This is a genomic window from Paraburkholderia sp. Ac-20342, assembly GCF_017104985.1.
In the GTDB taxonomy this organism is placed as follows: domain Bacteria; phylum Pseudomonadota; class Gammaproteobacteria; order Burkholderiales; family Burkholderiaceae; genus Paraburkholderia.
In genome coordinates this window covers 1-53,428 of sequence record NZ_JAAGPQ010000061.1, presented here as the reverse complement: position 1 = coordinate 53,428, position 53,428 = coordinate 1, and the positions used below count along the sequence as shown (strand labels likewise).

Below are 53,428 nucleotides of genomic sequence, written 5' to 3'. Positions count from 1 at the left end.
CGACACCGGAAAAACCATCCAACGCCTGCTCAAGCGGCTTGCCGACCTCGGCTACCACCCTCAGCCGGCTGCTTCATCATGAGCGCTTCTTACCAGCCCCTTTGTTCATTTTGTTAAGGGTTCTAAGTGCAAATCCCAATGAATGCGCTGCATCATTGGCGCGACAATGATAGCCATGCTGCGTGCCGTGCCATGGATTACCGTCCGGATTGGTGCAGTACGCCAACGATCGGCAAGGGGGTGCCGTCGTTCATAAAACGTCGCGCGGAGCTTCGCGCGAAAAGATCGTAGTGCTTCGCCTAACTCCGTATGGAAGGGAACATGATTCTCGGCGATACGATTCTCGAAACGCGCGGCCTCACCCGTGAGTTCAAAGGCTTTGTTGCCGTGAACGGCGTGAACCTGCGCGTGCGCCGTGGTTCGATCCATGCGCTGATCGGCCCCAACGGAGCAGGCAAGACCACCTGCTTCAATCTGCTCACCAAATTTCTCGAACCCACCGCGGGTCAGATCGTTTTCAACGGTGTCGATATCACCAGCGAACGTCCCGCGCAGATCGCGCGGCGCGGCATCATCCGTTCGTTCCAGATTTCCGCGGTATTTCCGCATCTGACGGCATTGCAGAACGTGCGCGTCGGTTTGCAGCGCTCGCTCGGCACCGCATTTCACTTCTGGAAGAGCGAGCGCACGCTGCGGCGCCTGAACGATCGCGCGATGGACCTGCTGACCCAGGTCGGTCTGACCGATTTCGCCGACGTGCTGACGGTCGAACTTGCCTACGGCCGCAAGCGCGCGCTCGAAATCGCCACCACGCTCGCGATGGAACCGGAATTGATGCTGCTCGACGAGCCGACCCAAGGCATGGGCCACGAAGACGTGGACCGCGTGACCGCGCTCATCAAGAAAGTATCGGCCGGCCGCACGATCCTGATGGTCGAGCACAACATGAACGTGATCGCCGGCATCTCCGATACGATCACCGTGCTGCAACGGGGCGAGGTGCTGGCCGAAGGCAGCTACGCGGAAGTGTCGAAGAATCCGCTCGTGATGCAAGCCTACATGGGCAGCGCCGACGCGGCGCTCGCCGGAGCCCACGCATGAATACGACGGTCGAGCGCGAAGGGCTCGAAGCGAGCACAACGAAAAACGGCGCAGCCGCGCTGGAAATCGCGGGACTGCAAACCTGGTACGGGGAATCCCACATTCTGCACGGCGTCGATCTGACGGTCGGCCGCGGCGAGGTCGTCACGCTGCTCGGGCGCAACGGCGCGGGCCGCACCACGACGCTGCGCGCGATCATGGGCCTCACGGGGCGCCGCACGGGTTCGATCCGGATCGGCGGACGCGAAACGATCGATCTGCCCACGCATCGCATCGCGCACTGCGGCATCGGTTACTGCCCCGAAGAGCGCGGCATTTTTTCGAGCCTGTCGTGCGAGGAAAATCTGCTGTTGCCGCCGCCCGTCGGCGACAAGGCGCACATGATGTCGCTCGAGGAAATCTATGCGATGTTCCCGAATCTGTACGAGCGGCGCATGAGCCAGGGCACGCGGCTCTCGGGCGGCGAACAGCAGATGCTCGCGGTCGCGCGGATTCTGCGCACCGGTGCGAATCTGCTGCTGCTCGACGAAATCTCGGAAGGGCTCGCACCCGTGATCGTGCAGGCGCTCGCGCGCATGATCGTCACGCTGAAGGCGCGTGGCTACACGGTCGTGATGGTCGAACAGAACTTCCGTTTTGCCGCGCCGCTCGCCGATCGTTTCTATGTGATGGAGCACGGTACGATCGTCGAGCATTTCGCGGCCCGCGAACTCGAAGGCAAGATGCCGGTGCTGCACGATTTACTCGGTGTATAGACCCCCATGCGGGCGTACTCGCGGAAATCTTCCGCATGCGTCCGCTTGCCTCTGATAACCACAAGCGAACAACCTGGAGACACGCATGAAAAAGAACCCACTCGCACGGCTTGCCTCATTCTGTTTCGCGGTTGCCGCCGGCACCGCGCTAACGTTCGGGGGCGCGCAAGCGGCCGACGATGCCGTGAAGATCGGCTTCATCACCGACATGTCGGGCCTGTACGCCGATATCGACGGGCAGGGCGGTCTTGAGGCGATCCGCATGGCGGTGGCCGACTTCGGCGGCAAGGTCAACGGCAAGCCGATCACGGTGCTGTACGCGGATCACCAGAACAAGGCGGACATCGCCGCGTCGCGTGCGCGCGAATGGTTCGACCGCGATGGCGTCGACATGCTGATCGGCGGCACGAACTCGGCGACCGGGTTGTCGATGAACACCGTCGCGGGCGAGAAGCACAAGGTCTACATCAACATCGGCGCCGGCGCCGATACGCTGACCAACGAGCAATGCACGCCGTACACGGTTCACTACGCCTACGACACGACGGCGCTCGCCAACGGCACGGGCTCGGCCGTGACGAAGCAGGGCGGCAAGACGTGGTACTTCCTGACGGCCGACTACGCGTTCGGCAAGGCGCTCGAAAAGGCCACCTCGGACGTCGTGAAGGCGAACGGCGGCCAGGTGCTCGGTTCGGTGCGGCATCCGCTCTCGGCGTCGGACTTCTCGTCGTTCCTGTTGCAGGCGCAGGCCTCGAAGGCGCAGATTCTCGGCCTCGCGAATGCCGGCGGCGATACGGTCAACGCGATCAAGGCCGCGAAGGAGTTCGGCATTCCGAAGACGATGAAGATCGCCGCGCTGCTGATGTTCATCGACGACGTGCACAGCCTCGGTCTCGAAACCACGCAAGGTCTCGTGCTGACCGACAGCTGGTACTGGAACAAGGATGCCGAGACACGCAAGTGGTCGCAGCGCTACTTCGACAAGATGAAGAAGATGCCGTCGAGCCTGCAGGCCGCCGACTATTCGGCGACGATGAACTACCTGAAGGCGGTGCAGGCGGTCGGCTCGACCGACCCGGACAAGGTGATGGCGCAGCTGCGCAAGACGAAGATCGACGACTTCTACGCGAAGGGCTACATCCGCCAGGACGGTAGCATGATCCACGACATGTACCTGATGCAGGTGAAGACGCCGGCCGAATCGAAAGAACCGTGGGACTACTACAAGATCATGGCGACGATCCCGGGCGAGCAGGCGTTCACGACCAAGGCGCAAACGCGCTGTGCGTCGTGGAAGTAAGCGCGGGCCAGAAGAAAGAAGTCGCGGATAGCGGCACCTGAGACGCTCGCGGGGGCCTTCCGTTGTTCGTGAACGAAACGCCGTGCGTGTTGCTGTTGCGTTGAATGGCAGCGCGGCGCGTACGTGCGGCGTTTTCGTGAGCATGAGCAACGGCGGCTCAAACGGCCCGGACGTTTTGCGTGCCGCGCAGCGGGCGCTGTTTGCCGCATCGTGCGCGCGACCGGTCTCACTTGACGATGGCTTGAAGGGCGAAGGGCTTCAATGGATATCTTTGGCGTTCCGCTTCCGGCGATGCTGAGCCAGCTTCTGCTCGGGCTCGTGAACGGCTCGTTCTACGCGATTCTGAGCCTTGGGCTGGCGGTGATTTTCGGCCTGCTCAACGTGATCAACTTCGCGCATGGCGCGCTGTTCATGCTCGGCGCGATGCTCGCGTGGATGGGGCTGTCGTATTTCAATCTGCCGTACTGGGTGATGCTCGTGCTCGCGCCGCTGATCGTCGGGCTGTTCGGCATTGCGATCGAGCGCACGATGCTGCGCTGGCTCTATAAGCTCGATCATCTATACGGTCTGCTGCTGACGTTCGGGCTCACGCTTGCGATCGAAGGCATCTTCCATTCGATCTACGGGTCGTCGGGCCAGCCGTACGACGTGCCTTCGGCGCTTACCGGCGCGACCAATCTCGGCTTCATGTTCCTGCCGAACTATCGCGCGTGGGTTGTCGTCGCGTCGCTCGTCGTGTGCTTCGCGACGTGGTTCGTGATCGAGAAGACGCGGCTTGGCGCGTATCTGCGCGCGGGCACCGAAAACCCGAAGCTCGTCGAGGCGTTCGGCGTCAACGTGCCGCTGATGATTACGCTGACCTACGGCTTCGGCGTCGCGCTCGCGGCGTTTGCCGGCGTGCTCGCCGCGCCGGTCATCCAGGTCTCGCCGCTGATGGGCCAGCCGATGATCATCACCGTGTTCGCGGTGGTCGTGATCGGCGGGATGGGGTCGATCATGGGCTCGATTCTGACCGGCCTCATGCTCGGTGTGATCGAAGGGCTCACGCGCGTGTATTACCCCGAGGCGTCGGCGACCGTCGTCTTCGTGATCATGGCGCTCGTGTTGCTCGTGCGCCCGGCGGGCCTCTTCGGCAGGGAAAAATGATGCAGAGAAAAGTCCTCTACGGTCTGCTGCTGATCGTGCTGCTCGCGGTGCCGGTGCTTGGCATCTATCCGCTCTTCGTGATGAAGGTGCTGTGCTTCGCGCTGTTCGCGGCCGCCTTCAATCTGTTGATCGGCTATACGGGGCTGCTGTCGTTCGGACATGCGATGTTTCTCGCCTCGGCCGGCTACGCGACCGGCTATGCGATGCAGACGCTCGGGTTCTCGCCGGAGCTCGGGGTGCTGACCGGCACCGCGACGGCGACGCTGCTCGGGCTCGTCGTCGGCTTCTTCGCGATTCGCCGCCAGGGCATCTACTTCGCGATGGTGACGCTCGCGCTCGCGCAGATGGTGTACTTCGTGTTCCTGCAGGCGCCGTTCACGCATGGCGAAGACGGTCTGCAAGGCGTGCCGCGCGGCAAGCTGTTCGGTGTGCTCGGTCTTTCGTCGGACGTCGCGCTCTATTTCGTCGTGCTCGCGGTGGTCGTGGCGGCATTTCTGTTGATCGTGCGGATCGTCCATTCGCCGTTCGGGCAGGTGCTTGTCGCGATCAAGGAGAACGAGCCGCGCGCGGTGTCGCTCGGCTACGATACCGATCGCTTCAAGCTGCTGGCGTTCATTCTGTCGGCCGGCCTCGCGGGTCTCGCCGGCTCGCTGAAAGTGTTGGTACAAGGTTTCGAGACCTTGAGCGATGCCTATTGGACCATGTCCGGTCTCGTCATCCTGATGACGCTCGTGGGTGGTATGGGTACGCTGTTCGGGCCGCTGCTCGGCGCCGCGCTGATCGTGTCGCTCGAAGACCGGCTCGGCGATATCGGTGCCGCGCTTGCCTCGGTGACGGGCGTCGACTGGTTCCGCTCGCTCGGCGAATCGGTGACGATCGTCACGGGGCTGATTTTCATTGCGTGCGTGCTGGCGTTCCGGCGCGGTATCGTCGGCGAAATCGTCGCGCGCGTGCGGCCGTTGCGTGCATAATCGAGCCTGGCTTGATGCAGTGCGATATGAGATTGCTTCGACATCCGATCTAATTCGGGCAGGCTAAAAATCCAATGAAACAACGGCTTTCATAAGCAGGTCGCATAATGTGCAGACGAAACGCGCCGACGTGCGTCAATTCGGTGCCGCAGTGCACCACTAGGGTAATTGCTAGTTGTTACCGGTAGAGGCGTCGTTTAATCTTTACGCAGTTCTGATGCACCACGAATTTGCAGGTGGAGAACGAGGAGACAATTGAGGCACTCAGTGCCCAGACGAAAGCGCTGTTGGATTGATATCCAACAGCGCTTTTTATTTGTGCTTTTCGAACGCGCTTTCGACAAGCCGCGCCGGGATAATCGTTGAATCGGGCCGTTATTTTTGTTCTGCGAGAACACCGCATTTAAGCGCTACAACCCTGCAAAACGCTTGCGGCACGGCGCGCGCGTCCGCTAAACTCGCTTTTCACCGACCACTGGGTTGGCATTTAAATCCGCGGATTTAAATTCAGTTGAATAACGGGGTTAATAGAGGAGCAGGATGAAGTCGGCATTACGTTGGATCAGCGCGGCATTGGTCGCCACCGGAGTATCGGCTGCCTGGAGCGGCCATGCATTCGCAGACGTGAAAATCGGCGTCACCGTGTCGGCTACGGGGCCGGCCGCTTCGCTCGGCATTCCGGAGAAGAACACGATCGCGCTGCTGCCCAAGGAGGTCGCGGGCCAGAAAATCGATTACATCGTGCTCGACGACGCGACCGATTCCACCCAGGCGGTCAAGAACGCCCGCAAGCTCACCAGCGAAGATCACGTCGACGCGCTGATCGGCTCGACCGTCGTGCCGAACTCGCTCGCCATGATCGACGTCGCCGCCGAAACGTCCACGCCGATGATCTCGATGGCCGCCGCCGCGGGCATCGTCGAGCCGATGGACGCGAAGCGCGCCTGGGTCTTCAAGACGCCGCAGAACGACATCCTGATGGCGACCGCGATCGCGCAGCACATGGCGAATCACGGCGTGAAGACGGTCGCGTTCATCGGTTTTGCCGACGCATACGGCGAGAGCTGGTTCAAGGAGTTCAGCAAGGCCGCCGATCTCCAGAAGATCAAGGTCGTCGCGAACGAGCGTTTTGCGCGCAACGACGCGTCGGTCACGGGCCAGGTGCTGAAGATGATGTCGCAAAACCCGGACGCGGTGCTGATCGCCGGCGCCGGCACGCCGGCCGCGCTGCCGCAGAAAACGCTCAGGGAGCGCGGCTACAAGGGCAAGTACTATCAGACGCACGGTGTCGCGAACAACGACTTCCTGCGCGTGTGCGGCAAGGATTGCGAGGGCACGTGGCTGCCGGCCGGTCCGCTGCTCGTCGCGGATCAACTGCCCGATTCGAACCCGGTGAAGAAGACCTCGCTCGCGTACAAACACGCGTATGAAGCCGCTTATGGCGTGGGCTCCGTGTCGACGTTCGGCGGCCATGCGTGGGACGCGGGCCTGCTGTTGCAACAGGCGATTCCGCTCGCGCTGAAGAAAGGGCAGCCGGGCACGCCGGCGTTCCGCGAAGCGCTGCGCGCGGCGCTCGAAGGCACCAAAGACATGCCCGCATCGCACGGCATCTTCAACATGAGCGCGAACGATCACGCCGGTCTCGATCAGCGAGCGCGTGTGATGGTGCAGATCGTCGACGGCAAGTGGAAGCTGGCCGGCGACTGAGCGAAGGCAAAACGCCACGAAGCCTCATCGAAAAGACGCGTGCAGTTGACGCGTCTTTTTTATTGCCCGTGCGGTGGCGCGCATCGCGAGAGAAGTGTGGTTCCGTTGCTTCAGGACAAACCCGCATTCGGTCCATGCGCTATTGACCGTCGATCATGCAGAACGCAATCTACTAGCATATTAGTGGTTAAAAAAGAGGAAATCGCGCCGCAGAAAGCGCGACAGTCCGAGGCAGCAGCGATCGTGCAGGTGAGAGGAGCGGCATCGAACAGAACGGGCAAGGTATTCGCATTGAGCAGGGAAAACCATGCTTGGCACGCGCGCACCCAGGCCCGATAACTTGATCACGCACCGGGCCCGTCGAGCCGGCTCATAGATACGCGCTTCAAGGCGTTTGGAGACTCGTAATGAAGAAGACAAGGCAATGGGTACGCACGGGCATCGCAATGGCGCTGATGTGCGGCGCGGGTGCGGCGTTCGCGCAGGTGAAGATCGGCGTGACGCTGTCCACCACGGGGCCGGCCGCATCGCTCGGGATTCCCGAGAAGAACACGATTGCATTGCTGCCGAAGGAGATCGGCGGCAAGAGCGTGCAGTACATCGTTCTCGACGATGGCTCGGACACCAGCAAAGCCGTGCAGAACACGCACAAGCTGATCGACGAAGACCACGTCGACGCGATCATCGGCTCGACCGTCACGCCGAATGCGCTCGCGATGCTCGATCCCGCCGCCGAAGGCAAGACGCCGGTGATCTCGCTCGCGGCATCGGCGGCGATCATCGCGCCGATGGACGCGAAGCGCGCGTGGGCCTTCAAGCCGCCGCAGAACGACAGCCTGATGGCCGACGCCATCGCCGATTACATGCAGCGTCACGGCGTGAAGACGGTCGGCTTCATCGGCTTTTCGGATGCCTATGGCGATAGCTGGAACACGACCTTCGACGCCGCGGCGAAAGCCCACAATCTGAAGGTCGTCTCCAACGAGCGCTTTAACCGCACCGACGCATCGGTGACGGGCCAGGTGCTGAAGACGATGAGCGCGAATCCCGATGCGGTGCTGATCGCGGGCTCGGGCACGCCGTCGGCGCTGCCGGCCAAGACGCTCAAGGAGCGTGGCTACAAGGGCAAGATCTATCAGACGCACGGTGTCGCGAACAACGACTTCCTGCGCGTGTGCGGCAAGGATTGCGACGGCGAGTTGCTGCCGGCCGGTCCGATTCTCGTCGTCGATCAGCTGCCCGATTCGAACCCGGTGAAGAAGTCGTCGGAAGCCTATAAGAACGCATATGAGAAGGCGTATGGCACGGGTTCGGTCGCCACCTTCGGCGGTCACGCATGGGATGCGGGCCAGATGCTGCAGGCCGCGATTCCGGTCGCGCTGAAGACCGCTCAGCCGGGCACGCCCGAGTTTCGCTCGGCGCTGCGCAGCGCGCTCGAAAACCTCAAGGAACTGCCGGTGTCGCACGGCATCATGAACACCACGCCGACCGACCACAACGGCCTCGACCAGCGCGCACGCGTGATCGTGCAGATCGTCGACGGCAAATGGAAGCTGCAGAACGACTGAAAATAATCCATCAGGATAAAAAGCGGTACGCGCCTCTCGCGCAATCTGCGGTGCATGGCACCGCATTGCCATGTGTTCGACGACAATGGCAACGACCGCCGCGCCGCATCCCGGCGCGGCGGTTGTCTTTTCAGACATGGCATGCAGGTTGATGGACGGCTACGCGCCGTGCTATCACGACTGTTTCCCGGTTTTTCGATTTCGACGCTTCAGGACGAGGAAGTATGGATCTATCAATTGCGGCGATCCTCGCGCAGGACGGCATTACCACCGGCGCAATCTACGCGCTGCTCGCGCTTGCGCTGGTGCTGGTGTTTTCCGTGACGCGGGTGATCTTCATACCGCAGGGGGAGTTTGTTTCGTATGGCGCGCTGACGCTCGCCGCATTGCAGACGCAGAAGTTTCCGGCCACCTGCTGGCTGCTGATGGCGATGGGCGCGGCGTGTTTTGTCGTCGAGACGGCGGCGACGTTGCGGCATGCCGAGCGGCGCCGTCATGCGGCGCGCACGCTGCCCGTGCTGGCAGGGAAGTATCTGCTGTTCCCGATCGCCGTCTATGCGCTCACGCGTGGCCTCTTCATGCAGCCGCTGCCGATGATCGTGCAGATCGCGCTGACGCTCTTGATCGTGATTCCGATGGGGCCGTTCGTTTATCGGCTCGCCTATGAGCCGATCGCGGAAGCGACCACGCTGCTGCTGCTGATTGTCGCAGTGGCCGTGCATTTCGCGATGGTCGGTCTCGGCCTCGTGATGTTCGGCGCGGAAGGCTCGCGCACCAACGCGTTTTCCGATGCGACGTTCAACGTCGGCAGTCTGTCGATCTCCGGGCAAAGCCTGTGGGTGATCGGCACGGCGGTCGTGCTGATCGGCGCGCTGTATCTGTACTTCGATCGCTCGATCTCGGGCAAGGCGCTGCGCGCGACCTCGGTGAACCGGCTCGGCGCGCGCCTCGTCGGTATCGGCACGACGCAGGCAGGGCGCCTCGCGTTCACGCTCGCGGCGGGGCTCGGCGCCTTGTGCGGCATCCTCGTCGCGCCGCTCACGACGATCTACTACGACTCGGGCTTCCTGATCGGTCTGAAGGGCTTCGTGGGCGCGATCATCGGCGGTCTCGTCAGCTATCCGCTCGCGGCAGCGGGCTCGATTCTCGTGGGTTTGCTGGAGTCGTATTCGTCGTTCTGGGCGAGTGCTTATAAGGAAGTGATCGTGTTCACGCTAATCATCCCGGTGCTGCTGTGGCGCAGTCTTGCGAGCCCGCATGCCGAAGAGGAAGAGGAGTGACGCGATGAAACGGATCATGCAAAAGAAGTTCTTCTGGTTGTTCCTCGTGGTGCTGTTCGCGTTGCCCGTGCTGCCGCATCCGATCCACGTGCCCGAGTACTGGGTCACGCTGCTCAACTACATCGGCCTGTATTCGATCGTCGCCATCGGCCTCGTGCTGCTGACCGGCATCGGCGGCATGACGAGCTTCGGGCAGGCCGCGTTCGTCGGCATCGGCGCCTATGCGACCGCGTATCTGACGACGAGCTACGGCGTGTCGCCGTGGCTTGCGTTGATCGCCGGCATTATCGTGACCGCCCTGGTCGCGCTGATGCTCGGTCTCGTGACGATGCGTCTGTCCGGCCACTTCCTGCCGCTCGGCACGATCGCCTGGGGGCTCGCGCTGTTCTACCTGTTCGGCAATCTCGATATGCTCGGCAAGTACGACGGCATCAACGGCATCCCGGTGCTCAATGTTTTTGGGATAAACCTCGAGTCCGGCCGCCATATCTACTACCTGATCTGGGCGGTCGTGCTCGGCGCGGTCGTCTCTGTTCAGAATCTGCTTAATAGCCGGCCGGGCCGCGCGATCCGTGCGCTGCGCGGCGGCGGCCTGATGGCCGAGGCGATGGGCGTCAATACCGGCTGGATGCGCGTCGTGATCTTCGTTTATGCGGCGGTGCTCGCGTCGGTGTCGGGCTTTCTGTATGCGCATCTGCAACGCGCGGTGAATCCGACGCCGTTCGGCCTCAACCACGGCATCGAGTTTCTGTTCATGGCGGTGGTGGGCGGCGTTTCGCATGTGTGGGGCGCGGTGCTCGGCGCAGCGATCCTGACCGTGCTGCAGGATTATCTGCAAACGCTGCTGCCGAAGCTGCTCGGCGAGAACGGCAACTTCGAAGTGATCGTGTTCGGCATTCTGATGGTGCTGCTGTTGCAGTACGCGCGACAGGGCGTGTGGCCGTTCGTCGCGCGCTTTTTCCCGCGCGGGTCGCATGCGCATCTCGCCGATCACGCGGAGCCTCTACCGCAGCGCAACAAACCGCAAGCCGGCGAAAACCTGCTGACGGTGAACAAGGCGCGCAAGCAGTTCGGCGGCCTCGTCGCGGTGAACGACGTGAGCTTCGAAGTCAAAGCCGGGCAGATCATCGGGCTGATCGGGCCGAACGGCGCCGGCAAATCGACCACCTTCAATCTCGTGACCGGCGTGCTTCAGGCGACGAGCGGCGAGATCACGTTTCGCGGCGAGCGTATCGATGCGCTCAGTTCACGTGAAATCGTCAAACGCGGGATCGGCCGTACGTTCCAGCACGTCAAGCTGCTGCCGGGCATGACGGTGCTGGAGAACGTCGCGATCGGCGCGCATCTGCGTGGTCATGCGGGCGTGTGGCGCAGCATCGTGCGCTTGAATCGCGCGGAAGAGGCGCGGTTGATGGCCGAGGCGGCCCGGCAGATTCGCCGCGTCGGTCTCGAGCAGCATATGTATGACGAGGCGGGCAGTCTCGCGCTCGGGCAGCAGCGGATTCTCGAAATCGCTCGCGCGCTGTGCTGTGATCCGACGCTGCTGTTGCTCGATGAACCGGCCGCCGGTCTGCGGTATCAGGAAAAACTGCAACTCGCCGATCTGCTGCGTCGCCTGAAAGCGGAAGGAATGAGTGTGTTGCTGGTCGAGCACGATATGGATTTCGTGATGAATCTCACCGACCGGCTTGTGGTCATGGAGTTCGGGACGCGGATCGCGGAAGGTTTGCCGCAGGACGTGCAGCAGGACCCGGCGGTGCTTGAAGCGTATCTGGGCGGGGTGGAGTGATGGAGAACACAATGACGACGGGTGTAGCGGCCGCGGCGCCGATTCTCGACGTGGACGGTCTATCGGTCCGTTACGGCAAGGTCGAGGCGCTGCACGGCGCGGCGATCCGGGTGCGGGCAGGACAAATCGTTTCGGTGATCGGTCCGAATGGCGCGGGCAAGTCCACGCTGCTGAACGCAATCATGGGCGCGTTGCCGGGCACCGGCCATGCGAAGGGCGCGATCAACTATCGCGGCGAGGACGTCAGCGCGATACCGGTCGAGAAGCGGGTCGCACGCGGCATGTGTCTGGTGCCGGAAAAGCGCGAGCTATTTGCGTCGATGACGGTCGAAGATAACCTCGTGCTCGGCGCTTACCGGCGCAAGCGGGCAGGGGAGCGGAATTTCCTCGATCAGCTTGAACCGGTGTTCGAGCTGTTTCCACGACTGAAGGAGCGCCGCAAGCAGGAAGCCGGCACGCTGTCAGGTGGCGAGCGGCAGATGCTGGCGGTCGGTCGCGCGCTGATGGGCAAGCCCGATCTGCTGATGCTCGACGAGCCGAGCCTCGGTCTCGCACCGCTGATCGTGAAGGAGATTTTCCACATCATCAGTGCGCTGCGGCAGACGGGCGTTGCCACGCTGCTGATCGAGCAGAACGCGCGTGCCGCGCTGCAAATTTCCGACTACGGCTATGTACTCGAAACCGGCGAGTTGGCACTCGAAGGACCGGCAGCGGATCTCGCACAGAATCCGCGCGTGATCGAAACCTATCTTGGCCTGGCGAAAAAAGTGGCGTAGCACAGCACCTTTTCTGCTGATGGCGGTCTTTTAAGCGGTGTGTTTCACGTGAAACACACCGCTTTTTTTATTCGTTAGCCATTCGGACGAAATTCGGGCCGAAACTGAACCCGTTATAATTCGCCCATACATTTTCCTTTGAGGCTCACGCGACGATCTGGCGTGAGATCCCGCGATGCTTTTTCCCACAGAATTTGACGTAATCGTCGTTGGCGGCGGTCATGCCGGCACCGAAGCCGCTTTGGCATCGGCGCGCATGGGTAATAAGACACTGCTCTTGACCCACAACATCGAAACCCTTGGGCAGATGAGCTGCAATCCGTCGATCGGCGGCATTGGCAAAGGCCATCTGGTCAAGGAAGTCGACGCGCTCGGCGGCGCCATGGCGGCCGCCACCGACGAAAGCGGCATCCAGTTCCGTATCCTGAACTCGTCGAAGGGGCCGGCGGTGCGTGCGACGCGCGCTCAGGCCGACCGCGTGCTCTATAAGGCGGCGATCCGTCATCGTCTGGAAAATCAGCCGAATCTGTGGCTGTTCCAGCAGGCCGTCGACGACCTGATGGTCGAGGGCGACCGCGTGGTCGGCGCCGTTACGCAAGTGGGCATCCGTTTCCGCTCGCGCGCCGTGGTGCTGACTGCGGGTACGTTCCTCGACGGCAAGATTCACGTCGGTCTGAACAACTACACCGGTGGCCGCGCGGGTGATCCGGCTGCGGTTTCGCTGTCCGCACGCCTGAAGGAGCTGAAGCTGCCGCAGGGACGGCTCAAGACCGGTACGCCGCCGCGTATCGACGGCCGTACGATCGATTTCTCGCAACTCGAAGAGCAGCCGGGCGATCTGGACCCGGTGCCGGTGTTTTCGTTCCTCGGGCGCGTCGAGCAGCATCCGCGGCAAGTGCCGTGCTGGGTCACGCATACGAATCAGCACACCCACGACATTATTCGTAGCGGCCTCGACCGTTCGCCGATGTACACGGGCGTGATCGAAGGGGTCGGGCCGCGCTATTGCCCGTCGATTGAGGACAAGATTCACCGTTTCGCGTCGAAGGAATCGCATCAGATTTTCCTGGAACCGGAAGGGCTGACGACCAACGAGTTCTACCCGAACGGGATTTCCACGAGCCTGCCGTTCGACGTGCAGCTCGAACTGGTGCGTTCGATGCGCGGTTTGGAGCATGCGCATATCCTGCGACCCGGTTATGCAATCGAGTACGACTATTTCGATCCTCGCGGATTGAAGGCATCGCTGGAAACCAAGGTGATTAGCGGGCTGTTCTTCGCAGGGCAGATCAACGGGACGACTGGCTATGAAGAGGCGGCGGCGCAGGGCATGCTGGCCGGTATCAATGCCGGTTTGCACGTTCAGGGCAAGGACGCATGGTGCCCGCGTCGCGATCAGGCCTATCTGGGCGTGCTGGTCGACGATCTGGTCACGCGCGGGGTGTCCGAGCCGTACCGGATGTTCACGAGCCGTGCCGAATACCGCCTGAGCCTGCGCGAAGACAACGCCGACATGCGCCTGACCGAGATCGGCCGCGAGTTGGGCGTGATCGATGACGCCCGTTGGGACGCGTTCAGCCGCAAGCGCGACGCTGTTTCACGTGAAACAGAGCGCCTTCGTACGACATGGGTCAATCCTAAGACGTTATCTGCCGACGAAGCGATGGCACTGCTCGGCAAGCCGATCGACCACGAATACAGCCTCGCGGACTTGCTCCGTCGACCGGGCGTGAGCTACGACGGCGTCTGCGGCTTGCGTGGCGGCACGTGCGGTGCGCCCGAAGTGCTCGCCGAAGACGACGTACTGCTCGCTCAGATCAAGGAGCAGATCGAGATCGGCATCAAATATCAGGGCTACATCGATCGCCAGGCCGATGAAATCGAACGCAACGAGGCGCACGAAAACACGCGTCTGCCGGAAGGGCTCGACTACGCAGAGGTTCGCGGGCTGTCGTTCGAGGCACGCCAGAAGCTGACGCAGTTCCGGCCGGAAACGATTGGCCAGGCATCCCGTATCTCGGGCATCACGCCGGCGGCTATCTCGTTGCTGATGGTTCATCTGAAGCGAGGCCTTGGGCGGCGTCCGGCGAAGCCCGCCGAACCCGGCACCGACAGCAAGCCGGTGGTGCAATGACGGCAGGGCAGAGGGGTATCGATCAGCAGGCCCTGGCGTCGCTGCTGGCGGATGGTGTCCGTGAGCTGGGCCTCGACCTGAGCGACGTTCAGCAACGCAAGCTGCTTGATTACGTCGCCCTGTTGGCGAAGTGGAATAACGTCTACAACCTGACGGCGATTCGCGATCCGCGGCAAATGCTGGTCCAGCATATTCTCGATTCTCTTTCGATCGTGCCGCATCTCGCGCCGCTCGGCCCGTCTTCTGTGCTCGACGTCGGTTCGGGCGGCGGCTTGCCCGGGATCGTGTTGGCAATCGTACTGCCCGAATGGACCGTCACCACGAACGATATTGTTCATAAAAAGACGGCTTTCCAGGCTCAGGCGAAGGCCGAGCTGGGTCTCGCGAATCTGTCGGTCGTGACGGGACGCGTCGAGACATTGCGGCCCGGCGCCGAAGTACCGGCAAAGTTCGACGTAATCGTTTCGCGCGCATTCGCAGAACTCACGGATTTCGTTACACTGGCCCGTCACCTGGTTGCGGAGCAGGGCGCGATCTGGGCGATGAAGGGCGTGCAGCCGGACGGTGAAATCGGGCGTCTGCCGGCGGGCGCCCACGTGGAACGGATCATCCGGCTGAACGTGCCGTCGCTCGACGCCGAACGGCACCTGATCAAGGTTCGGCTGGGCGCGGAAAGCTGACGGCCACTCCCACGGCGACCCGCATCCTCAACGATCTTCACTTCATCAAGCAGAAAAAGGGACACACCAACGATGGCAAAAATCTTCTGCGTTGCGAACCAGAAGGGTGGTGTCGGCAAGACCACCACCACAGTCAATCTGGCCGCGAGCCTGGCAGCGCAGGGACAGCGAGTTCTTCTCATCGATCTGGACCCGCAGGGCAATGCCACGATGGGGAGCGGCATCGATAAGGCCGAATGTACGAACACTGTCTACGAAGTGCTCGTGGATAACGTGTCCGTGGCCGATGCGCGCGTGCGGCCGGAAGTGGTCGGCTACGATGTGTTGCCCGCGAATCGCGAACTCGCGGGCGCCGAGGTGGAACTGGTCAGCATGCAAAATCGCGAGCGTCAGTTGAAGGTGGCGCTTGCGGCGGTCGAGAGCGAATACGACTTCGTGTTGATCGATTGCCCACCCGCATTGTCGCTGCTCACGCTCAACGGGCTGTGCTCCGCGCATGGCGTCGTGATCCCGATGCAGTGCGAATACTTCGCGCTCGAAGGCCTGTCCGACCTCGTCAATACGATCAAGCAGGTTCACGCCAATCTGAACCGTGACCTGAAGGTGATCGGTTTGCTGCGCGTGATGTTCGATCCGCGCATCACATTGCAACAGCAGGTTTCGGATCAACTGAAAGAGCATTTCGGCGACAAGGTGTTCGACGCGGTGATCCCGCGCAACGTACGGCTTGCCGAGGCGCCCAGCTATGGGCTGCCCGGCGTGGTGTTCGACAGGGCGTCGCGTGGCGCGCAGGCCTACGTGCAGTTCGGCGCGGAAATGATTGAGCGGGTGCGCGCATTGAACGACGCGCCCCAAGCATCCTAAGCGGATCGAGGAAGCACGATGAACGCAGTAGCAAGAAAGAAAGGATTGGGCCGCGGTCTGGAGGCATTGCTCGGCGGCACCGCGGATATCACCGAGGCGGTGGCGATCGAGGGTGCGCCGAACGTGCTACCGCTCAGCAAGATGCAGGCCGGCAAATACCAGCCGCGCACGCGCATGGACGAGGGCGCGCTGCAGGAACTCGCGGCCAGCATCCGCGCGCAGGGGCTGATGCAGCCGATTCTGGTGCGCCCGATCTCCGCGGACAAATACGAGATCATCGCCGGTGAGCGACGTTTCCGTGCCGCACGCCTTGCCGGCCTTGAAGAGGTGCCGGTGCTCGTGAAGGACGTGCCGGACCAGGCCGCCGCCGCGATGGCGCTGATCGAGAACATTCAGCGCGAAGATCTGAATCCGCTCGAAGAAGCGCAGGGCATCCAGCGTTTGCTCGACGAATTCCACTTCACGCACGAGCAGGCGGCGGAATCGGTTGGCCGCTCGCGCAGCGCGGTGTCGAATCTGCTGCGTCTGCTCAATCTCGCGGCGCCGGTGCAAACGATGCTGCTCGCCGGAGATCTCGACATGGGCCACGCTCGCGCGTTGCTCGCTGTCGATGCCGCGACGCAGATCACGCTGGCCAACCAGGTCGTCAACAAACGCCTCTCGGTGCGCGAGACCGAAAAGCTCGTCGCGATGACGACGAAGACGACGCCCACGGTCAAGGCCCGCGCGAATCCGGATGGCGGGCGCGATACGCGGCGTCTCGAAGAGGAACTCTCGGACCTGCTGGCGTCGACCGTGAAAATCAAACTCGGCCGGCGTGGCCGTGGCCAGGTGCTCGTGGACTTCGGCGATCTCGACGCGCTGGAAGGCATTCTTGTCCGCTTGCGCGGCAATGCCAACGTCTGACCGACGATCAATGGGAATAGGGCGCTGCGGTTCCGGGCGCCCTCGAACCTTGCCTCGTGAATCGTTTTTTCGACTAACGAACATGCTTTCCAATTATCATGGATTCCTGAATAGTTATCGGCCAAATAATCAGTCATGCCAGGTTTGAGTGGGCTGCAATGGTAGATCGACGGCCACGGCAATCCTTACGGCCTGCTATCGCAAGCGGGCAGATACACTCGCGTAAACATGTTCCCCGCATAGACGCTGCCAGCACGAAACGGCGCCAGTTCTCCCCGAAAAAAACCGCATTTGTTGCATTTCCGAGACGTCTGCCATAACGTCGAAACAGCCTGCCGGCAAGCTTCGATCCATGCGATCGGGAGCCATGGTTTTGTCGTCCCACGCCTGCCTTACATTTGACGTGTTTCGCGCTGCCAGCAAGCGTTTTACCGTATCGTGGGCCCAAGTTTCACGCCGTTATAGCGCGGCCTAAAGTCTTGAATTGCCTGCAACTATCGCTTACAATCGCCCGGATTTAATTGCACGGCAACCCCGTAAGCGTTGCGTAAGCTCGCGGGCTGGAAAGAGACTTTCGGAACATTGCGATGGCGGTCAAAACGTCGAATCTGTCGCCGAAGAATGGGCACGACGAACACCGCGCAGAACGCTCCGCTTCCGATGCGTCCTCCAGCCGGCAGTTCGACCCGGCCGAAGCATGGGATGACGGGCAGGAAGATAACAATATCGTTCCGCTCACGCGGGCCGAGGCAGAAAAGCTGTTTGGTCCTGACGTGGGTCGTCCATCGCGGGTGACGCCTTTCAGGGTCGTTGCAGCGCAAGTGGTTTTGTCCTTGGTTGCTACGCTGGCGTGGTGGCTGTTTTATAAGCCGCCGGGCGCTGCTGCGCTGTCCGCGTTCCTGGGGGGAGCGATCTGTTGGGTGCCGGGCGCGTTGTTCGCGGCACGTTTGATAAAGCAGCGCGGCGTCGAGACAGTGATGAGCTGGATGATCGGCGAAGCGCTCAAGATGGGGACAACGATCGCGATGTTTGTAGGCATCGCCTTCTGGTATCACGATGTGCGCTGGATTCCGCTGCTCGTGACCTACCTCATCGCGCTGAAGACTTACTGGATTGCCTTGGCGTGGCGCTAAGGTAGCAGTACCAAAAATAGCAGCACGAAGAATTTAAGGCCGGCGCGTGGCGTCGGCACGGGTGTGCGGATGAGACAGGGCCTGCACCCGGCGCGTTCCCGCAATAGAGTATTTCGGCGGGAACGGCCTCAAACGATTTTCGACAATTTGGGTGGCTTTAACGATATGGCAGCTAGCGAAGGCACGCGAGCAATGGACCCGTCCGAGTACATTGCGCACCACTTGCAGAACTTTTCCACCGCGCACCAGACGTCGATTTTCGACATCCACGTGTGGAATCTGGACACCCTCTTCTGGTCGATCGTTTGCGGCCTGGTCACCATCTTCGTGCTGCATCTCGCTGCCCGCAAGGCAACGTCCGGCGTGCCGGGCCGTTTCCAGTGCGCGATCGAAATGCTCGTCGAAATGGTCGAGGATCAATCGAAGGCGATGATCCACGGCTCGCGTACTTTCATCGCTCCGCTCGCGCTGACCGTGTTCGTCTGGGTCGCGCTGATGAACTCCCTCGACTTTATTCCCGTCGACCTGCCGGGCCGCGTGATCGGCTGGCTGGGTCTGTCCGAAGTGATTCCGCACCACCGCATCGTGCCGACCGCGGACCTGAACGGCACCATCGGCATCGCACTTGGCGTGTTCGTGCTGATGATTTACTACAACTTCAAGATCAAGGGCGTCGGCGGCTTCGTGCATGAACTGCTGTCCGCTCCGTTCGGCGCGCATCCGCTCCTGTGGATCCCGAACCTTGCACTGAACATCATCGAGTTCGTCGCGAAGACGGTCTCGCTCGGCATGCGGCTGTTCGGCAACATGTATGCGGGCGAACTGTTGTTCCTGCTGATTGCCCTGCTCGGCAGCATCTGGAGCTTCGGCGCGGACACGACGGTGCTTGGCTTCATCGGCCACGTGATCGCCGGCAGCGTGTGGGCAATTTTCCACATCCTGATCGTTCTGCTGCAGGCGTTCATTTTCATGATGCTGACGCTGGTGTACATCGGCCAGGCACACGACACGCACTAACCTGCGCGGTCGGTAAAAGAATCGTAGTTTTTCAAATCCCAGTTCCAACCAGTTCTAAAAGACTTTTCACAAAGGAGTGATCATGCAAGCTTTCATCGCCAACATCCAGGGTCTGACCGCCATCGGTATCGGCATCATCATCGGCCTGGGTGCAATCGGCGCCTGTATCGGTATCGGTCTGATGGGCGGCAAGTACATCGAAGCATGCGCCCGTCAGCCGGAACTGATGAACCCGCTGCAAACCAAGATGTTCCTGCTGGCTGGTCTGATCGACGCGGCGTTCCTGATTGGCGTTGGTGTGGCAATGCTGTTTGCGTTCGCGAACCCGCTGCTGTCGAAGCTGGCAGGCTGAGGTTCCTCGGAGGTTTGCGTCTGAGCTATAACTGGTAAAGGCGCAGGGCGGAACGGGTACTGGGGCGCTGATCGAACACAGAATCGATGAGCGCCTTGCCGTTTCACTTTCCGAACAAGCAACGTTTAAGGAAACACCGTGAATCTCAACGCAACCCTGTTTGCGCAAATGGTCGTGTTCCTGATCCTCGCGTGGTTCACGATGAAGTTCGTGTGGCCGCCGCTGATCAACGCCCTCGACGAGCGCTCGAAGAAGATCGCTGACGGCCTCTCCGCCGCGGAAAAGGGCAAGCAGGAACTCGAAGCCGCTCACAAGCGCGTCGACCAGGAACTCTCCCAGGCACGCAATGCCGGCCAGCAGCGTATTGCCGACGCGGAAAAGCGCGCCGTGGCAGTCGCCGACGAAATCAAGGCACAGGCACAGGCTGAAGCCGCCCGCATCATCGCGCAGGCGAAGGCCGACGCGGAGCAGCAAGTCGTGAAGGCGCGCGAAACGCTGCGCGGCGAAGTCGCCGCACTTGCCGTGAAGGGCGCTGAGCAGATCCTGAAGCGCGAAGTCGACCAGGCCGCTCACGCTGACCTGCTGAATCAACTGAAAGCCGAGCTCTGATCATGGCCGAACTTGCAACCATCGCCCGTCCGTACGCGGAAGCGCTGTTTGGCGTGGCCGAAGCTGGTGACATCGCCGCCTGGTCCACGCTCGTGCAGGAGCTGGCACAGGTTGCGCGTCTGCCCGAAGTGCTGTCGATCGCCTCGAGCCCGAAAGTGAGCCGCACCCAGGTCAGCGATCTGCTGCTGGCTGCGGTCAAGTCGCCGCTCAAGGACAACGCGCAAGCGAAGAATCTGGTGCAGATGCTGGTGGACAACCATCGCCTGCAATTGCTGCCGGAAATCGCCTCGCAGTTCGAAGAGTTGAAGAACGCCCGCGAAGGGGCGGCAGATGTGCTGATCGTCAGCGCATTCCCGCTCGAAGGTGCGCAGTTGAACGAACTCGTCGCAAGCCTCGAACGCAAGTTCAAGCGCAAGCTGAAGCCGACGGTCGAAGTCGACCCGTCGTTGATCGGCGGCGTGCGCGTGACGGTCGGCGACGAAGTGCTCGATACCTCGGTCCGCGCGCGGCTTGCCAGCATGCAGACGGCCCTGACGGCCTGAAGCGCCTTGCGCTTTAGCGGCTGGCACGCAACAGAATTGACTATCAGGAGCGAATAATGCAACTCAATCCCTCTGAGATCAGCGAGCTGATCAAGAGCCGGATCCAGGGCCTTGACGCGAGCGCAGACGTTCGCAACCAGGGCACCGTGATCTCCGTGACCGACGGTATCGTGCGTATCCACGGCCTGTCGGAAGTGATGCAGGGCGAAATGCTCGAATTTCCGGGCAACACCTTCGGTCTCGCATTGAACCTCGAGCGCGACTCGGTCGGTGCCGTGATTCTGGGTGAGTACGAACACATTTCGGAAGGCGACATCGTCAAGACGACGGGCCGCATTCTCGAAGTGCCGGTGGGTCCGGAACTGCTCGGCCGCGTGGTCGACGCACTCGGCAACCCGATCGACGGCAAGGGCCCGCTCAACGCGAAGATGACCGACGCAATCGAAAAGATTGCACCGGGCGTGATCTGGCGTAAGTCGGTTTCGGAGCCGGTCCAGACCGGCCTGAAGTCGATCGACGCGATGGTGCCGATCGGCCGTGGCCAGCGCGAGCTGATCATCGGCGACCGCCAGTGCGGCAAGACCGCAGTCGCAGTCGACGCGATCATCAACCAGAAGGGCAAGAACCTCGTCTGTATCTACGTCGCGATCGGCCAGAAGGCTTCGTCGATCATGAACGTGGTGCGCAAGCTCGAAGAATCGGGCGCGCTCGAATACACGATCGTCGTGGCCGCTTCGGCTTCGGATTCGGCCGCGATGCAGTACCTCGCGCCGTACGCCGGCTGCACGATGGGCGAATACTTCCGCGATCGCGGCCAGGACGCGCTGATCGTTTATGACGACTTGACCAAGCAGGCCTGGGCATACCGTCAGATCTCGCTGCTGCTGCGCCGCCCGCCGGGCCGTGAAGCTTACCCGGGTGACGTGTTCTATCTGCACTCGCGTCTGCTCGAGCGTGCTGCTCGCGTCTCGGAAGAGTACGTCGAGAAGTTCACCAACGGCGAAGTGAAGGGCAAGAGCGGCTCGCTGACGGCACTGCCGGTCATCGAAACGCAGGCAGGCGACGTGACCGCATTCGTTCCGACGAACGTGATCTCGATTACCGACGGCCAGATCTTCCTTGAAACCGACCTCTTCAACGCAGGTATCCGCCCGGCAATTAACGCCGGCGTGTCGGTGTCGCGTGTGGGTGGCGCGGCACAGACGAAGGTCGTGAAGAAGCTGTCGGGCGGTATCCGTACCGACCTCGCGCAGTACCGTGAACTCGCAGCGTTCGCGCAGTTCGCATCGGACCTCGACGAAGCGACTCGCAAGCAGCTCGAGCGCGGCCGCCGCGTGACGGAACTGCTCAAGCAGCCGCAGTATCAGCCGCTGCAGGTGTGGGAACTGGCTGTGTCGCTGTTCGCGGCGAACAACGGTTACCTCGACGACCTCGAAGTCGGTCAGGTTCTGCCGTTCGAAAAGGGCCTGCGCGACCACCTGAAGGCGAGCCATGCTGACCTGGTCAAGCGTATCGAAGATACCAAGGAACTCTCGAAGGACGACGAAGGCCTGCTGCATACGGCCGTCAAAGACTTCAAGAAGTCCGGCGCTTATTGATCCGCGAGTGATCCGCAAGGCATAAACGGACCTTGAAGCGGCGCGGGCCGCATGCGAATGCTCCCGTGCTGCTTCGACCGCTTTGCATGGGACCCGAGTAAGCGCTGAAGCGCTAACTCGGGCCGACAAAGGAGCAAGCAATGGCTGGAATGAAGGAAATTCGCGGCAAGATCAAGAGCGTGCAAAACACGCGCAAGATCACGAAAGCGATGGAGATGGTGGCCGCATCGAAGATGCGCCGCGCTCAGGAGCGCATGCGCGCTGCTCGCCCGTATGCCGACAAGGTCCGCGACATCGCTGCGCACATGAGCCGTGCGAACCCGGAGTATCGTCACCCGTTCATGGTGTCGAACGACGGCGCGAAGGCGGCCGGCATCATCCTCGTCACGACCGATAAGGGTCTGTGCGGTGGGATGAACACCAACGTGCTGCGCGCGTCGGTGCAGAAGTTCAAGGAACTGGAAGGCCAGGGCAAGACGATCGAAGCAACCGCGATCGGCAGCAAGGGGCTCGGTTTCCTGAACCGTTTGCGCGCCAAGGTCGTGTCGAACGTCGTGCATCTGGGCGATACGCCGCATCTGGAAAAGCTGATCGGCGCAGTCAAGGTGCAGCTCGACCTGTTCTCGGAAGGCAAGATTTCGGCGGTGTACCTCGCGTACACGCGCTTCGTCAACACGATGAAGCAGGAGCCGGTGATCGAGCAGCTGCTGCCGCTGTCGGCGGAGCAGTTCGAGCGCACGGAAGAAGACGGCACGACGCCGCGCACGCAGTGGGACTACATCTACGAGCCGGATGCACAGGCCGTGGTGGACGAGCTGCTGGTGCGTTATGTCGAAGCGCTGGTCTATCAGGCCGTCGCGGAAAACATGGCATCGGAGCAATCGGCCCGGATGGTGGCGATGAAGGCCGCTTCGGACAACGCGAAGACGGTCATCAACGAACTGCAACTCGTGTACAACAAGAGCCGTCAGGCCGCGATCACGAAAGAACTGTCGGAAATCGTCGGTGGTGCGGCGGCGGTCTGACCGTAACGGTCGGCAGCCGCTCATGTGCGCCCGTAGTGGCGCACCCATCGAAACTGCGCCTTTGCGCGAGTGAAGAATTGAGTATCTAAAGGAAAAGCGATGAGTACTACTGCTTTGGTAGAAGGCAAGATCGTACAGTGCATCGGCGCGGTGATCGACGTGGAATTTCCGCGTGAAACCATGCCGAAGATTTACGACGCGCTCATTCTCGAAGGTTCGGAACTGACGCTCGAAGTCCAGCAGCAGCTGGGCGACGGCGTGGTCCGCACCATCTGTCTGGGTGCTTCGGACGGTCTGCGCCGCGGCACGATCGTGAAGAACACCGGTAACCCGATCAGCGTGCCGGTCGGCAAGCCGACCCTCGGCCGCATCATGGACGTGCTGGGCCGTCCGATCGACGAAGCCGGTCCGATCGCGAGCGAAAACATGCGCTCGATCCACCAGAAGGCGCCGGCGTTCGACGAACTGTCGCCGTCGACGGAACTGCTCGAAACCGGCATCAAGGTGATCGACCTGATCTGCCCGTTCGCGAAGGGCGGCAAGGTGGGTCTGTTCGGTGGCGCCGGCGTGGGCAAGACCGTGAACATGATGGAACTGATCAACAACATCGCGAAGGAGCACGGCGGTTACTCCGTGTTCGCCGGTGTGGGCGAGCGGACCCGCGAAGGGAACGACTTCTATCATGAAATGAAGGACTCGAACGTTCTCGACAAGGTCGCGCTCGTGTACGGCCAGATGAACGAGCCGCCGGGCAACCGTCTGCGCGTCGCGCTGACCGGCCTGACGATGGCCGAGCACTTCCGTGACGAAGGCCTCGACGTGCTGTTCTTCGTCGACAACATCTACCGTTTCACGCTGGCCGGTACCGAAGTGTCGGCACTGCTCGGCCGTATGCCGTCGGCGGTGGGCTATCAGCCGACGCTGGCTGAAGAAATGGGTAAGCTGCAAGAGCGTATTACGTCGACCAAGACCGGCTCGATCACCTCGGTGCAGGCCGTGTACGTCCCTGCGGACGACTTGACCGACCCGTCGCCGGCTACGACCTTCGGCCACCTGGACGCAACCGTCGTGCTGTCGCGTGACATCGCTTCGCTCGGTATCTACCCCGCAGTGGACCCGCTCGATTCGACCTCGCGCCAGATCGACCCGAACGTGATCGGCGAAGAGCACTACTCGATCACGCGCGGCGTGCAGCAAACGCTGCAGCGTTACAAGGAACTGCGCGACATCATCGCGATTCTGGGCATGGACGAACTCGCGCCGGAAGACAAGCTCGCCGTTGCGCGCGCTCGTAAGATCCAGCGTTTCCTGTCGCAGCCGTTCCACGTCGCTGAAGTGTTCACGGGCTCGCCGGGCAAGTACGTGCCGCTGAAGGAAACGATCCGTGGCTTCAAGATGATCGTCGAAGGCGAGTGCGACCATCTGCCGGAGCAGGCGTTCTACATGGTCGGCACGATCGACGAAGCCTTCGAAAAGGCCAAGAAGATCCAGTAAAGGTCGGGTGTAACGAAGCGGGCGCAGCAAAGTCGTACCGACTGAATAAGTCACTACTGACTTATCTCGCCTTCACTACGCTTAACCCAGCCTTGCATGAGACGAAAGTGAGCGCACCAAAGTGCTTACTTTCGTCGACAGGAGTCGACACTTATGGCAACCATTAAAGTAGACGTCGTCAGCGCGGAAGAGCAGATCTTCTCGGGCCAGGCGAAGTTCGTCGCGCTGCCGGGCGAAGCGGGTGAACTCGGCATTCTGCCGGGCCACACGCCGCTCATCACGCGGATTCGTCCGGGTGCGGTGCGTATCGAAGCTGAAAACGGCGAAGAAGAGTTTGTGTTCGTCGCCGGCGGCATCCTCGAAATCCAGCCGGGCGCTGTGACGGTTCTCGCCGACACGGCAATCCGCGGCAAGGATCTCGACGAGGCCAAGGCCGAAGACGCACGCAAGCGCGCGGAAGAGGCGCTGCAGAACACGGGTTCGAACCTCGAATACGCAACCGCGCAGGCGGAACTCGCGTATGCGACGGCTCAGCTCGCGGCTATCCAGCGTCTGCGCAAGCTGCGCGGTCAGCACTAAGACACGCGGTAGAAAAGAGCAGCCTTCGCGGCTGCTTTTTTTCGGCATTAAATTGACGTTTACGTAAAGGTAAAAAGTCCGCGTAGTTGAGAGAAAGAAAAAGCCGGCGATTGCCGTTCGCGTAATGCGCTGCGGGTAAGACTTGATGCCGGTCGGCCCTACGCCGATGGCACAATCGATTTCAAATGTATTTCAGTCGAGCGAGCTTTCGCTCACGGAGACAACACCATGGCAACGCATATGTCGGGCGAAGGTGCGCTCATCGAACCCAGGGACGGACTGTCGTATGTGCGCGGGTCGACTGAAATTCCGTTGAGCGAAGCGACCGTCGGCGAGTTTCTGCGAGAAACGGCGGCTCGCTTTCCCGATCGGCCAGCCGTGGTGTTTCGCGAGCAGGGCATCCGCTGGACGTGGAAGGCGTTCGCGGACGAGGTGGATGTGCTAGCGTCAGGGCTGCTCGCGCTCGGTATCGCGAAGGGCGATCGCGTCGGTATCTGGTCGCCGAATCGCGTCGAGTGGCTGCTGACGCAGTTCGCGACGGCGCGCATCGGCGCGATCCTCGTCAATATCAATCCGGCTTACCGGCTCGCCGAACTCGAATACGCGCTGAACAAGGTCGGCTGCAAGGCGATTATTGCCGCCGAGCGCTTCAAGGCATCGATGTATCTCGAGATGCTGCAGGAACTGGCTCCCGAACTGGCAACGCAGGCACCGGGCGAACTCCACGCCGCGCGGCTGCCGGAGTTGCGCTACGTGATCCGCATGGGCGACACGGAAACGCCGGGCATGCTGAGCTTTTCCGAGCTGATCGAGCGGGGGCGCGCGACGCTCGACACGGCCAGGCTCGATGCGATCGGCGCCACGCTGTCGTGTCACGAACCGATCAACATCCAGTTCACGAGCGGCACGACCGGCAACCCGAAGGGCGCGACGCTGACGCATAGCAACGTGGTCAACAACGCACGCTATATCGCGATGGCGATGCGGTTGAGCGAACACGACGGCTTGTGCATTCCCGTGCCGCTCTATCACTGCTTCGGGATGGTGCTGGCGGTGCTCGCGTGCGTCTCGGTGGGCACGAACATGGTGTTTCCGGGCGAAGGCTTCGACCCGGCCGCGACGCTGTCCGCGGCCGCGGACGAAAAATGCACCGCGCTGCATGGCGTGCCGACGATGTTCATCGCCGAACTCGATCACCCGACGTTCGCATCCCACGACTTCTCGCGCCTGCGTACCGGCATCATGGCGGGTTCGCCATGCCCGATCGAAACGATGAAGAAGGTCGTCTCGAAGATGCACTTGGCCGAGATCACCATCGCCTACGGCATGACGGAAACGAGCCCGGTGTCGTTCCAGAGCTCGACGACCGATCCGCTCGACAAGCGCACTACGACGGTCGGCCGTATCCAGCCGCATCTGGAAGTGAAAATCATCGATCCGCTCGGCAATGTCGTGCCGGTCGGCGAGACCGGCGAGCTCTGCACGCGCGGCTACTCGGTGATGCTCGGTTATTGGGGCGATGAGGCGAAGACGCGCGAGAGCATTGTCGACGGCTGGATGCATACCGGCGATCTGGCGACGCTCGATAGCGAGGGCTACTGCAACATCGTCGGCCGCCTGAAGGACATGCTGATTCGCGGCGGAGAAAACATCTATCCGCGCGAGATTGAGGAGTTTCTGTTTCGCCACCCGAAGATTCAGAGCGTGCAGGTGTTTGGCGTGCCCGACGCGAAGTATGGCGAAGAGGTTTGCGCGTGGGTCGTGCTGCGCGCGGGCGAACATGCGACCGCCGAAGAGATCCAGCAGTTCTGCCAGGGGCAGATTGCGCACTACAAGGTGCCGCGATATATCCGCTTCGTCGACGAATTGCCGATGACCGTAACCGGCAAGGTACAAAAATTCATCATGCGTGAGCGGATGATCGGCGAATTGAAGCTGAGCGTAGACAAGACCGCGTGATGCCTCACGAGCACTCGTGATACAGGATTCGAATAGGGAAGGAAACGCGGGTTGCGTGAGAGGTTTCGTCTCGCGCAAACGTTTGGGAAGACGAAAAAAAAGCGGGCCTGGAGCCCGCTAAAAACCACACGCTACGGGGTTAGCGCGAGGAGACCAAAGATGGGACCGGCTATCACGGCGACCCTGTGCCGATTACGGCCCCAACAGGGATGCCCCTTCACAGGGCTTCGGCAAAGCCGACCGGCAAGTGCATCGTATCCGCTCACACCACGCACCCAGCCACATCCGTGTTGAAACCGTTGGGGGCATTGTGGGCGAATTAACTTATGAGCGCGGTAACAAAGTGTTTCAGGTTGTAACGCCCGCCAGATAAGGCGCTGCGGGATTTATTGCCAAAATAAATCGTTTCAAACGTAGTATTTACCGATGACTGCCGCGCAATTTCATACGCATGATTGATGCCATTCGCGACGCATATCGCCGCATAAACTATTCGGTCGATTGCGCATGAAGTAGTTGCATATGCATCTTTTGCACGGCGAGTTCCCCGTATTACAAGAGCTTGGTCCGCCCCGGAAAATTCATCTGGTGAAATGCACGGTACGTGCTGCGTCGCAAAACTTTTATTTCCGATTCCTCGCGTAGAAAACAGGGGCGGATTGAGCATCTTGTGACGCTGCGGCCATGGCTTGGATACGCTCAGAAACGTCGTGGCTCGTTACACGATCGTCTCCTTGCGAAACGAAACCGTCTTATGAGACTGGCTGCCTGCCCGAGCAAGAGCAGTTCACGACAGGCGGCCCGAAACAGCACACACAAAAACACGGGTAAATGGCGGCCTTACTTCAGCCACTTATCCGAAATAGCCTGATATTCGCCCGTTGCACGCGCGAGATGCAGCCACTGGTCGACATACTGTTGGAACGCCACGTCGCCGCGCGGCAGCAGCCACGCCTTCTCGCCGTACTGGAACGGCTTGTCGGGGTGCACCGAGCACAGACCCGGATTCAGCTTCTGCTGCAACAGCGTCTCCGAGGCATCGGTCACCATCACGTCGGCTTTTCCTGCGAGGATCTGCTTGAAGATCGTCACGTTGTCCGGATAAACGGTCACGTTCGCATGCGGAAAGTATTGCTTTGCGAACTTCTCGTTCGTGCCGCCTGGATTGACGATCACCCGCGTGGCCGGCTGGTCGATCTGCGCGACGGTCTGGTATTTGTTGACGTCGTCGCAGCGGACGATCGGCGTCTTGCCGTCGATCATGTACGCCTGCGTGAAAAACGCATGCTTTTGCCGCTCGAGCGTCGGCGAAACGCCACCGATACCGATATCGCATTTCGCGACGAAGTCGGTCATCAGGTTCGACCACGACGTCTTGACGAACTCTACCTTCACGCCGAGCGACCTGGCGAGCGACTCCGCCATGTCGATGTCGATGCCTTCGAACTGCCCATCCCCCTTGTAGAACGAGTACGGCTTGTAGTCGCCGGTCGTACAGGCGCGCAGCGTGCCGCGGCTCATGATGTCGTCGAGCCGGGAAGGCGCGGTGGCGGTCTGCGCGCTGGCCACGCCCACCTGCATCAAGACGCCGGCGAGCGCGCCGAGCATTGCGAGAGCTGCCTTGTTCATCGAGTCTCCTTGTCGTGTGTAATTGGCTGGTAAGGCTGACGGATAGTAGCCCGCCAACGCGAGCTTGAACATCGGCCGTTCAGCCAGGTCCAGCCGGGCCGACAATGACAGCCTGCCGCGAATCGCCCGCCACGCGCGCCTTTGCCACGGCCGCAACCCCAAAGAGCGGGCTTTATGAGCCGCGAGCGCAACAGTTATTGGTCCGATCACGCGTAATGCGGCGAGCCGGGTCCGGTAAAATGCCGCCTTGCCTTCAGCTTTCTGGTCGTACGCAACGTGGCCCATCAACTTCTGAACGACACTTTCCTGCGCGCGCTGCTGCGCCAGCCAACCGACTACACGCCGATCTGGCTGATGCGCCAGGCGGGCCGCTATCTGCCCGAATACAACGCCACGCGCGGCCGCGCGGGCAGTTTCCTCGGGCTCGCGAAGAGCCCGGCCTATGCGACGGAAGTCACGCTGCAGCCGCTCGACCGCTATCCGCTCGACGCCGCCATCCTGTTTTCCGACATCCTGACCGTGCCCGACGCGATGGGGCTGGGTCTCGAGTTCGTCAACGGCGAGGGGCCGAAATTTGCCCACCCGGTGCGCACCGAAGACGATGTCGCACGGCTTGCCGTGCCGGACATCGATGCGACGCTGCGCTACGTGACCGACGCCGTGCGCGAAATCCGCGTGGCGCTCAACGATGCGCAAGGCCGTCAGCGCGTGCCGCTGATCGGCTTCTCCGGCAGCCCGTGGACGCTCGCGTGCTACATGGTCGAAGGCGGCGGCTCGGCGGATTTCCGCACCGTCAAGTCGATGCTCTACGCGCGTCCCGATCTGCTGCACCGGATTCTCGACGTCAACGCGCGCTCGGTTGCGGCATACCTGAACGCGCAGATCGAAGCCGGCGCACAGGCCGTGATGATTTTCGACACGTGGGGCGGCGTGCTCGCAGACAGCATTTATCAGCGGTTTTCGCTGCATTACATCGAACAGGTGGTGAGCCAGCTCAAGCGCGAGCATGACGGCGAGAAGATTCCCGTGATCGCGTTCACGAAGGGCGGTGGCCTGTGGCTCGAAGACATCGCCGCAAGCGGCGTCGACGCGGTCGGCCTCGACTGGACCGTCAACCTCGGCAAGGCGCGCGAGCGCGTCGGCGGCGAGGTCGCGCTTCAGGGCAATATCGACCCGTCCGTGCTGTTTGCGCCGCCTTCCGCGATTCGTAGGGAAGCGCGCGCGGTGCTCGACAGCTTCGGCAATCATCCGGGGCACGTTTTCAATCTCGGCCACGGCATTTCGCAGTTCACGCCGCCGGAGCACGTCGCCGAGCTGGTCGACGAAGTGCATCGCCATAGCCGCGCGATTCGAAGCGGTGCGCATACGCCGGCGTAATGCCGTCATCGACGCTGATTTTGTTGCGGTGCAGCGAAGTGGGCTCTCGGCCTAAGGACGAATGTGCGGCGCAGAGGCCGTCAGATGGCGGTCTTGTGATTGTCAAGACTTGACTTATGCACATTCGTCACGCTGCGGCGCGGTAGAGGCTTTAATCGTGCCCCACCCCTTGCAATTTGCCGGCGCATTTGATCTAAGCCTTGTCTGGTAAGGGTTTGCGGGGAATCCGGCAAAATGTGCGCAACCCCACAGAAGGCCGTCGCGACGCCATTTCCGGCCCATCGGAGTGAAGTTCTTAACAAAGTTATCCACAGGGCAGCGAGTCGAGTGCAATTATTCAGCCGAATCCAAAACTTAGCGGCGAAATTGAAGTTTTACTTTAACTTCGACGGCCTCGCTTCGCGTCCAATTGACTCTGTGGTGTGGCTTGCGTCCGTGCAATGTTTTCGGCTTCCCTGCACCGCGTGAGCGACATGTTCGTCCGCGTCGCGCTCGACCATCCGCTGCCGACTCTGTTCGACTATCGCTGCGACACGCCGGAAGCGGCCGTGCCAGGCACGCTCGTTAGCGTGCCGTTCGGCAAGCGCCATGTGGTGGGGCTTGTCTGCGAAGTGACCGCTCACAGCGACGTTCCGGCCGAGCGTCTCAAGGCTGTGGATAAAGTCTGCGCCGCCTGTCCGCCAGTCTCGGCGCAATGGCTGGGGCTCGCCGCGTTCGCCGCGGATTACTACCAGCGCGGTCTTGGCGAAGTCGCATTGCCCGCGCTGCCGCAGGCTTTGCGCGATGCGTCACGCTGGTCGCGGCTGTTCGCGCCGGAAGAGCGCTATCGGCTGATGCCCGAGGGTCGCGCGGTCTTGCCCGATGCCTTGCCGGCCCGCGCGACGGCGCTGCGAAAGCTCGCGCAGGCGCTTGCCGAAACCGACTTCCTGCTTGCCGCCGACGCTCGCGCGCTCCATCCCAAGGCGCTGGCCACGCTGGAGAGCTGGCTGGCGGCCGGTTGGGTCGCGCTCGACGTGATCGAAGCCGCGGCGGTGCCGGCGGCCGCCCCAGCGCCGGACGTGTCCGCGCCCCCGCTTCCCACGCTGACGGACGAGCAGGCCGCCGCCGTCGAAGCGATCCGCGATGCGGACGGCTTCGCGCCGTTCCTGCTGCACGGCGTGACCGGCAGCGGTAAGACCGAGGTGTATCTGCGCGCGCTTGCTGAAATTCTGGCCGCGAAGCCCGACGCTCAGGCGCTCGTGCTCGTGCCGGAAATCAACTTGACGCCGCAGTTCGAGGCGGCTTTCCGCGCGCGCTTCGCCGCGCTCGACGGCACGGCGATCGTCACGCTACACAGCGGTCTCGCGGAGGGCGAGCGCGCCCGCAACTGGTTCGCCGCGCACACGGGCCGCGCGCGCATCGTGCTCGGCACGCGCCTCGCGGTGCTCGCATCGCTGCCGCGGCTCGCGATCATCGTCGTCGACGAGGAGCACGATCCGGCCTACAAGCAGCAGGAAGGTTTGCGCTATTCGGCGCGCGATCTGGCGATCTACCGCGCGAAGCAACTCGGCGTGCCGGTCGTGCTCGGCTCGGCGACGCCGTCGCTCGAAAGCTGGTGGCAGGCCGACCAGGGGCGCTACAAGCGGCTCACGCTGTCGCGCCGCGCGGTCGCCGATGCCGTGCTGCCGACCGTGCGGCTCATCGATCTCGAAGACGAGCGCCGGCGCGGGCGTGCCTCGGTCGAAGGCCTGTCGGGACCGCTGATCGCGGCGCTGAAGACGCGCCTCGAGCGCGGCGAGCAAAGCCTCGTGTTCCTGAACCGCCGCGGCTACGCGCCGCAGCTCGCGTGCGACGCGTGCGGCTGGGTCGCCGGTTGTCCGCGTTGCAGCGCCTATGTCGTGCTGCACAAGCCCGAGCGCGCGCTGCGTTGTCACCACTGCGGCTGGGAAGCGCGCATTCCGCGCTCGTGTCCGGAGTGCGGCAACGTCGATATCGCGCCGCTCGGGCGCGGCACGCAGCGCGTCGAGGAAACGCTCGCGAGCGCGGTGCCGGGCGCCCGCGTGCTGCGTATCGACGCCGACAGCACGCGCCGCAAAGGCAGCGCGCAGGCGCTGTTCTCGGACGTTCACGCGGGCGAGGTCGACATTCTGGTCGGCACGCAGATGATCGCGAAGGGGCACGATTTTCAGCGCGTCTCGCTGGTCGGCGTGCTGAATGCCGATACCGCGCTTTTTTCCCACGACTTCCGCGCGAGCGAGCGCCTGTTCGCGCAGCTGATGCAGGTGAGCGGGCGCGCGGGCCGCGCCGGCTTGCCGGGCGAAGTGCTCGTGCAGACGCGTTATCCGCGTCACGCGCTGTATCACGCGCTGGGCCGTCACGATTACGTCGGTTTTGCCAACTCGACGCTCGCCGAACGGCGCGATGCTCACCTGCCGCCGTTCGTCTACCAGGCGCTGCTGCGCGCCGAAGGGCGCACGCTCGAGGCCGCGCTCGCGTTCCTGCAGCAGGCCGCCGCCGAACTTGTCCACATCCCCGCCGCCGAGCGGGTGACCGTCTACGATGCGGTGCCGCTCACGATCGTCAAGGTCATGCACGTGCATCGCGCGCAACTGCTGATCGAGAGCGCTTCGCGCGCCGCGCTGCAGGCGACGCTGCGTGCGTGGCAACCGCTGCTACGCGGGCTCAAGGGTGTGCTGCGCTGGAATCTCGAAGTCGATCCGCTCGACATCTGACGCTCGCGGCTGGATCGCTGCGGCGTCGCACCGGCGAGTTGCCGTCATGTGGAGAGCCGGGAGGCGCTCGAACTGCGCATTCCGGGATTCGTCGTCGTCAGCTCGGGTTTGGGCGGGAGCGCTTCCGGTGGCGGGGCGTGCCGCCCGCCTGACCCGCTCGGATCGCCGCGCAATGTCGGCACGCGGTTCGAAGTGCCTGTCGTACAACTGATGCAATCGGCATGGCCGTGCGCCGCGTCGATCCAGACGCCCCGCAAGACGTCGTTTTCTTGCCACTTCGCGTGGGCCGTCGCGCCCGCATGCTCAATCGTTCAAGGCGGTCCGCGTCGTGTTGCCCGCCGATGCGCGCGAGGCCGCCTGTGTCTGATTCTCATCCTCTTCCTGCCTGTTCGGGCGCCCGGTCGCGCCTCGAATGAAGAGCACCGCACAGGTCGCACACAGCGCCCAGATGCCCAGTATCACCCACCACTTTTCCATCTCACTGCCCTCGAAGGCCCCGTTTGTCTTCTTTGCGTGCCCGCAAACCGCAGGTTTGGGGCCGCCCGTCACCGTATCTCTATATATCGGCGCGTGCAGTCGTTTGATAAGGCTAATTGCGAAAAGAATCACGCCAGGGAAAATACCGATCGCAACCACGCTGGCCCGAATTCGCCCCTTTGGTCGGAAACTCAAGCCGCATAAGGCTTAGAGAAGGGTGCAACCGCAATCGAGGGTTGGTTGCACCTTTTTATTGGGAGGCGTACGATTCGCCGAACATTTAGTCTTTTGCCGGGCTCGCACCTGGTACTGAAGAAGGAAACATGGCTAGCACCACCCTTGGCGTTAAGGTCGACGACCTCCTGCGTTCCCGGCTCAAAGATGCCGCGACCCGTCTCGAACGCACCCCGCACTGGTTGATCAAACAGGCAATCTTCGCCTATCTCGAAAAAATCGAGCACGGTCAGCTGCCCGCCGAACTGTCGGGCGCGACAGGCTCGGCCGATCTCGCCGACGGCTCCGCGGTCGAGAGCGAGGAAGACGGCGCATCGCATCCGTTCCTCGATTTCGCGCAGAACGTGCAACCGCAATCGGTGCTGCGCGCGGCGATCACGGCCGCGTATCGCCGCCCCGAGCCGGAGTGCGTGCCGTTCCTGCTTGGCCAGGCGCGTCTGCCGGCCAATCTCGCGGGCGACGTGCAGGCGCTGGCTGGCAAGCTGGTCGAAACGCTGCGCTCGAAGAGCAAGGGCGGCGGCGTCGAAGGGCTGATCCACGAATTCTCGCTGTCGAGCCAGGAAGGCGTGGCGCTGATGTGTCTCGCCGAAGCGCTGCTGCGCATCCCCGACCGCGCGACGCGCGATGCGCTGATCCGCGACAAGATCAGCAAGGGCGACTGGAAATCACACGTCGGCCAGGCGCCGTCGCTGTTCGTCAACGCGGCGACCTGGGGCCTCATGCTCACGGGCAAGCTCGTGACGACCAATAGCGAGACGAGCCTGTCGTCGGCGCTCACGCGTCTGATCGGCAAGGGCGGCGAGCCGCTGATCCGCAAGGGCGTCGACATGGCGATGCGCCTGATGGGCGAGCAGTTCGTGACCGGCGAGAACATCTCCGAAGCGCTCGCGAACAGCCGCAAATACGAAGCGCGCGGTTTCCGCTACTCGTACGACATGCTCGGCGAGGCGGCCACCACCGAGGCCGACGCGCAGCGATACTACGCGTCGTACGAGCAGGCGATCCACGCGATCGGCAAGGCGGCCGGCGGGCGCGGCATCTACGAAGGCCCGGGCATCTCGATCAAGCTCTCGGCGCTGCATCCGCGCTACTCGCGCTCGCAGCAGGAACGCACGATGGGCGAACTGCTGCCGCGCGTGCGCTCGCTCGCGATCCTCGCGCGCCGCTACGACATCGGCCTGAACATCGACGCCGAAGAGGCCGACCGCCTCGAATTGTCGCTCGACCTGCTCGAAGCGCTGTGTTTCGATCCCGAACTGGCCGGCTGGAACGGCATCGGCTTCGTGGTGCAGGCGTACCAGAAGCGCTGCCCGTTCGTGATCGACTACCTGGTCGATCTCGCGCGCCGCAGCCGTCACCGCATCATGGTGCGGCTCGTGAAGGGCGCGTACTGGGACACCGAAATCAAGCGCGCCCAGGTGGACGGCCTCGAAGGCTATCCGGTCTACACGCGCAAGGTCTACACCGACGTGTCGTACCTTGCGTGCGCGAAGAAGCTGCTGGGCGCGCCCGATGCGGTCTATCCGCAGTTCGCGACGCACAACGCGCACACGCTCTCGGCGATCTACTACCTCGCCGGCAACAACTACTACCCTGGCCAGTACGAGTTCCAGTGCCTGCACGGCATGGGCGAGCCGCTCTACGAAGAGGTCACAGGCCGCGACAAGCTGAACCGTCCGTGCCGCGTGTACGCGCCGGTCGGCACGCATGAGACGCTGCTCGCGTACCTCGTGCGCCGTCTGCTCGAAAACGGCGCGAACACGTCGTTCGTGAACCGTATCGCCGACGAAAGCGTTGCGATCAAGGACCTGATCGCCGATCCGGTCGAGGAAGCCTCGAAGATCGCGCCGCTCGGCGCACCGCACGCGAAGATTCCGCTGCCGCGCAACCTGTACGGCGCCGAGCGCTTCAATTCGATGGGCCTCGATCTGTCGAACGAGCACCGGCTCGCGTCGCTGTCGTCGGCGCTGCTCGCGAGCGCGCATCATCCGTGGCGCGCCGCGCCGATGCTCGAAGACAACGACGGCGCCGGCGGCACCGCGCGCGACGTGCGTAACCCGGCCGACCAGCGCGATCTCGTCGGCACGGTCGTCGAAGCGAGCGCCGAACACGTGAGCGCCGCGCTCGCGCATGCGGTCGCCGCCGCGCCGATCTGGCAGGCAACGCCGGTCGAAGCGCGCGCCGACTGCCTCGCGCGGGCCGCCGATCTGCTCGAAGCGCAGATGCACACGCTGATGGGCCTCGTGGTGCGCGAAGCGGGCAAGTCGCTGCCGAACGCGGTCGCGGAAATTCGCGAGGCGATCGACTTCCTGCGCTACTACTCGACGCAGATCCGCAGCGAGTTCTCGAACGATACGCATCGCCCGCTCGGTCCGGTGGTCTGCATCAGCCCGTGGAACTTCCCGCTCGCGATCTTCATGGGCCAGGTGGCTGCCGCGCTCGCGGCCGGCAACACGGTACTCGCGAAGCCGGCCGAACAGACGCCGCTGATCGCCGCGCAGGCGGTGCGCATCCTGCGCGAAGCCGGCGTGCCGGCGGGTGCGGTGCAACTGCTGCCGGGCGACGGCGAGACGGTCGGTGCCGCGCTGGTGGCCGATCCGCGCACGCGCGCCGTGATGTTCACGGGCTCGACCGAAGTCGCGCGCCTCATCAACAGGACGTTGTCGGGCCGCCTCGACCCGGACGGCAAGCCGATTCCGCTGATCGCCGAAACGGGCGGCCAGAACGCGATGATCGTCGATTCGTCGGCGCTCGCCGAGCAGGTGGTCGCGGACGTGCTGCAGTCGTCGTTCGACTCCGCCGGTCAACGGTGTTCGGCGCTGCGCGTTCTTTGTCTGCAGGAAGACGTCGCGGAGCGCACGCTCGAAATGCTAACGGGCGCGATGCGCGAGCTGGCGGTGGGCAATCCGGATCGCCTGTCGATCGACGTCGGCCCGGTGATCGACCTCGACGCGAAGCGCGGCATCGACGCGCACGTCGCGGCGATGCGCGACAAGGGCCGCAAGGTCGAGCAGTTGCCGTTGCCCGAGAGCACGGCGCAAGGAACGTTCGTGCCGCCGACGCTGATCGAGCTCGACAGCATCGACGAGCTGAAGCGCGAAGTGTTCGGCCCGGTGCTGCACGTCGTGCGCTATCGCCGCAGCCAGCTCGACAAGCTGCTCGAACAGATCCGCGCGACCGGCTACGGCCTGACGCTCGGCATCCATACGCGGATCGACGAGACGATCGCCCATGTGATCGGCCGCGCGCACGTCGGCAACATCTACGTGAACCGCAACGTGATCGGCGCGGTGGTGGGCGTCCAGCCGTTCGGCGGCGAAGGCCTGTCGGGCACGGGGCCGAAGGCGGGCGGCGCGCTGTATCTGCAGCGTCTGCTGGCGACGCGCCCGGCCGGTCTGCCGAAGTCGCTCGCGCAGGCGCTCGTCGCGGAAGTACCGCGAACGGCGGAAAACGGCGACAATCCTGCCGCGGCACTGACCGTGCTGCGCGACTGGTTGATCGCCGAGCGCGAACCGCAGCTTGCCGCGCGCTGCGACGGTTATCTGTCGCATGTGCCGGCGGGCGCGACCGCGGTGCTCTCCGGGCCGACCGGCGAGCGCAATACGTACACGCTGGGCCCGCGCGGCACGGTGCTGTGCATCGCGTCGACCGCGAGCGGCGCGCGCGTGCAGTTGGCGGCGGCGCTGGCTACGGGAAATCGAGCCTTGTTTGAAGGCGCGGCAGGTGAACAATTAGTGGCGCAGCTGCCTGCATCGCTGAAGGCGCATGCAAGCGTGAAGAAGAACGCCGATGCGTCGTTCGACGCGGTGCTGTTCGAGGGCGACAGCGACGAGCTGCTCGCGCTCGTGAAGGAAGTTGCGAAACGCGCGGGGCCGATCGTTTCGGTGCAGGGCGTCGCAGCCCGTGCGCTCGCGAGCGGCGACGAAGACTACGCGCTCGAGCGTCTGCTCACCGAGCGCTCGGTCAGCGTGAACACCGCGGCGGCGGGCGGCAATGCGAATTTGATGACGATCGGTTGAGCGAACCTCGGCGATTTCTTCAATAGAACGAAGCGGCACGGCGACCCCGAAACCGCTTCATCCACACCTGGTATCAAGGAGATGCTATGCAACACACAATGAAACAGCTGGCAGGCGCAGCTCTGGTTGCCGCAATGTCGCTGGCGGGGACAGCCAACGCTCAATCGACGGAAGACGTGAAGATCGGTTTCGCCGGTCCGATGACGGGTGCGCAGGCGCACTACGGCAAAGACTTCCAGAACGGCATCACACTCGCGGTCGAAGAGTTCAACGCGACCAAGCCGGTGATCGGCGGCAAGCAGGTTCGCATCGTGCTCGACTCCGCCGACGACCAGGCCGACCCGCGCACCGGCACGACGGTTGCGCAGAAGCTCGTGGATGACGGCATCAAGGGCATGCTCGGCCACTTCAACTCGGGCACGACGATCCCGGCTTCGCGCATCTACGCGAACGCGGGCATTCCGCAGATCGCGATGGCGACCGCGCCGGAATACACGCAGCAGGGCTTCAAGACCACCTTCCGCATGATGACGTCGGACACGCAGCAAGGCTCGGTGGCCGGCGCGTTCGCGGTGAAGAACCTCGGCATGAAGAAGATTGCGATCGTCGACGATCGCACCGCTTACGGCCAGGGTCTGGCCGATCAGTTCGAGAAGGCGGCGAAGGCGGCGGGCGCGACGATCGTCGATCGTGAATATACGAACGACAAGGCCGTTGACTTCAAGTCGATCCTGACCAAGCTGAAGTCGACCAACCCGGACCTGATCTACTACGGCGGCGCGGACTCGCAAGCAGCACCGATGGTCAAGCAGATGAAGCAGCTCGGCGTGAAGGCGCCGCTGATGGGCGGCGAAATGGTCCACACGCCGACCTTCATCAAGCTCGCGGGCGACGCGGCGAACGGCACGGTGGCTTCGCTCGCCGGTCTGCCGCTCGACGAAATGCCGGGCGGCAAGGCCTACGTCGAGAAGTACAAGAAGCGCTTCAACGAAGACGTGCAGACGTACTCGCCGTACGCCTACGACGGCGCGATGGCGATGTTCGCCGCGATGAAGAGCGCGAACTCGACCGATCCGGCGAAGTACCTGCCGGTGCTCGCGAAGACCTCGATGCCGGCCGTGACGTCGGCCAACCTCGCATACGACGAACGCGGCGATCTGAAGAACGGCGGCATCACGCTGTACAAGGTCGTCGACGGCAAGTGGACGACGCTGCAAAGCGTAGGCGGCAAGTAAGTTTTTTGCCGGCTGCGGTTGATGGTGAAAAAACCCCGCTTCGGCGGGGTTTTTTATTGGCTATGCGGTCGAGGTGCTTTTAGAGTGTGCAGCCGTTCATTCCCCCCGCATCTTCCTCCCCTGCTCACGAATCATCTCCAGCGTCGCCGCAGGCGTGCTCGCCTCCTGCGGCATGCGAATCTCGATCACCGCCGGCAACTGCGATTCGATCGCGCGTTGCAATGCCGGCAGAAAATCTTCGGTACGCTCGACGGTCTCGCCATGCGCGCCGAACGAGCGCGCGAATGCCGCGAAGTCCGGGTTCGTGAGGCCGGTGCCATGCACGCGATGCGGATAGTGCCGCTCCTGATGCATGCGGATCGTGCCGAAGTGGCTGTTGTTGACGACGATGAACAGCACGCGCAGGTCGTACTGCATCGCCGTCGCGAGTTCCTGGGCCGCCATCATGAAGCAGCCGTCGCCGGCGAGCGCGACCACCGCGCGTTGCGGATACAGCGACTTCGCCGCGAGCGCCGCCGGCACGCCGTAGCCCATCGCGCCGCTCGTCGGCGCAAGCTGCGAGCGGAAGTGCCGATACGAGAAATGCCGATGCAGCCACGTCGCGTAATTGCCGGCGCCGTTCGTGAGGATCGCGTCGTCGGGCAGGTGCGCGCGTAATTGCTGGATCACTTCGCCCATCTGCACGTCGCCGGGAATCGGCCGCGGCTTGCGCCATTCCAGATACGCGCGATGCGCTTCCGCGGCGGCGCCCGCCCAGGCGGGCGTGCCGGACGACGACGGCTTCAGCTCCGCCAGCATCGTGGCCAGCTCGGGCATGCCGGACACGATCGGCAGATCGGCCGCATACACACGCCCGAGTTCTTCTGCGCCCTGATGCACGTGCACGAGCGTCTGCTTCGTCTTCGGAATGTCGAGCAGCGTGTAGCCGTTCGTGGTGGCTTCGCCGAGACGCGGACCGAGCGCGAGCAGCACGTCGGCGTCGCGGATGCGCTGCGCGAGCGCCGGATTGATGCCGAGGCCGACGTCGCCCGCATAGTTCGGATGCTCGTTGTCGAAGGTGTCCTGGAAGCGGAACGCGAGGCCGATCGGCAACTGCCAGTTTTCGATGAAGCGGCGCAGGTCCGCGCAGGCGGCCGGCGTCCAGCCGCTGCCGCCCGCGATCACCATCGGCCGTTGCGCGCCGTCGAGCAACTGGCGCAGCTTCTCCATCTGCGCGGCGGACGGCGACGCCGCCACGCGCTGATAAGCGGGCGCGCCGGGCACCGCGTCGCATGCCTCGCTCAACACGTCTTCGGGCAACGACAGCACGACCGGTCCCGGCCGGCCCGAGGTGGCCGTGTGAAACGCGTGGCTCAGGTATTCGGGAATGCGCTTCGGGTCGTCGATCTGCGCGACCCACTTCGCCATCTGGCCGAACATGCGCCGATAGTCGATCTCCTGGAACGCCTCGCGTTCGAGATGCTCGCGCGCGCACTGGCCGATCAGCAGGATCATCGGCGTCGAGTCCTGAAACGCCGTGTGCACGCCGATCGATGCATGCGTCGCGCCCGGCCCGCGCGTAACGAGCGCGACACCGGGCCGGCCGGTCAGCTTGCCGACCGCTTCGGCCATGTTCGCGGCGGCCGCCTCGTGACGGCAGACGACCGTCTGGATGCGCGCGGTTTCGTCGTGCAGCGAATCGAGCACGGCGAGGAAGCTTTCGCCGGGCACGCAGAATACGCGTTCGACGCCATGCGTGAGCAACGCATCGACGACGAGACGCGCGCCGGTCGTGCGCGCGAGGGGGGAAACGGAAACGTTGGAAGCGGGAGCATTCGGCAGCGACATGGCGAGGAAGCCTCCTGGCAGTGCGTGAGCGCAATGGGATGAGGCCGCACCGACGCAATGTGCGAGCGCAGCCGATGGGCGGTTCGACAGCTTACGCCGGGCACGTGTGCGCTGTCACGGCACGGCGGGAACGCGGCAGGCGCCGCCGCGTTCAGCACTCGACGATATTTACCGCCAGGCCGCCGCGCGACGTTTCCTTGTACTTGGTCTTCATGTCCGCGCCGGTTTCGCGCATCGTCTTGATGACCGAATCGAGCGACACGTAGTGGCTGCCGTCGCCGCGCAACGCCATGCGCGCCGCATTGACGGCTTTCACCGACGCCATCGCATTGCGCTCGATGCACGGAATCTGCACCATGCCGCCGACCGGATCGCAGGTGAGCCCGAGGTTGTGTTCCATGCCGATTTCGGCCGCATTCTCGACCTGCTGCGGCGTGCCGCCCATCACCGCGGCGAGCGCGCCGGCCGCCATCGAGCAGGCCACGCCCACTTCGCCCTGGCAGCCCACTTCAGCGCCCGAGATCGACGCGTTGAGCTTGTAGAGAATGCCGATCGCGGCAGCCGTCATCAGGAAGTCGATCACGCCCTGCTCGTTCGCGTTCGGCATGAAGCGCGTGTAGTAATGCAGCACGGCCGGGATGATGCCGGCCGCGCCGTTGGTCGGCGCGGTGACGACGCGCCCGCCCGCGGCGTTTTCCTCGTTGACGGCGATCGCATAGAGGTTGATCCAGTCGACCATCGAGAGCGGATCCTGCAACGCGCGTTCGGGATGGCCCGTCAGCGCGCGATACAGCTGCGGCGCGCGCCGCTTCACCTGGAACGGACCGGGCAGATGACCGTCGGCATCGGGATTGTTGATGCCGCAGCCGCGTGCGACGCATGCCTGCATCACGTCCCAGATTTTCAGCAGGCCCGCGCGCGTTTCTTCTTCGGTGTACCAGGCGCGCTCGTTTTCCCGCATCAGTTGCGCGATGCTCTTGCCGCTCGACGCGCACAGCGCGAGCAACTCGTTGGCGGTGCGGAACGAATACGGCAATTGATCGACGGCGCTCAGCACCTTCGTGTTCGGCGCGCCGGCCGTCACCACGAAGCCGCCGCCGACCGACAGATAAGTCGATTCGCGCAGCGTCGCGCCTTGCGCGTCGAATGCGTGCAGTTTCAGGCCGTTCGGATGCTCGGGCAGCGCCTGACGATAGAACGCGATGTGCTCCTTCAGCACGAACGGCACGTCATGCGTGCCGAGCAGCGCGAGCTTGCGCGACACGCGCACCGCTTCGAGCCGCTGCGTGATCGTTTCCGGATCGACGGTGTCGGGCGCATCGCCCATCAGGCCGAGCATGACGCCGCGATCGGTGCCGTGCCCTTTGCCGGTCGCGCCGAGCGAGCCGTACAGCTCGGCTTTCACCGACGCGGTGGCGTCGAGCAGCCCGTCGCGCTCGAGTCCCTGGACGAACATCAGCGCCGCGCGCATCGGCCCGACGGTGTGCGAGCTGGACGGACCAATGCCGATTTTGAAGAGATCGAAGACGCTGACTGCCATGTACTGCTCCTGCTGCGTAGATAAATAGTTTAGCGCGCCGGCAGCGGCAAACACACGGCGAGCCACGCGGGCGGCGTCGGTGCGAGCTGCAGCGCGATGGGCGTAAAGCGCCCGTCGAGACGCGCCGCCAGGTGAAACAGTTCCGTCGCGCTTTTCGGGTCCCATGGGCCCGCGTAGCCGGGCAAGCCGGCCTCGCGACGTTTCGTGTCGAACGGAATGTTCGAATGCACGAATTCCTCATGCGTCTGGGTGCCCATGGCGAACGGCACGAGCCAGTTCAGCGCGGCGAGCAGCGTCGCGCCGTTCGCGCCCTTCTCCTGCAGCCAGTTGCGGTTGTGGCGGCGCGCGGCGAGCGCGGCCGTCACGAGCGGTTGCAGATCGTAGGCCACGTAGCGCAGCGCGTCGCGCTCGCCGAAATCGATCGTCGAGCCGTCCGGCGCGACGTTGTCGCCGATATGCTCGACGAACAGCCGTTGCGCGGCGTTGATCATCTTGCGATTGTCGAGCGTGAACGCGGCCATCGCGATCAGCTTGATGCGGTGGCTCTGCCAATTGTTGCGGAACGTGCCCGTAAGCGGCCGCGGCTGCGCGTCGATCTGCGCGATGTAGCCGCTCGCGAGTTTCGTCAGGAAGGCCATTGCCGCGTTGCGGGTTTTGACGGGCAGCGCGCTCGCGGTCATGTCGTACGCGAGGATCAGCCCTTCGAAATGCGTCTCGTCGATCGGATTGAAGCTCGGCTGATAGGTCGTGACCCAGGCATAGAGCAGACGGTCGACGAGCTTGAGGAAGCGGTCGTCGCTGGTTGCGCGCCACGCCAGCGCGGCGTCGCGCAGCAGGTCGAGGTCCTGTTCCGCTTCGACGCTCTGATCGTAGATGCCCTCGTGCGGCAACGTGCCCTCGGTGTGCAGTTTCGCGAGCGCATGCGGCTGCTCGTTCAGATGCGCCTGCACATTGCTGACGAGTGCCTTGACGCCGGGATCGGCATGGGTGCGCTCGCTGGTTTGCAGCGCGGGCGCCGCGCAGAAATTCATCGCGGCCTGTGCCTCGCGCAGCGGCAGCAGTGCGGCCGCGCCGGCCAGCAGCATGACGTAGGCGGCCCGCCACGAACGGGCGGCGGCGGCCCGGCTTTGCATCGATCGCACCTTTCGCGCCATGCGGAACTCCTCGTTAGGCTGATTCGGTGTGTGATGTTAGCCGTTTGCGGCCCTCAACGACAGGACTGCGCGTGGGCCGCGCCGCGTCCGCTCATGGACGCCGATGCCGACGCCGAGCAGGCTTCACCGCGTCGCGCCGCCTGCTCGCGCGTGCTATGCGCACGGCAGGCGGTGGGCGCGCGACTTACTCGTAATCCGCGATCGGCACGCACGAGCAGAACAGGTTGCGGTCGCCGTACACGTTGTCCGCGCGGCCGACCGGCGGCCAGTACTTCTTCGCGATCAGCGTCTTCAGCGGATAGGCAGCGGTTTCGCGCGCATACGCATGCTTCCAGTCGTCGGCGATCACGACCGCCGCCGTGTGCGGCGCGTGTTTGAGCGGATTGTCCTCGCGGTCCGAACGGCCTTCCTCGACCGCGCGGATTTCCTCGCGGATCGCGATCATCGCCTCGATGAAGCGATCGAGCTCTTCCTTCGACTCCGACTCGGTCGGCTCGACCATCAGCGTGCCCGGCACCGGGAAGCTCATGGTCGGCGCGTGGAAGCCGTAGTCGGCGAGGCGCTTGGCGACGTCGTCGACGGTGATGCCGCTCGTGTCCTTGATGGGACGCAGATCGAGAATGCACTCGTGCGCGACGAGGCCGCCGGGGCCCGAGTACAGCACCGGATAGTGCGGCGCGAGTTTGTTGGCGACATAGTTCGCGTTGAGGATCGCGGTTTCGGTCGCGGCGGTCAGGTTTTTCGCGCCCATCATCGCGATGTACATCCACGAGATCGGCAGGATCGAGGCCGAGCCGTACGGCGCGCCCGACACCGCGCCGATGCCTTGCGGCGCGCGTTCGTAACCGGAGGCAGTCTGGTTCGGCAGGAACTGCGCGAGGTGCGCGCCGACCGCGACCGGGCCGACGCCCGGACCGCCGCCGCCGTGCGGAATGCAGAAGGTCTTGTGCAGGTTCAGGTGCGAGACGTCGCCGCCGAACTGACCCGGCGCGCACAGGCCGACCATCGCGTTCATGTTCGCGCCGTCCACGTACACCTGGCCGCCGTGCGCATGCACGATCTCGCAGATTTCGCGCACGTTCGCCTCGAACACGCCGTGCGTCGACGGATACGTAATCATGATCGCGGCGAGCTTGTCGGCGTGCTGCGCGGCTTTCTTCTTCAGGTCTTCGATATCGACGTTGCCCTGCGCGTCGCATGCCACGACCACGACCTGCATGCCGGCCATCTGCGCCGACGCCGGGTTCGTGCCGTGCGCCGAGGCGGGAATCAGGCAGACGTTGCGATGCGCTTCGCCGCGCGACGCGTGATATGCGTGGATGATGAGCAGACCCGCGTACTCGCCTTGCGAGCCCGCGTTCGGCTGCAGCGACACGGCCGCATAACCGGTGGCTGCGACCAGCATCTGTTCGAGCTGATCGATCATCTCGCGGTAGCCGACGGTTTGCTCGGCCGGCGCGAACGGGTGAATCTGACCGAACTCGGGCCACGTGACCGGCAGCATTTCCGAGGTCGCATTGAGCTTCATCGTGCAGGAGCCGAGCGGGATCATCGAGCGGTCGAGCGCGAGGTCCTTGTCCGACAGGCTGCGCAGATAGCGCAGCATTTCCGTTTCCGAATGATGACGGTTGAACACGTGGTGCGTGAGGTACGCGCTCGTGCGTTCGAGCGCGGCCGGCACCGACGCGGTGTTCGCCGCGGTCAGCGTCGAGTCGAGCGCGTCGACTTGCGGCACGTCCTTCGCTCCTGCGGCCTGCGCGAACACCGCGAGCAGATCGGCGAGATCGCCGCGCGTGGTGGTTTCGTCGACGGACACGCCGACTTGCGTGTCGCTGACGCGGCGCAGGTTGATGCGCTGCGCCTTCGCGGCGTCGTGCAGCGCTTGCGTGCGCGCGCCGCTGTTGAACGTGAGCGTGTCGAAGAAGGTCTCGTTCGCGAGCGTGTAGCCGAGTTGCTGCGCGCCTGCGGCGAGCAGCGCGGCGACGCGGTTCACGCGCAGCGCGATCGTCTTCAGGCCGCGCGGGCCGTGATAGACCGCATACATGCTCGCCATGATCGCGAGCAGCGCCTGCGCGGTACACACGTTCGAGGTCGCCTTCTCGCGGCGGATGTGCTGTTCGCGCGTTTGCAGCGCGAGACGCAGCGCGGGATTGCCTTGCGCGTCCACGGTCACGCCGACGAGGCGCCCCGGCATCTGCCGCTTGAATTCGTCGCGCACTGCGAGGTACGCGGCATGCGGGCCGCCGAAGCCGACCGGCACGCCGAAACGCTGCGTGTTGCCGACCGCCACGTCCGCGCCCCATTCGCCCGGCGGCGTGAGCAGCGTCAGCGCGAGCAGGTCGGCGGCGGCGACCACATGGCCGCCCGTCGCGTGGATCGCTTCGGTCAGCGCGCGGTAGTCGCGCACGTCGCCGTTCACGCCCGGGTATTGCAGCAGCACGCCGAATGCGTTCGCATTCGCGGCTTCGGCGGCCGGGCCCACCTTTACTTCGATGCCGACCGGCGTCGCGCGCGTTTTCACGACTTCGATGGTTTGCGGCAGCACGTCGTCGGCGACGAAGAACACGTTCGACTTCGGCTTGCCGACGCGTTGCAGCAGCGTCATCGCTTCGGCGGCGGCGGTCGCTTCGTCGAGCAGCGAGGCGTTCGAGATCGCGAGGCCGGTCAGGTCGGTGACCATCTGCTGGAAGTTCAGCAGCGCTTCCAGACGGCCTTGGGAAATTTCAGGCTGATACGGCGTGTACGCGGTGTACCACGCCGGATTTTCGAGCACGTTGCGCAGGATCACCGTCGGCGTATGGGCGTTGTAATAGCCCTGGCCGATGTAGGAGCGGAACACCTGGTTCCTGTCCGCGAGCTCGCGCAGTGCGGCGAGCGCCTCGGCTTCGCTCTTGGGCTGCGCGAAGGGGCCGAGCGGCAGCGCTTCGGTGCGGCGGATCGTCTGCGGGATGACGGCGTCGATCAATGCCGCGCGCGACGCGAAGCCGAGTGCTTCGAGCATCGCTTGCTGGTCGGCCGCATCCGGGCCGATATGCCGTTCGGCGAAGGCGTCGTGCACTTCGAGTGCGGCAAGCGAGAGAGGAGTGCGGTTCATCAGACGATCCGGGTGTTCGAGCTTCATGGGTGTTCCTGGTGGCGCGGCGCACGCCGTGTTGCGTGCGCCGCGCCGGACGGTTAAAACGGACTGCGAGTCAGGCGCCGATCGACTTCGCGTAGGCGTCGGCGTCGATCAGGCGGTCGAGTGCCGCGCCGTCGGCCGGCTTGATCTTGAAGAGCCAGCTGTCGTACGGCGCGCTGTTGACCGAGTCGGGCGAGTCGGCGACGGCCGTGTTCGCTTCGATGATCTCGCCCGCGACCGGCAAGTAGATGTCGGAAGCGGCCTTCACCGATTCGATGACGGCGACGGTGTCGCCGGCGTTCAAGCTTTTGCCCAGTTCCTGGACTTCGAAGAAGACGATGTCGCCGAGCGCTTCCTGCGCGTGGTCGGTGATGCCGACCGTCAGCGTGCCGTCCGCTTCGGTGCGGACCCATTCGTGCGATTCGGTGTATTTCAGATCGGCCGGGATGCTCATCGGATGCTCCTATGCGTGTGTTCGGTAGTGACTTGAATGGGGGGCGTGCGCCGGCTGCTTAAACCGCCAGCACCTTGCCGTTGCGCACGAATGGCAGTTTTACCACGCTTGCGGGGCAGGCTTTGTCGCGAATCTGGACCTGCACGGTGTCGCCCGGCTGCACGCCTTGCGGCACACGCGCGAAGGCGATCGATTCCTGCATGGTCGGGGAAAACGTGCCGCTCGTGATTTCGCCTTCGCCGTGCGGCGTGACGACTTTCTGATGCGCGCGCAGCACGCCCGCGGCCTTGCCGTTTTCCTTCAGCAGGATCAGGCCGACGAACGCGGCGCGCGAGCCGTCGGCTTCGAGCCGGCTCTTGCCGACGAAGTCGCGCGGCGCGGCGAGGTCGACGGTCCAGGCGAGGCCGGCGTCGAGCGGCGAGACGGTGTCGTCCATGTCCTGACCGTACAGGTTCATGCCGGCTTCGAGGCGCAGCGTGTCGCGCGCGCCGAGACCGGCCGGGCGTACGCCCTGGGCGGCGAGCGCATTCCACAGCGCTTCGACGTGCGCGGCCGGCACGATGATCTCGAAGCCGTCTTCGCCGGTGTAGCCGGTGCGCGCGACGGTCAGTTCGCCGAACGGCGTGCCGTCGACGCGCGCGGCGTTGAACGGCTTCAGCGCTTCGGCGGCGGCGCGCGCGGCCGGCACGGTTTGCCAGGTTTTTTCGCGCGCGTTCGGGCCTTGCACCGCGACGATCGCGAGGTCGCGGCGCGGCGTGATGGCGAGGCCGAAGCCGCCTTCGGCATTGAGCTGGCCGAACCAGGCGAGGTCTTTGTCTGCGGTGCCGGCGTTGACGACCACGCGGAAGTGGTCTTCGCCGAAGTAATAGACGATCAGATCGTCGATCACGCCGCCTTGCGGGTTCAGCATGCAGGAGTAGAGCGCACGGCCCGGCGTTTGCAGCTTCGCGACGTTGTTCGCGAGTGCGTATTCGAAGAACGCGCGCACGCGTTCGCCGGTGAAGTCGACCACGCACATGTGGGAGACGTCGAACATGCCGGCGTCGGTGCGCACCGCGCGATGTTCCTCGATCTGCGAGCCGTAGTTGACGGGCATGTCCCAGCCGCCGAAGTCGACCATGCGGGCGTTGAGCGCGCGGTGAGCGGCGTGGAGCGGGGTGTGTTTGAGTTCGGTCATGGGGCCTCGGGCGTCTCGCGAAACAAAAAAGGCCATGCGGCGCAACGCCTCGCGGCCGTGTGCCTGCGAGCGTGATCCTGCATGACCCCTCTGTCCTCGATACCTGAGAGATTGCGCTGCCGCGGCCGGCTCGATGAGCCCGATTCGTCACGGTGAAACGCGCGCCCCTTCGGTGGGCAGCCTGCCTGCTGTGCACGATGTGCGACGCGGATGGCTACTGCCGCTCTCCAGAGTGCGAAAAAACCGCCGGAAGGCGGGTTTTTTCGACGCGGTCGGTCCTTTTGCCTGAGAGTTTGCGGGTGTGCCCCTTCGGCGGCGCGGCCTGCGATTTTTCGCTTGCCGGCGCGCTCTCCCGACGCGTGCGGCGAATTTACGCGACGGGCCGGGGCTTGTCAAATCAAGGCTCGTGACCGTGATGGCGACTGCGGCGGCGGCTTCGCGGCTACCGGTTCATGACCGGTAGCCGGCGGCAGGTAACGGGCAGGCGACCGGCGCTGGCCCGGTTTGCCCGGCTGGCTGCCGGCGGCGCCTTCTCGCGTTTATTCGCCGATCGCGTGCGCTGCGTTGTCCAGCTCCTGATTCAACACACGCTGCTCGTCGGCGGACAAACCGCCGCCATGTTGCGCGGCCATGTCGTGCGCTTCCTGGCGGATCGTGTCCAGACGATGATGCAGCGCGCCACCTTGCGGCGGCGGGTAGTAGCCCTGGTTCACGTGGGCGTCGATCCGGTGCGAGAGATTGTCGATCCGGCCATCGACCTGACGCAGGCGTTGATCCGCGATCTGCTGCGGGCTAGGACCAGGGTGCGGCGCGGGCGGAGGCGGCACCACGCAGGCGGCGAGGGAACTGAGCAGGGCGCATGCGGCCAGGGCTCGGATGGTACGAGGCATGGATTCTCCGTAGGTCGTTGTCGTGATTTGGGTGCTACTCCGCTAGCAACGGATGATGGCGGGTGCTCGCTGACCAGCCGGCGGGCAAATTTGTAACGTTATGTTCCTTTCTGGACTGTCAGCGAAGCCCGATCCGACGGGCTTCGCGACCTGATCCGCCGCGCCGTTTTTGGTACACAAAACGGTGCGGCGCGCAGCCGGGCGCGTCAGCGCACGCGCTCGAACGGCAAGCGCACGCCCTGTTCGGAGCTGCGTTCCGCCAGTTCGACGAGCGTCATGACGTCGACCGCGTCCTGTGCGCTGACCGGGAACGCCACGCCGTTCTGGATCGCGTCGGCGAGCGCAATATAGAAGCCCACGTATTCGCCGTTGCGGGTCGGCCATTCGCGCTCGACTTCCTGGTCGCCTTCCAGCACGCGCAGCACGCCGGGCGTATTGCCGGCGCCGAAGCCTTCGTCGCCGGGACGCAGCCCCGCCTTCAGCTGATCTTCCTGCGTGTCGAGACAGTACTTCACGTAACTGCCGCGCGTTCCGTGGATGGCAAAGCGCGGGCCCGGCAGCGAGGTCAGCGCGCTCGCGTGCAGCACGACTTCGAACTCGCCGTAGCCGAGCTGGATATGCACGTAGTCGGGCGCGCTCGCGGCGTCGCGATGCGTGCGCACGGTCGCCGAGACCGTCTGCGGCGCGCCGAACAGCGCGAGCGCCTGGTCGATCAGATGCGGGCCGAGATCGAACAGCAGGCCGCCGCCGCGCGTGACGTCTTCGCGCCAGCGCTGACGCACGCCCGGGCGGAAGCGGTCGAAATGCGATTCGTACTGCGTGACGCGGCCCAGTTCCACGCGCGCGAGCAGATCGCGCACGGTCAGGAAGTCGCCGTCCCAACGGCGGTTGTGAAAGGGCGCGAACAGCTTGCCGCGCGCGAGCGCGATATTGGCGAGCGTGTGGGCGTCGGCGGCGGACAGCGTGACCGGCTTGTCGACCACCACGTGCTTGCCGGCTTCTAGCGTGCGGCGCGCGAGGTCGAAGTGCGTGTCGTTGGGCGTCGCGATCACCACGCAGTCGATTTCGTCGAGCGCGAGCAGCGCGTCGAGGTCCGCGACGATCTTCGCGTGCGGATAGTCGGCCCGCGCGCGCTCGGGCTGCCCGGTCGCGATGGCGGCGACGCTCGCGCGCCCGCAATGTTCGATCACCGGCGCGTGAAACGTTGCGCCGGCGAAGCCGTAGCCCATCAATCCAATCTTCAGCGATGCGGACATGCGTGTCTTCCTGCAAAAACGGCGCGCCGCTTTGCCACCGCGGCGATGGCGCGCAACGTCCTCATTGTGGCATTTGTCGGATGGACTGGGGAGCCGCGGCGAGATTGCCGCGGCGGCGCGCGGTGGTAGTTCGCGAAGGCATCGATCGCGGATAACTGTCGTGGATAACCGTCGGGTCAACCGTCGGGTCAACCGTCGGGTCAACCGTCGGGTCAACCGTGTTAACATCGCTGCTCTCGCGCGAAGCGCGCCGCGCAGGACGCCGGTTGCAGACGGCGGCGCGGCACCGCGCAGCATCTCCTGGGTCCTTCGGCCGGCGTCTCGCGCCGCGGCGATCTCGACAGCCCTCAACCGTATTACCCATCCACAGACGATGTCCGCAGGCCTGAACCCCGCCCAAAGTGAAGCGGTCCGTTATCTCGACGGCCCCTGTCTCGTGCTCGCTGGCGCGGGCAGCGGCAAGACGCGCGTGATTACGCAGAAAATCGCGCACCTGATCGAAGCGAAGGGCTTCGAGCCGCGCCACATCGCGGCCGTCACGTTCACGAACAAGGCGGCGGCGGAAATGCGCGAGCGCGTCGGCAAGCTGCTCGAAGGCAAGACGTTGACCACGCCCGGCAAGGAAGGCCGCAAGGTGCCCGTGAACCAGCTGACGGTGTGTACCTTCCACTCGCTCGGCGTGCAGATTCTGCGGCAGGAAGCGGAGCACGTCGGCCTGAAGCCGCAGTTCTCGATCATGGATTCCGACGACTGCTTCGGTATGATCCAGGAGCAGGTCGGCTCGACGGACAAGGGCTTCATCCGCAAGATCCAGTCGATCATCTCGTTGTGGAAGAACGGCCTCATCATGCCCGAGCAGGCGATCGCGACGGCCTCGACCGAGGACGAGCATCAGGCGGCGATCGTCTATCGCAACTACGTGGCGACGCTGCACGCGTACCAGGCGGTCGATTTCGACGATCTGATCCGCCTGCCCGCCGAACTGTTCGCGAACAACGAGCCGGTGCGCGACCGCTGGCAGAACAAGCTGCGCTATCTGCTGATCGACGAGTATCAGGACACCAACGCGTGCCAGTACGAACTGGTGAAGCTGCTGGCCGGCAAGCGCGCGGCGTTCACGGCGGTCGGCGACGACGATCAGGCGATCTACGGCTGGCGCGGCGCGACCCTCGAAAACCTCGGCCAGCTCGGCAAGGATTTCCCGAACCTGCATCTGATCAAGCTCGAGCAGAACTACCGTTCGACGGTGCGCATCCTGACCGCCGCGAACAACGTGATCGCGAACAACCCGAAGCTGTTCGAGAAGAAGCTGTGGTCCGAGCACGGCATGGGCGACACGATCACCGTGACGGGCTGCAACGACGAGGAGCACGAGGCGGAGTCGGTGGTGTTTCGCCTGTCCGCGCACAAGTTCGAGCGGCGCACGAATTTCCGCGACTACGCGATCCTCTATCGCGGCAACTTCCAGGCGCGCATCTTCGAGCAGGTGCTGCGCCGCGAGCGGATTCCGTACGTGCTGTCGGGCGGCCAGTCGTTCTTCGACAAGGCCGAGATCAAGGACATCTGCGCGTACCTGCGCCTGATCGCCAACGCGAACGATGACCCTGCGTTCATCCGCGCGATCACGACGCCGCGCCGCGGCGTCGGCAATACGACGCTCGAAGCGCTTGGCGCGTTCGCGGGGCAGGCGAAGGTGTCGCTGTTCGAGGCGGTTTATATGGGCGGCATCGAGGCGCGCCTGTCGCCGCGCCAGATCGAGCCGATGCGCGCGTTCTGCGACTTCATGCAGCGCCTGACCGAGCGCGCGGAAAAGGACGCGGCGGGCACGCTGCTCGACGAACTGATGGAGGCGATCCATTACGAGGCGTATCTGTACGACGCGTTCGACGAACGCCAGGCGCAGGCGAAGTGGCAGAACGTGCTCGAATTCATGGAGTGGCTCAAGCGCAAGGGCACGAAGGAAGAACCCGGGCACGGCAGCGAGAGCCAGGCGACCGGCTACGACAGCGCCGACGGCTTTGGCGACACCGGCAAGAACCTGCTCGGCCTGATCCAGACGGTCGCGCTGATGTCGATGCTCGAAGGCCGCGAGGAAGATCCCGATGCGGTGCGCCTGTCGACCGTGCATGCGTCGAAGGGGCTCGAGTATCCGCATGTGTTTCTGGTCGGCGTCGAGGAAGGCATCATGCCGCATCGCGGCGGCCCCGACGACGAACCGATCGACGACGCGCGCATCGAGGAAGAACGCCGCCTGATGTACGTCGCGATCACGCGCGCGCAGCGCAGCCTGCATCTGAACTGGTGCAAGAAGCGCAAGCGGGCGAGAGAGACGATCGTCTGCGAGCCGTCGCGCTTTATCAACGAAATGCTGCTCGACGATGCGCCGCCGCCGACGCCCGAGGAAGCGCCGATGTCGCCGAAGGATCGGCTCGCGAGTTTGAAGGCGTTGTTGCAGAAGGCTTGAGCGGGTGTTGGCGGTGTGGTCCGCTGCCTGCTGCTTCGGCGATTGCGCGGCTTTTCAGGCGATGGCGCCGGATGCGTGTGAGTTACTCCGCGTGCCTTCGTTATTGGTGGTTTTCCGGGGCGGCTCGTGTCGGAACGCTCAGCACATAAAAAGTCCCTGCCGTGCGTTACCGCAAGGCAGGGATTTTTCGTTTCGCGGCTTGTGTATGCCGCCAGCGGCGCGCTTTGCCAGGCGCTTACTTCGCCGCGCTGACCATATAGTCCACGGCGGCTTTCACGTCCGCGTCCGACGCGTTCGAGCCGCCCTTCGGCGGCATCGCGCCCTTGCCGTGCAGCGCGTAGTTGTAGACGGTGTCCATCGGGTCCTTGAGACGCGGCGCCCACGCTTCCTTGTCGCCGAATTTCGGTGCGTTCAGCACGCCGGCTGCGTGACAGGCCTGGCAAACGGCCTGATACAGCGCCTTGCCGGCCTGCGAGGCGTCCGCGCTTTGCGCGCCGCCCGCTGCCGGGGCGGGCGTTTGCGGCACGTTGGCCATTGCCGCCATGGCCGCGGCGGCCTGGGCCGCGCCCGCATCCGAAGCG

General features: G+C 63.8%; 40 protein-coding genes and 2 riboswitches. Of the genes, 29 read left to right on the top strand and 11 right to left on the bottom strand.

The genetic code is table 11. The features are described 5' to 3' along the window. Positions 1-321: 321 nt before the first annotated feature. The 24 genes from G3N58_RS22915 to G3N58_RS22800 all read left to right on the top strand — a co-directional run bounded on the left by G3N58_RS22915 (position 322) and on the right by G3N58_RS22800 (position 27,285). Positions 322-1,101, top strand: coding sequence for an ABC transporter ATP-binding protein (locus G3N58_RS22915; protein WP_167049081.1), 780 nt, complete (start codon positions 322-324; stop codon positions 1,099-1,101). Beyond that, complete coding sequence (locus G3N58_RS22910) at positions 1,098-1,856, top strand: ABC transporter ATP-binding protein (RefSeq protein ID WP_167049079.1); 759 nt, start codon at positions 1,098-1,100, stop codon at positions 1,854-1,856. Before G3N58_RS22915 ends, G3N58_RS22910 begins: the two co-directional genes overlap by 4 nt. 85 nt (positions 1,857-1,941) lie before the next feature. Continuing rightward, positions 1,942-3,156 carry an ABC transporter substrate-binding protein gene (locus G3N58_RS22905; RefSeq protein WP_206000294.1) on the top strand — a complete coding sequence of 405 codons (1,215 nt, stop codon included), beginning with the start codon at positions 1,942-1,944 and terminating at the stop codon, positions 3,154-3,156. 261 nt (positions 3,157-3,417) lie between these two features. After that, entirely contained in the window at positions 3,418-4,302 is an 885-nt protein-coding gene (locus tag G3N58_RS22900; RefSeq protein WP_167049075.1) for a branched-chain amino acid ABC transporter permease, read from the top strand. Beyond that, positions 4,302-5,273 carry a branched-chain amino acid ABC transporter permease gene (locus G3N58_RS22895; protein ID WP_167284422.1) on the top strand — a complete coding sequence of 324 codons (972 nt, stop codon included), beginning with the start codon at positions 4,302-4,304 and terminating at the stop codon, positions 5,271-5,273. Before G3N58_RS22900 ends, G3N58_RS22895 begins: the two co-directional genes overlap by 1 nt. Positions 5,274-5,813: 540 nt before the next feature. Further along, positions 5,814-6,980, top strand: coding sequence for an ABC transporter substrate-binding protein (locus tag G3N58_RS22890; protein WP_205988629.1), 1,167 nt, complete (start codon positions 5,814-5,816; stop codon positions 6,978-6,980). Between the two features lie 407 nt (positions 6,981-7,387). Then, entirely contained in the window at positions 7,388-8,548 is a 1,161-nt protein-coding gene (locus G3N58_RS22885) for an ABC transporter substrate-binding protein (protein WP_206000293.1), read from the top strand. A 224-nt stretch (positions 8,549-8,772) separates the two neighbouring features. Next, the gene (locus tag G3N58_RS22880) at positions 8,773-9,828 is read left to right on the top strand and encodes a branched-chain amino acid ABC transporter permease (protein WP_167049069.1); all 1,056 of its coding nucleotides are present in this window, start codon (positions 8,773-8,775) and stop codon (positions 9,826-9,828) included. A 4-nt stretch (positions 9,829-9,832) separates the two neighbouring features. Then, on the top strand, positions 9,833-11,617 hold the full coding sequence (locus G3N58_RS22875; protein WP_206000292.1) for a branched-chain amino acid ABC transporter ATP-binding protein/permease: 1,785 nt from the start codon (positions 9,833-9,835) through the stop codon (positions 11,615-11,617). Continuing rightward, complete coding sequence (locus tag G3N58_RS22870; RefSeq protein ID WP_167049065.1) at positions 11,617-12,393, top strand: ABC transporter ATP-binding protein; 777 nt, start codon at positions 11,617-11,619, stop codon at positions 12,391-12,393. The genes G3N58_RS22875 and G3N58_RS22870 overlap by 1 nt, the downstream gene beginning before the upstream one ends. Before the next feature lie 175 nt (positions 12,394-12,568). Further along, positions 12,569-14,527, top strand: a complete 1,959-nt coding sequence (gene mnmG, locus G3N58_RS22865; protein ID WP_206000291.1) for a tRNA uridine-5-carboxymethylaminomethyl(34) synthesis enzyme MnmG — start codon at positions 12,569-12,571, stop codon at positions 14,525-14,527. Further along, positions 14,524-15,207 carry a 16S rRNA (guanine(527)-N(7))-methyltransferase RsmG gene (rsmG, locus tag G3N58_RS22860; RefSeq protein WP_167049061.1) on the top strand — a complete coding sequence of 228 codons (684 nt, stop codon included), beginning with the start codon at positions 14,524-14,526 and terminating at the stop codon, positions 15,205-15,207. Before mnmG ends, rsmG begins: the two co-directional genes overlap by 4 nt. Before the next feature lie 72 nt (positions 15,208-15,279). Further along, positions 15,280-16,071: a ParA family protein gene (locus G3N58_RS22855; RefSeq protein WP_206000290.1), complete on the top strand. Its 792-nt coding sequence runs from the start codon at positions 15,280-15,282 to the stop codon at positions 16,069-16,071. An 18-nt stretch (positions 16,072-16,089) separates the two neighbouring features. Next, positions 16,090-16,977, top strand: coding sequence for a ParB/RepB/Spo0J family partition protein (locus tag G3N58_RS22850; RefSeq protein ID WP_167049057.1), 888 nt, complete (start codon positions 16,090-16,092; stop codon positions 16,975-16,977). Positions 16,978-17,564: 587 nt separating this feature from the next. Further along, positions 17,565-18,110 carry an ATP synthase subunit I gene (locus G3N58_RS22845; RefSeq protein ID WP_167049055.1) on the top strand — a complete coding sequence of 182 codons (546 nt, stop codon included), beginning with the start codon at positions 17,565-17,567 and terminating at the stop codon, positions 18,108-18,110. Positions 18,111-18,275: 165 nt separating this feature from the next. Next, the gene (gene atpB, locus G3N58_RS22840; RefSeq protein WP_167049053.1) at positions 18,276-19,127 is read left to right on the top strand and encodes a F0F1 ATP synthase subunit A; all 852 of its coding nucleotides are present in this window, start codon (positions 18,276-18,278) and stop codon (positions 19,125-19,127) included. Between the two features lie 82 nt (positions 19,128-19,209). After that, on the top strand, positions 19,210-19,479 hold the full coding sequence (gene atpE, locus G3N58_RS22835) for a F0F1 ATP synthase subunit C (RefSeq protein WP_007180033.1): 270 nt from the start codon (positions 19,210-19,212) through the stop codon (positions 19,477-19,479). 138 nt (positions 19,480-19,617) lie between these two features. Then, positions 19,618-20,088: a F0F1 ATP synthase subunit B gene (locus G3N58_RS22830; protein ID WP_167049051.1), complete on the top strand. Its 471-nt coding sequence runs from the start codon at positions 19,618-19,620 to the stop codon at positions 20,086-20,088. Positions 20,089-20,090: 2 nt separating this feature from the next. Continuing rightward, positions 20,091-20,630, top strand: a complete 540-nt coding sequence (locus tag G3N58_RS22825) for a F0F1 ATP synthase subunit delta (RefSeq protein WP_167049049.1) — start codon at positions 20,091-20,093, stop codon at positions 20,628-20,630. 56 nt (positions 20,631-20,686) lie between these two features. After that, on the top strand, positions 20,687-22,228 hold the full coding sequence (gene atpA / locus G3N58_RS22820; RefSeq protein WP_167049047.1) for a F0F1 ATP synthase subunit alpha: 1,542 nt from the start codon (positions 20,687-20,689) through the stop codon (positions 22,226-22,228). A 140-nt stretch (positions 22,229-22,368) separates the two neighbouring features. Next, entirely contained in the window at positions 22,369-23,253 is an 885-nt protein-coding gene (atpG, locus tag G3N58_RS22815; RefSeq protein ID WP_167049045.1) for a F0F1 ATP synthase subunit gamma, read from the top strand. A 99-nt stretch (positions 23,254-23,352) separates the two neighbouring features. After that, positions 23,353-24,747 (top strand): F0F1 ATP synthase subunit beta, encoded by a 1,395-nt coding sequence (atpD, locus tag G3N58_RS22810; RefSeq protein WP_167049043.1) that lies wholly within the window; start codon positions 23,353-23,355, stop codon positions 24,745-24,747. 153 nt (positions 24,748-24,900) lie between these two features. Next, positions 24,901-25,326 (top strand): F0F1 ATP synthase subunit epsilon, encoded by a 426-nt coding sequence (locus tag G3N58_RS22805; protein ID WP_007180027.1) that lies wholly within the window; start codon positions 24,901-24,903, stop codon positions 25,324-25,326. A gap of 228 nt (positions 25,327-25,554) precedes the next feature. Next, positions 25,555-27,285: an AMP-binding protein gene (locus G3N58_RS22800; RefSeq protein WP_167049041.1), complete on the top strand. Its 1,731-nt coding sequence runs from the start codon at positions 25,555-25,557 to the stop codon at positions 27,283-27,285. 840 nt (positions 27,286-28,125) lie between these two features. Here the strand turns inward: G3N58_RS22800 and G3N58_RS22795 are convergent. Continuing rightward, positions 28,126-28,914, bottom strand: coding sequence for a transporter substrate-binding domain-containing protein (locus G3N58_RS22795; protein WP_167049040.1), 789 nt, complete (start codon positions 28,912-28,914; stop codon positions 28,126-28,128). A gap of 276 nt (positions 28,915-29,190) precedes the next feature. Between G3N58_RS22795 and hemE the strand changes: the two genes are divergently transcribed. Together hemE and G3N58_RS22785 are read left to right on the top strand one after the other, a co-directional pair. Beyond that, positions 29,191-30,291 carry a uroporphyrinogen decarboxylase gene (gene hemE / locus G3N58_RS22790; protein WP_206000289.1) on the top strand — a complete coding sequence of 367 codons (1,101 nt, stop codon included), beginning with the start codon at positions 29,191-29,193 and terminating at the stop codon, positions 30,289-30,291. 473 nt (positions 30,292-30,764) lie between these two features. Further along, positions 30,765-33,002, top strand: a complete 2,238-nt coding sequence (locus tag G3N58_RS22785; RefSeq protein WP_206000295.1) for a primosomal protein N' — start codon at positions 30,765-30,767, stop codon at positions 33,000-33,002. 303 nt (positions 33,003-33,305) lie between these two features. On the opposite strand, the gene G3N58_RS22780 is transcribed toward G3N58_RS22785, so the two are convergent. Next, positions 33,306-33,638 carry a hypothetical protein gene (locus G3N58_RS22780; RefSeq protein WP_206000296.1) on the bottom strand — a complete coding sequence of 111 codons (333 nt, stop codon included), beginning with the start codon at positions 33,636-33,638 and terminating at the stop codon, positions 33,306-33,308. Positions 33,639-33,802: 164 nt separating this feature from the next. Between G3N58_RS22780 and putA the strand changes: the two genes are divergently transcribed. Beyond that, the gene (gene putA / locus G3N58_RS22775) at positions 33,803-37,732 is read left to right on the top strand and encodes a trifunctional transcriptional regulator/proline dehydrogenase/L-glutamate gamma-semialdehyde dehydrogenase (protein WP_167049036.1); all 3,930 of its coding nucleotides are present in this window, start codon (positions 33,803-33,805) and stop codon (positions 37,730-37,732) included. Positions 37,733-37,818: 86 nt separating this feature from the next. Beyond that, positions 37,819-38,967, top strand: coding sequence for a branched-chain amino acid ABC transporter substrate-binding protein (locus G3N58_RS22770; protein ID WP_206000288.1), 1,149 nt, complete (start codon positions 37,819-37,821; stop codon positions 38,965-38,967). Between the two features lie 96 nt (positions 38,968-39,063). Here the strand turns inward: G3N58_RS22770 and G3N58_RS22765 are convergent, their stop codons facing one another. From G3N58_RS22765 to G3N58_RS22730, 8 genes are all read right to left on the bottom strand, one after another. Then, positions 39,064-40,794, bottom strand: coding sequence for a thiamine pyrophosphate-binding protein (locus tag G3N58_RS22765; RefSeq protein ID WP_206000287.1), 1,731 nt, complete (start codon positions 40,792-40,794; stop codon positions 39,064-39,066). A 151-nt stretch (positions 40,795-40,945) separates the two neighbouring features. After that, a complete protein-coding gene (locus G3N58_RS22760; protein ID WP_206000286.1) occupies positions 40,946-42,334 on the bottom strand; it encodes an L-serine ammonia-lyase in 1,389 nt (462 codons plus the stop codon). Positions 42,335-42,363: 29 nt separating this feature from the next. After that, positions 42,364-43,488, bottom strand: a complete 1,125-nt coding sequence (locus G3N58_RS22755) for an alginate lyase family protein (RefSeq protein ID WP_167049028.1) — start codon at positions 43,486-43,488, stop codon at positions 42,364-42,366. A gap of 184 nt (positions 43,489-43,672) precedes the next feature. Further along, entirely contained in the window at positions 43,673-46,609 is a 2,937-nt protein-coding gene (gene gcvP, locus G3N58_RS22750) for an aminomethyl-transferring glycine dehydrogenase (RefSeq protein WP_206000285.1), read from the bottom strand. 70 nt (positions 46,610-46,679) lie between these two features. Further along, positions 46,680-47,060, bottom strand: coding sequence for a glycine cleavage system protein GcvH (gcvH, locus tag G3N58_RS22745; protein WP_167049024.1), 381 nt, complete (start codon positions 47,058-47,060; stop codon positions 46,680-46,682). A gap of 58 nt (positions 47,061-47,118) precedes the next feature. Further along, on the bottom strand, positions 47,119-48,237 hold the full coding sequence (gene gcvT, locus G3N58_RS22740; protein WP_206000284.1) for a glycine cleavage system aminomethyltransferase GcvT: 1,119 nt from the start codon (positions 48,235-48,237) through the stop codon (positions 47,119-47,121). Positions 48,238-48,317: 80 nt separating this feature from the next. Continuing rightward, a riboswitch (glycine riboswitch) is annotated at positions 48,318-48,478 on the bottom strand. Positions 48,479-48,499: 21 nt separating this feature from the next. Beyond that, positions 48,500-48,602, bottom strand: a riboswitch (glycine riboswitch). 174 nt (positions 48,603-48,776) lie between these two features. Continuing rightward, positions 48,777-49,127, bottom strand: coding sequence for a hypothetical protein (locus tag G3N58_RS22735; RefSeq protein WP_167049020.1), 351 nt, complete (start codon positions 49,125-49,127; stop codon positions 48,777-48,779). 206 nt (positions 49,128-49,333) lie between these two features. After that, positions 49,334-50,383, bottom strand: a complete 1,050-nt coding sequence (locus tag G3N58_RS22730) for an oxidoreductase (RefSeq protein WP_167284393.1) — start codon at positions 50,381-50,383, stop codon at positions 49,334-49,336. A gap of 373 nt (positions 50,384-50,756) precedes the next feature. On the opposite strand from G3N58_RS22730, the gene G3N58_RS22725 reads away from it, so the two are divergent. Next, positions 50,757-52,847, top strand: a complete 2,091-nt coding sequence (locus G3N58_RS22725) for a UvrD-helicase domain-containing protein (RefSeq protein WP_167049016.1) — start codon at positions 50,757-50,759, stop codon at positions 52,845-52,847. 235 nt (positions 52,848-53,082) lie between these two features. On the opposite strand, the gene G3N58_RS22720 is transcribed toward G3N58_RS22725, so the two are convergent. After that, positions 53,083-53,428: c-type cytochrome (locus tag G3N58_RS22720; RefSeq protein WP_206000283.1), on the bottom strand; the 346-nt coding region annotated here is incomplete at its 5' end.

Coding starts and splice junctions, on each gene's coding strand:
- G3N58_RS22870 (WP_167049065.1), top strand. CDS start 11,617: ATGGAGAACACAATGACGACGGGTGTAGCGGCCGCGGCGCCGATTCTC.
- G3N58_RS22885 (WP_206000293.1), top strand. CDS start 7,388: ATGAAGAAGACAAGGCAATGGGTACGCACGGGCATCGCAATGGCGCTG.
- G3N58_RS22905 (WP_206000294.1), top strand. CDS start 1,942: ATGAAAAAGAACCCACTCGCACGGCTTGCCTCATTCTGTTTCGCGGTT.
- G3N58_RS22725 (WP_167049016.1), top strand. CDS start 50,757: ATGTCCGCAGGCCTGAACCCCGCCCAAAGTGAAGCGGTCCGTTATCTC.
- gcvP (WP_206000285.1), bottom strand. CDS start 46,609: ATGAAGCTCGAACACCCGGATCGTCTGATGAACCGCACTCCTCTCTCG.
- G3N58_RS22915 (WP_167049081.1), top strand. CDS start 322: ATGATTCTCGGCGATACGATTCTCGAAACGCGCGGCCTCACCCGTGAG.
- gcvT (WP_206000284.1), bottom strand. CDS start 48,237: ATGACCGAACTCAAACACACCCCGCTCCACGCCGCTCACCGCGCGCTC.
- G3N58_RS22890 (WP_205988629.1), top strand. CDS start 5,814: ATGAAGTCGGCATTACGTTGGATCAGCGCGGCATTGGTCGCCACCGGA.
- G3N58_RS22895 (WP_167284422.1), top strand. CDS start 4,302: ATGCAGAGAAAAGTCCTCTACGGTCTGCTGCTGATCGTGCTGCTCGCG.
- G3N58_RS22755 (WP_167049028.1), bottom strand. CDS start 43,488: ATGGCGCGAAAGGTGCGATCGATGCAAAGCCGGGCCGCCGCCGCCCGT.
- atpE (WP_007180033.1), top strand. CDS start 19,210: ATGCAAGCTTTCATCGCCAACATCCAGGGTCTGACCGCCATCGGTATC.
- G3N58_RS22900 (WP_167049075.1), top strand. CDS start 3,418: ATGGATATCTTTGGCGTTCCGCTTCCGGCGATGCTGAGCCAGCTTCTG.
- G3N58_RS22805 (WP_007180027.1), top strand. CDS start 24,901: ATGGCAACCATTAAAGTAGACGTCGTCAGCGCGGAAGAGCAGATCTTC.
- atpA (WP_167049047.1), top strand. CDS start 20,687: ATGCAACTCAATCCCTCTGAGATCAGCGAGCTGATCAAGAGCCGGATC.
- G3N58_RS22795 (WP_167049040.1), bottom strand. CDS start 28,914: ATGAACAAGGCAGCTCTCGCAATGCTCGGCGCGCTCGCCGGCGTCTTG.
- G3N58_RS22850 (WP_167049057.1), top strand. CDS start 16,090: ATGAACGCAGTAGCAAGAAAGAAAGGATTGGGCCGCGGTCTGGAGGCA.
- G3N58_RS22845 (WP_167049055.1), top strand. CDS start 17,565: ATGGCGGTCAAAACGTCGAATCTGTCGCCGAAGAATGGGCACGACGAA.
- G3N58_RS22760 (WP_206000286.1), bottom strand. CDS start 42,334: ATGGCAGTCAGCGTCTTCGATCTCTTCAAAATCGGCATTGGTCCGTCC.
- G3N58_RS22770 (WP_206000288.1), top strand. CDS start 37,819: ATGCAACACACAATGAAACAGCTGGCAGGCGCAGCTCTGGTTGCCGCA.
- G3N58_RS22800 (WP_167049041.1), top strand. CDS start 25,555: ATGGCAACGCATATGTCGGGCGAAGGTGCGCTCATCGAACCCAGGGAC.
- G3N58_RS22875 (WP_206000292.1), top strand. CDS start 9,833: ATGAAACGGATCATGCAAAAGAAGTTCTTCTGGTTGTTCCTCGTGGTG.
- putA (WP_167049036.1), top strand. CDS start 33,803: ATGGCTAGCACCACCCTTGGCGTTAAGGTCGACGACCTCCTGCGTTCC.
- atpD (WP_167049043.1), top strand. CDS start 23,353: ATGAGTACTACTGCTTTGGTAGAAGGCAAGATCGTACAGTGCATCGGC.
- G3N58_RS22880 (WP_167049069.1), top strand. CDS start 8,773: ATGGATCTATCAATTGCGGCGATCCTCGCGCAGGACGGCATTACCACC.
- G3N58_RS22825 (WP_167049049.1), top strand. CDS start 20,091: ATGGCCGAACTTGCAACCATCGCCCGTCCGTACGCGGAAGCGCTGTTT.
- atpG (WP_167049045.1), top strand. CDS start 22,369: ATGGCTGGAATGAAGGAAATTCGCGGCAAGATCAAGAGCGTGCAAAAC.
- G3N58_RS22735 (WP_167049020.1), bottom strand. CDS start 49,127: ATGCCTCGTACCATCCGAGCCCTGGCCGCATGCGCCCTGCTCAGTTCC.
- gcvH (WP_167049024.1), bottom strand. CDS start 47,060: ATGAGCATCCCGGCCGATCTGAAATACACCGAATCGCACGAATGGGTC.
- rsmG (WP_167049061.1), top strand. CDS start 14,524: ATGACGGCAGGGCAGAGGGGTATCGATCAGCAGGCCCTGGCGTCGCTG.
- G3N58_RS22785 (WP_206000295.1), top strand. CDS start 30,765: ATGTTCGTCCGCGTCGCGCTCGACCATCCGCTGCCGACTCTGTTCGAC.
- G3N58_RS22730 (WP_167284393.1), bottom strand. CDS start 50,383: ATGTCCGCATCGCTGAAGATTGGATTGATGGGCTACGGCTTCGCCGGC.
- atpB (WP_167049053.1), top strand. CDS start 18,276: ATGGCAGCTAGCGAAGGCACGCGAGCAATGGACCCGTCCGAGTACATT.
- G3N58_RS22910 (WP_167049079.1), top strand. CDS start 1,098: ATGAATACGACGGTCGAGCGCGAAGGGCTCGAAGCGAGCACAACGAAA.
- G3N58_RS22765 (WP_206000287.1), bottom strand. CDS start 40,794: ATGTCGCTGCCGAATGCTCCCGCTTCCAACGTTTCCGTTTCCCCCCTC.
- mnmG (WP_206000291.1), top strand. CDS start 12,569: ATGCTTTTTCCCACAGAATTTGACGTAATCGTCGTTGGCGGCGGTCAT.
- G3N58_RS22855 (WP_206000290.1), top strand. CDS start 15,280: ATGGCAAAAATCTTCTGCGTTGCGAACCAGAAGGGTGGTGTCGGCAAG.